At 59.2% G+C, this 57,671-nt stretch carries 49 protein-coding genes, 1 other RNA gene and 1 riboswitch (1 of these 51 only partly in view); of the genes, 18 read left to right on the plus strand and 32 right to left on the minus strand.

Annotated features, from left to right (window positions below):
* The 8 genes from ACA044_RS25175 to rsmI form a co-directional block, all read right to left on the minus strand.
* Nucleotides 1-161 carry the 5' end (the start) of a UDP-N-acetylmuramoyl-tripeptide--D-alanyl-D-alanine ligase gene (locus tag ACA044_RS25175; protein ID WP_497443770.1) on the minus strand. The gene continues 1,207 nt to the left of window position 1, outside the view, so only the first 161 of its 1,368 coding nucleotides appear in the window; the start codon lies at nucleotides 159-161; the stop codon falls past the left edge of the window.
* Complete coding sequence (locus ACA044_RS25180) at nucleotides 154-1,614, minus strand: UDP-N-acetylmuramoyl-L-alanyl-D-glutamate--2,6-diaminopimelate ligase (protein WP_497443771.1); 1,461 nt, start codon at nucleotides 1,612-1,614, stop codon at nucleotides 154-156. The genes ACA044_RS25175 and ACA044_RS25180 overlap by 8 nt, the downstream gene beginning before the upstream one ends.
* Nucleotides 1,614-3,353, minus strand: a complete 1,740-nt coding sequence (locus tag ACA044_RS25185; protein ID WP_497447304.1) for a peptidoglycan D,D-transpeptidase FtsI family protein — start codon at nucleotides 3,351-3,353, stop codon at nucleotides 1,614-1,616. The genes ACA044_RS25180 and ACA044_RS25185 overlap by 1 nt, the downstream gene beginning before the upstream one ends.
* Nucleotides 3,353-3,646, minus strand: a complete 294-nt coding sequence (gene ftsL / locus ACA044_RS25190; RefSeq protein WP_003205353.1) for a cell division protein FtsL — start codon at nucleotides 3,644-3,646, stop codon at nucleotides 3,353-3,355. Before ftsL ends, ACA044_RS25185 begins: the two co-directional genes overlap by 1 nt.
* Nucleotides 3,643-4,590 carry a 16S rRNA (cytosine(1402)-N(4))-methyltransferase RsmH gene (gene rsmH, locus ACA044_RS25195; RefSeq protein ID WP_497443772.1) on the minus strand — a complete coding sequence of 316 codons (948 nt, stop codon included), beginning with the start codon at nucleotides 4,588-4,590 and terminating at the stop codon, nucleotides 3,643-3,645. The genes ftsL and rsmH overlap by 4 nt, the downstream gene beginning before the upstream one ends.
* The gene (mraZ, locus tag ACA044_RS25200; protein ID WP_186530428.1) at nucleotides 4,587-5,042 is read right to left on the minus strand and encodes a division/cell wall cluster transcriptional repressor MraZ; all 456 of its coding nucleotides are present in this window, start codon (nucleotides 5,040-5,042) and stop codon (nucleotides 4,587-4,589) included. Before mraZ ends, rsmH begins: the two co-directional genes overlap by 4 nt.
* 351 nt (nucleotides 5,043-5,393) lie before the next feature.
* Nucleotides 5,394-5,747: RNase P RNA component class A (gene rnpB, locus ACA044_RS25205), an RNA gene on the minus strand.
* Between the two features lie 73 nt (nucleotides 5,748-5,820).
* Nucleotides 5,821-6,726, minus strand: a complete 906-nt coding sequence (gene rsmI, locus ACA044_RS25210) for a 16S rRNA (cytidine(1402)-2'-O)-methyltransferase (protein ID WP_497443773.1) — start codon at nucleotides 6,724-6,726, stop codon at nucleotides 5,821-5,823.
* Nucleotides 6,727-6,903: 177 nt separating this feature from the next.
* Here rsmI and ACA044_RS25215 point away from each other — a divergent pair, with 177 nt between their 5' ends.
* From ACA044_RS25215 to ACA044_RS25230, 4 genes are all read left to right on the plus strand, one after another.
* On the plus strand, nucleotides 6,904-8,715 hold the full coding sequence (locus ACA044_RS25215; protein ID WP_497443774.1) for a penicillin-binding protein activator: 1,812 nt from the start codon (nucleotides 6,904-6,906) through the stop codon (nucleotides 8,713-8,715).
* Complete coding sequence (locus ACA044_RS25220) at nucleotides 8,715-9,077, plus strand: YraN family protein (RefSeq protein ID WP_497443775.1); 363 nt, start codon at nucleotides 8,715-8,717, stop codon at nucleotides 9,075-9,077. The genes ACA044_RS25215 and ACA044_RS25220 overlap by 1 nt, the downstream gene beginning before the upstream one ends.
* Nucleotides 9,078-9,181: 104 nt before the next feature.
* The gene (locus ACA044_RS25225) at nucleotides 9,182-9,775 is read left to right on the plus strand and encodes a phosphoheptose isomerase (protein WP_007904374.1); all 594 of its coding nucleotides are present in this window, start codon (nucleotides 9,182-9,184) and stop codon (nucleotides 9,773-9,775) included.
* Nucleotides 9,772-10,350, plus strand: a complete 579-nt coding sequence (locus tag ACA044_RS25230) for a BON domain-containing protein (RefSeq protein ID WP_497443776.1) — start codon at nucleotides 9,772-9,774, stop codon at nucleotides 10,348-10,350. The genes ACA044_RS25225 and ACA044_RS25230 overlap by 4 nt, the downstream gene beginning before the upstream one ends.
* Before the next feature lie 115 nt (nucleotides 10,351-10,465).
* On the opposite strand, the gene ACA044_RS25235 is transcribed toward ACA044_RS25230, so the two are convergent.
* The 7 genes from ACA044_RS25235 to rplM all read right to left on the minus strand — a co-directional run bounded on the left by ACA044_RS25235 (nucleotide 10,466) and on the right by rplM (nucleotide 15,353).
* A complete protein-coding gene (locus ACA044_RS25235; RefSeq protein ID WP_497443777.1) occupies nucleotides 10,466-10,879 on the minus strand; it encodes a ClpXP protease specificity-enhancing factor in 414 nt (137 codons plus the stop codon).
* A gap of 16 nt (nucleotides 10,880-10,895) precedes the next feature.
* Nucleotides 10,896-11,513, minus strand: a complete 618-nt coding sequence (locus ACA044_RS25240; RefSeq protein WP_007905304.1) for a glutathione S-transferase N-terminal domain-containing protein — start codon at nucleotides 11,511-11,513, stop codon at nucleotides 10,896-10,898.
* Nucleotides 11,514-11,663: 150 nt separating this feature from the next.
* A complete protein-coding gene (locus ACA044_RS25245; protein WP_008004996.1) occupies nucleotides 11,664-12,446 on the minus strand; it encodes a cytochrome c1 in 783 nt (260 codons plus the stop codon).
* Nucleotides 12,446-13,657, minus strand: coding sequence for a cytochrome b (locus tag ACA044_RS25250; RefSeq protein WP_192345499.1), 1,212 nt, complete (start codon nucleotides 13,655-13,657; stop codon nucleotides 12,446-12,448). Before ACA044_RS25250 ends, ACA044_RS25245 begins: the two co-directional genes overlap by 1 nt.
* On the minus strand, nucleotides 13,657-14,250 hold the full coding sequence (gene petA / locus ACA044_RS25255; protein WP_095192981.1) for a ubiquinol-cytochrome c reductase iron-sulfur subunit: 594 nt from the start codon (nucleotides 14,248-14,250) through the stop codon (nucleotides 13,657-13,659). The genes ACA044_RS25250 and petA overlap by 1 nt, the downstream gene beginning before the upstream one ends.
* A 267-nt stretch (nucleotides 14,251-14,517) precedes the next feature.
* Complete coding sequence (rpsI, locus tag ACA044_RS25260; protein WP_003205364.1) at nucleotides 14,518-14,910, minus strand: 30S ribosomal protein S9; 393 nt, start codon at nucleotides 14,908-14,910, stop codon at nucleotides 14,518-14,520.
* Nucleotides 14,911-14,924: 14 nt separating this feature from the next.
* Nucleotides 14,925-15,353, minus strand: a complete 429-nt coding sequence (gene rplM / locus ACA044_RS25265; protein WP_007905295.1) for a 50S ribosomal protein L13 — start codon at nucleotides 15,351-15,353, stop codon at nucleotides 14,925-14,927.
* A gap of 245 nt (nucleotides 15,354-15,598) precedes the next feature.
* Between rplM and ACA044_RS25270 the strand changes: the two genes are divergently transcribed.
* The gene (locus tag ACA044_RS25270) at nucleotides 15,599-16,639 is read left to right on the plus strand and encodes an NADP(H)-dependent aldo-keto reductase (RefSeq protein ID WP_497443778.1); all 1,041 of its coding nucleotides are present in this window, start codon (nucleotides 15,599-15,601) and stop codon (nucleotides 16,637-16,639) included.
* 134 nt (nucleotides 16,640-16,773) lie between these two features.
* Here ACA044_RS25270 and ACA044_RS25275 read toward each other — a convergent pair whose 3' ends face one another.
* Nucleotides 16,774-17,910, minus strand: a complete 1,137-nt coding sequence (locus tag ACA044_RS25275) for an acyl-CoA dehydrogenase family protein (protein ID WP_497443779.1) — start codon at nucleotides 17,908-17,910, stop codon at nucleotides 16,774-16,776.
* Between the two features lie 244 nt (nucleotides 17,911-18,154).
* On the opposite strand from ACA044_RS25275, the gene ACA044_RS25280 reads away from it, so the two are divergent.
* From ACA044_RS25280 to ACA044_RS25300, 5 genes are all read left to right on the plus strand, one after another.
* Nucleotides 18,155-19,051: a helix-turn-helix domain-containing protein gene (locus ACA044_RS25280; protein WP_493178585.1), complete on the plus strand. Its 897-nt coding sequence runs from the start codon at nucleotides 18,155-18,157 to the stop codon at nucleotides 19,049-19,051.
* Nucleotides 19,052-19,329: 278 nt separating this feature from the next.
* Nucleotides 19,330-21,279 carry a flavin monoamine oxidase family protein gene (locus tag ACA044_RS25285; protein ID WP_497447305.1) on the plus strand — a complete coding sequence of 650 codons (1,950 nt, stop codon included), beginning with the start codon at nucleotides 19,330-19,332 and terminating at the stop codon, nucleotides 21,277-21,279.
* Between the two features lie 200 nt (nucleotides 21,280-21,479).
* Complete coding sequence (locus ACA044_RS25290; RefSeq protein WP_497447306.1) at nucleotides 21,480-22,367, plus strand: nitrilase family protein; 888 nt, start codon at nucleotides 21,480-21,482, stop codon at nucleotides 22,365-22,367.
* Between the two features lie 16 nt (nucleotides 22,368-22,383).
* Nucleotides 22,384-23,592, plus strand: coding sequence for a hypothetical protein (locus ACA044_RS25295; RefSeq protein WP_497443780.1), 1,209 nt, complete (start codon nucleotides 22,384-22,386; stop codon nucleotides 23,590-23,592).
* A gap of 78 nt (nucleotides 23,593-23,670) precedes the next feature.
* Nucleotides 23,671-24,666 carry an asparaginase gene (locus ACA044_RS25300; protein WP_497443781.1) on the plus strand — a complete coding sequence of 332 codons (996 nt, stop codon included), beginning with the start codon at nucleotides 23,671-23,673 and terminating at the stop codon, nucleotides 24,664-24,666.
* A 222-nt stretch (nucleotides 24,667-24,888) separates the two neighbouring features.
* Here the strand turns inward: ACA044_RS25300 and zapE are convergent, their stop codons facing one another.
* The 3 genes from zapE to ACA044_RS25315 all read right to left on the minus strand — a co-directional run bounded on the left by zapE (nucleotide 24,889) and on the right by ACA044_RS25315 (nucleotide 28,098).
* Nucleotides 24,889-25,983, minus strand: a complete 1,095-nt coding sequence (gene zapE / locus ACA044_RS25305) for a cell division protein ZapE (protein WP_497443782.1) — start codon at nucleotides 25,981-25,983, stop codon at nucleotides 24,889-24,891.
* Between the two features lie 90 nt (nucleotides 25,984-26,073).
* The gene (locus ACA044_RS25310; protein ID WP_497443783.1) at nucleotides 26,074-27,429 is read right to left on the minus strand and encodes a tryptophan--tRNA ligase; all 1,356 of its coding nucleotides are present in this window, start codon (nucleotides 27,427-27,429) and stop codon (nucleotides 26,074-26,076) included.
* A gap of 24 nt (nucleotides 27,430-27,453) precedes the next feature.
* Entirely contained in the window at nucleotides 27,454-28,098 is a 645-nt protein-coding gene (locus tag ACA044_RS25315; protein ID WP_497443784.1) for an alpha/beta hydrolase, read from the minus strand.
* Between the two features lie 144 nt (nucleotides 28,099-28,242).
* Between ACA044_RS25315 and ACA044_RS25320 the strand changes: the two genes are divergently transcribed.
* Nucleotides 28,243-28,677: a Z-ring associated ZapG family protein gene (locus ACA044_RS25320; protein WP_497443785.1), complete on the plus strand. Its 435-nt coding sequence runs from the start codon at nucleotides 28,243-28,245 to the stop codon at nucleotides 28,675-28,677.
* Nucleotides 28,678-28,940: 263 nt separating this feature from the next.
* Here the strand turns inward: ACA044_RS25320 and ACA044_RS25325 are convergent, their stop codons facing one another.
* Both ACA044_RS25325 and ACA044_RS25330 read right to left on the minus strand, forming a co-directional pair.
* Nucleotides 28,941-29,663: a YiaD family glycine zipper/OmpA-like lipoprotein gene (locus ACA044_RS25325; RefSeq protein WP_497443786.1), complete on the minus strand. Its 723-nt coding sequence runs from the start codon at nucleotides 29,661-29,663 to the stop codon at nucleotides 28,941-28,943.
* A gap of 117 nt (nucleotides 29,664-29,780) precedes the next feature.
* Nucleotides 29,781-30,425: an MBL fold metallo-hydrolase gene (locus ACA044_RS25330; protein WP_497443787.1), complete on the minus strand. Its 645-nt coding sequence runs from the start codon at nucleotides 30,423-30,425 to the stop codon at nucleotides 29,781-29,783.
* Nucleotides 30,426-30,640: 215 nt separating this feature from the next.
* Between ACA044_RS25330 and ACA044_RS25335 the strand changes: the two genes are divergently transcribed.
* Nucleotides 30,641-38,569, plus strand: coding sequence for a M10 family metallopeptidase C-terminal domain-containing protein (locus tag ACA044_RS25335; protein ID WP_497443788.1), 7,929 nt, complete (start codon nucleotides 30,641-30,643; stop codon nucleotides 38,567-38,569).
* Between the two features lie 73 nt (nucleotides 38,570-38,642).
* Here ACA044_RS25335 and ACA044_RS25340 read toward each other — a convergent pair whose 3' ends face one another.
* The 5 genes from ACA044_RS25340 to ACA044_RS25360 all read right to left on the minus strand — a co-directional run bounded on the left by ACA044_RS25340 (nucleotide 38,643) and on the right by ACA044_RS25360 (nucleotide 47,878).
* Nucleotides 38,643-41,381 carry a winged helix-turn-helix domain-containing protein gene (locus tag ACA044_RS25340; RefSeq protein ID WP_497443789.1) on the minus strand — a complete coding sequence of 913 codons (2,739 nt, stop codon included), beginning with the start codon at nucleotides 41,379-41,381 and terminating at the stop codon, nucleotides 38,643-38,645.
* A gap of 379 nt (nucleotides 41,382-41,760) precedes the next feature.
* On the minus strand, nucleotides 41,761-43,125 hold the full coding sequence (locus ACA044_RS25345; RefSeq protein WP_497443790.1) for a DUF1329 domain-containing protein: 1,365 nt from the start codon (nucleotides 43,123-43,125) through the stop codon (nucleotides 41,761-41,763).
* A 28-nt stretch (nucleotides 43,126-43,153) separates the two neighbouring features.
* Entirely contained in the window at nucleotides 43,154-45,043 is a 1,890-nt protein-coding gene (locus ACA044_RS25350; protein WP_497443791.1) for a DUF1302 domain-containing protein, read from the minus strand.
* Nucleotides 45,044-45,377: 334 nt separating this feature from the next.
* On the minus strand, nucleotides 45,378-47,060 hold the full coding sequence (locus tag ACA044_RS25355; protein ID WP_497443792.1) for a fatty acid--CoA ligase: 1,683 nt from the start codon (nucleotides 47,058-47,060) through the stop codon (nucleotides 45,378-45,380).
* A 188-nt stretch (nucleotides 47,061-47,248) separates the two neighbouring features.
* Complete coding sequence (locus tag ACA044_RS25360) at nucleotides 47,249-47,878, minus strand: LysE family translocator (RefSeq protein WP_497443793.1); 630 nt, start codon at nucleotides 47,876-47,878, stop codon at nucleotides 47,249-47,251.
* A 284-nt stretch (nucleotides 47,879-48,162) separates the two neighbouring features.
* Between ACA044_RS25360 and ACA044_RS25365 the strand changes: the two genes are divergently transcribed.
* The 3 genes from ACA044_RS25365 (at nucleotide 48,163) to ACA044_RS25375 (ending at nucleotide 51,153) form a co-directional block, all read left to right on the plus strand.
* Entirely contained in the window at nucleotides 48,163-49,128 is a 966-nt protein-coding gene (locus ACA044_RS25365) for a 2-hydroxyacid dehydrogenase (RefSeq protein ID WP_497443794.1), read from the plus strand.
* Between the two features lie 33 nt (nucleotides 49,129-49,161).
* Complete coding sequence (locus tag ACA044_RS25370) at nucleotides 49,162-50,160, plus strand: methyltransferase (protein ID WP_497443795.1); 999 nt, start codon at nucleotides 49,162-49,164, stop codon at nucleotides 50,158-50,160.
* Nucleotides 50,161-50,355: 195 nt separating this feature from the next.
* Nucleotides 50,356-50,480: riboswitch (yybP-ykoY riboswitch) on the plus strand.
* Nucleotides 50,481-50,568: 88 nt separating this feature from the next.
* The gene (locus tag ACA044_RS25375) at nucleotides 50,569-51,153 is read left to right on the plus strand and encodes a TMEM165/GDT1 family protein (RefSeq protein ID WP_497443796.1); all 585 of its coding nucleotides are present in this window, start codon (nucleotides 50,569-50,571) and stop codon (nucleotides 51,151-51,153) included.
* A 175-nt stretch (nucleotides 51,154-51,328) separates the two neighbouring features.
* Here ACA044_RS25375 and ACA044_RS25380 read toward each other — a convergent pair whose 3' ends face one another.
* The 4 genes from ACA044_RS25380 to ACA044_RS25395 all read right to left on the minus strand — a co-directional run bounded on the left by ACA044_RS25380 (nucleotide 51,329) and on the right by ACA044_RS25395 (nucleotide 53,540).
* Nucleotides 51,329-52,147, minus strand: coding sequence for a M48 family metallopeptidase (locus ACA044_RS25380; RefSeq protein WP_497443797.1), 819 nt, complete (start codon nucleotides 52,145-52,147; stop codon nucleotides 51,329-51,331).
* Between the two features lie 281 nt (nucleotides 52,148-52,428).
* Nucleotides 52,429-53,052 (minus strand): SOS response-associated peptidase, encoded by a 624-nt coding sequence (locus ACA044_RS25385; protein ID WP_497443798.1) that lies wholly within the window; start codon nucleotides 53,050-53,052, stop codon nucleotides 52,429-52,431.
* A 35-nt stretch (nucleotides 53,053-53,087) separates the two neighbouring features.
* Nucleotides 53,088-53,348: a putative signal transducing protein gene (locus ACA044_RS25390; RefSeq protein ID WP_038981600.1), complete on the minus strand. Its 261-nt coding sequence runs from the start codon at nucleotides 53,346-53,348 to the stop codon at nucleotides 53,088-53,090.
* Nucleotides 53,349-53,357: 9 nt separating this feature from the next.
* Nucleotides 53,358-53,540, minus strand: a complete 183-nt coding sequence (locus ACA044_RS25395) for a CPXCG motif-containing cysteine-rich protein (RefSeq protein ID WP_497443799.1) — start codon at nucleotides 53,538-53,540, stop codon at nucleotides 53,358-53,360.
* Between the two features lie 139 nt (nucleotides 53,541-53,679).
* On the opposite strand from ACA044_RS25395, the gene ACA044_RS25400 reads away from it, so the two are divergent.
* On the plus strand, nucleotides 53,680-54,846 hold the full coding sequence (locus ACA044_RS25400; protein WP_497443800.1) for a 1-acyl-sn-glycerol-3-phosphate acyltransferase: 1,167 nt from the start codon (nucleotides 53,680-53,682) through the stop codon (nucleotides 54,844-54,846).
* A gap of 196 nt (nucleotides 54,847-55,042) precedes the next feature.
* On the opposite strand, the gene ACA044_RS25405 is transcribed toward ACA044_RS25400, so the two are convergent.
* Entirely contained in the window at nucleotides 55,043-55,321 is a 279-nt protein-coding gene (locus ACA044_RS25405; protein ID WP_497443801.1) for a hypothetical protein, read from the minus strand.
* A 194-nt stretch (nucleotides 55,322-55,515) separates the two neighbouring features.
* Between ACA044_RS25405 and ACA044_RS25410 the strand changes: the two genes are divergently transcribed.
* Nucleotides 55,516-55,722, plus strand: a complete 207-nt coding sequence (locus tag ACA044_RS25410; RefSeq protein WP_007939788.1) for a hypothetical protein — start codon at nucleotides 55,516-55,518, stop codon at nucleotides 55,720-55,722.
* Nucleotides 55,723-56,070: 348 nt separating this feature from the next.
* Here ACA044_RS25410 and ACA044_RS25415 read toward each other — a convergent pair whose 3' ends face one another.
* Complete coding sequence (locus ACA044_RS25415; protein WP_007905851.1) at nucleotides 56,071-56,655, minus strand: YajG family lipoprotein; 585 nt, start codon at nucleotides 56,653-56,655, stop codon at nucleotides 56,071-56,073.
* 205 nt (nucleotides 56,656-56,860) lie between these two features.
* On the opposite strand from ACA044_RS25415, the gene ACA044_RS25420 reads away from it, so the two are divergent.
* Entirely contained in the window at nucleotides 56,861-57,094 is a 234-nt protein-coding gene (locus ACA044_RS25420) for a hypothetical protein (protein ID WP_497443802.1), read from the plus strand.
* Nucleotides 57,095-57,671 lie beyond the last annotated feature (577 nt).

Raw genomic sequence — 57,671 nt, forward strand, 5'->3', positions numbered from 1 at the left:
TAGTCATGGCCATCGAAACGCGGGCCGGCCAGAGCAATAAACAGCTGGCCGGACTTGATCGCGCGGCTGTCGATGCTGACGCCGTCGAAGCTGGCGTCGCTGGCAATCAGACGGCCATTCAATGCGCTGGTCAGTTCACTCAGTCTCAAGGCTTTAAGCATGGGCCACCTCCCACGCGGTCAGGGCGTGATCGGCCTCGACCAGATCGGAGAAAGCGTGGCGCTCGCCGTTGATTTCCTGATAGTCCTCGTGACCTTTACCGGCCAGAACAATCACGTCATCCGCCGAAGCGCTGGCGATCAATTGGGCAATCGCCTGGCCCCGGCCGGCGACGAAGGCAACTTTATCCACAGCGGTGAAACCGGCGCGGATGTCGTCGAAAATCACGACAGGATCTTCGGTGCGCGGATTGTCATCGGTGACCAGTACGCCATCGGCCAGACGCTCGACCACTTCCGCCATCAGCGGACGCTTGCCGCGATCGCGATCGCCGCCGCAACCGAACAGGCACAGCAACCGGCCTTTGGCGTGAGGACGCAGGGCCATCAAGACTTTTTCCAGCGCATCTGGCGTATGGGCGTAATCGACCACCACCAGCGGCTGGGTACCGCCGCCCAGGCGCTGCATGCGACCGGCCGGGCCTTCGAGTTTCGGCAGCACTTTGAGAATTTCGTCCAGCGCATAGTCCAGACCGAGCAAGGCGCCGACTGCGGCCAACACATTGCTCAGGTTGAAGCGACCGAGCAAGGTGCTGCGCAAATGGTGCTCGCCTTGCGGCGTGACCAGCGTGGCGCGCACACCTTCGTCGTCGAACTGCGCTTCGCGGCAATACAGGTAGGCGCTGGAATCTTCCAGGCTGTAGGTGATCAATCGCGACTCGCCTTTTTCGGCCAGTTGCCGACCGAAATCGTCGTCGAGGTTTACCACCCGGCACTTCAGATCATTCCAGGCAAACAGCTTGGCCTTGGTTTCGCCATAGGCCTGCATGGTGCCGTGGTAATCCAGATGATCGCGCGACAGGTTGGTCATCACCGCCACATCGAAGGCCAATGCGCTCACGCGCCCCTGATCCAGGCCGTGGGAAGAGACTTCCATGGCCACGGCTTTGGCACCGGCCTTTTTCAGGTCGGCGAGGGTCGCTTGCACCGCAATCGGGTTCGGCGTGGTGTGCAGGCCGCTTTCCAGCGCGCCGTAGAAACCGGAGCCCAAGGTGCCGACTATGCCGCAGTGCTGACCGAGCAAGTCGAGGGCTTGCGCGACCAATTGGGTCACGCTGGTTTTACCGTTGGTGCCGGTTACGCCGATCAGGTTGAGGTGACGGCTCGGGTCGCCATAAAAACGCCCGGCGATGTCCGACAGCTGCGCCGCCAAGCCTTTGACCGGAATCAGCGGTACGTCGGTAATCGGCAGCACGGTCGCGCCTTCGACTTCATAAGCCACGGCAGCAGCGCCGCGTTGCAAGGCGTCGGCAATGTGCGCACGCCCATCGAACTTGCCGCCCGGAACCGCAAGAAACAAATCGCCTGCCCGTACGTTACGGCTGTCAAGCGCCAATTCGCGGATCAATAGATCACGGCCGGCGTGGGCGAAAATCTTGTTCAGGCTCAGCGACATCAGCCGCGCCCTCCATTAGCTTTCAGCGGAACGACCGGTGCGGCGTTCGCTTGTTGAGTGGCTGGCAGGTTGTCCGGGGTGACGTTCATCAGGCGCAAGGTCCCGGACATCACTTTGCTGAACACCGGCGCCGACACCAGACCACCGAAATAACCGGCCTTGGTCGGTTCATCGATCACCACCACAATCGCGTAACGCGGATCGCTCATCGGGCCGAAACCGGCGAACAGCGAGCGGTAGGAGTTCTCGGCATAGCCTTTGGTGCCGACCGACGTTTTACGCGCGGTACCCGACTTGCCGCCCACGTGATACGCCGGCACCTGCGCACGGAACACGCCGCGCGGGGCTTCGATCACTTGTTGCAGCATGGTTTGCATGGTTTTCGCGACGGCTTCCGGCAATACCTGTGTGGTTTGCGGCGCCTTGTCGGTTTTGATCAGGGTCAGCGGCGCGAGGCGACCGTTGTTGGCCAGGGCCGAGAAGGCGTGGACCAGCTGGATCGCGGTCACGGAAATACCGTAGCCGTAGGACAGCGTTGCAGTCTCAGCCTTGCGCCATTCGCGATAGTTCGGCAGGTTGCCGACGCGTTCGCCCGGGAAGCCCAGGCCGGTGTCCTGGCCGAGACCGACTTTCTGCGCCAGACGGAAAATCGTTTCGCCGCCGATATCGAACGCGACCTTACTCATGCCGACGTTACTGGAGTTGATCAGAATGCCGGTCAGGTCGAGCACCGGACCTTCGGTCTTGGATACGTCCTTGATGGTGTATTTACCAATCTGCAAGCTGCCCGGGTACACCTCGACGGTGTCGCTCGGTTTCCAGCGCCCGGTTTCGATCGCGGCGCTCATGGAGATCGCTTTCATGGTCGACCCCGGCTCGAACACGTCAATCATGGCGCGGTTGCGCATCATCGCCGGTTGCAGGTTGCGACGGTTGTTCGGGTTGTAGGTCGGCTGGTTGACCATGGCGAGGATCTCGCCGGTCTTCACGTCCATGATCACCAGGCTGCCGGCCTTGGCGCCGTTCTCGATGATCGCGTTACGCAGTTCGCGGTTGGCCAGGTACTGCAGACGCAGGTCAATGGACAACGCCAAGGGCTTGCCGGCCTTGGCGTTTTTGGTGACCTGGACATCTTTGATCAGCCGGCCGCGCCGGTCCTTGATCACCTGTCGCTTGCCGGGGACGCCGGCCAGCCATTCGTCGTAGGCCAGTTCGACACCTTCGCGTCCGTGATCATCGATGTCGGTAAAGCCGACCATGTGGGCGGTGACTTCACCCGCCGGGTAGAAACGCCGGAACTCTTCGATGCCATAAACACCTGGCACTTTCAGGTCGAGCACAGCCTGGCCCTGCTCGGGGGTCAGCCCGCGCACCAGATAAATAAATTCTTTGTTGGCCTGGGCTTCGAGACGTTCGGCCAGGGCTTTCGGGTCCTGCCCCAGGGCAGCCGCCAGTGCCGGCCATTTCTCTTTGGCCGTTTGCATTTCCTTGGCGTTGGCCCACAAGGTGGTGACCGGGGTGCTCACGGCCAACGGCTCGCCGTTACGGTCGGTGATCAGACCACGGTGAGCCGGAATCGGAATGTGACGAACACTGCGCGCGTCGCCCTGACCTTTAAGGAAGTCACGGTCGACCACTTGCAAATCGATGATGCGCCAGGCAATCGCCGCCACCATGATGCCGAGCAAACCCAGCACCAGACGGAACCGCCACGGGAAGAGCGCGCCTTCGAGTTTCATCATGGCGCCACCATCTGCACTTCAGCTGCGCCGGGAATGCGCATCTTCAGTTGCTCGGTGGCCAGGACTTCGATACGGCTATGGGCGGTCCAGGTGCTCTGCTCGAGAATCAGGCGGCCCCACTCCGCCTGCGCCTTGTCGCGCACGCTCAATTCGTTGTACAGCGAATTCAACAGCTGACGGTTCCAGTGTGCGCTATAGGACACGCCGATGGCCGACACGAGCACGCCGATAAACAGCAGCAGCATGAAAAAGCTTCCGCCAGGAAGTGGCTTGGCGAAAAGCTTGCTCACCGCAACTTCTCCGCGACACGCATGACGGCGCTACGGGCACGTGGGTTGGCTTTGAGTTCTGCCTCGGAGGCGGACTGCGCTTTGCCATGGATTTTGATGATCGGTTCAAAAGCGACGTGACGGACCGGCAGGTTGCGCGGCAGGTTGTCGGCTTCGCCTTTCACCAGTTTGCGCATGAACAGTTTGACGATGCGGTCTTCCAGCGAGTGGAAGCTGATCACCACCAGACGACCGCCGACTTCCAGGCATTCCAGCGCGGCGTCGAGGCCGGCTTCCAGATCGCCCAGTTCATTGTTGACGTGAATGCGCAGGCCCTGGAATGCACGGGTGGCCGGGTTCTTGCCCTTTTCCCACGCCGGGTTGGCAACTTTCAGCACTTCAGCCAGATCGGCGGTGCGCTCAAACGGCTTGATGTCGCGACGCTCAGCCACGGCACGCGCCATGCGCCCGGAGAAACGCTCTTCGCCATATTGCTTGAACACGTGGGCGATTTCTTCCACCGGCGCGGTGTTGACGAACTCGGCAGCACTGATCCCGCGGGACGGGTCCATGCGCATGTCCAACGGACCGTCGTTGAGGAAACTGAAACCGCGCTCCGGGTCGTCGAGCTGTGGCGAAGACACGCCGAGGTCAAGCAGAACACCGCTGACCTTGCCGGCCAGACCGCGTTCGGCGACTTCCGAACCGAGCTCGGCAAAGCTGCGCTGTACAACGACAAAGCGGCCGTCTTCGGCCGCTAGCGTTTGCCCGGTGGCAATCGCTTGAGGATCTTTGTCGAATCCGAGCAACCGACCATCGGGCCCGAGCTGGCTGAGGATCAACCGACTGTGCCCGCCGCGCCCGAACGTACCGTCCAGATAGCAGCCATCAGGACGTACGGCGAGAGCCTCGACGGCTTCGTCAAGCAGTACGGTGATGTGGTTAAAGCCGCTATCAATAGTCACAGGATCAAATCACGCAGTTCATCAGGCATGGCGCCCGGTTGTTGAATAGCAGCCAGGTCAGCGGCAGAAACCGCATTCCAGGCATCCTCGTCCCACAATTGGAACTTGTTCAATTGGCCTACCAGCATTGCGCGCTTATCCAACCTGGCATATTCGCGAAGGCGTGGCGGAACCAGAAAACGACCACTGCCATCGAGCTCGAGGTCGACGGCATTACCAATCAGTAAACGTTGCAGGCGGCGGTTTTCTTCGCGAAGCGAAGGCAGTGCGCGCAGTTTGGTTTCGATAATTTCCCACTCATCGAGGGGATAAACACACAAACACGGATCAACGGCATCGATGGTGACGATTAATTGACCGGAACTACGCGAAACGAGCTCGTCACGGTACCGGCTCGGCATAGCGAGACGGCCCTTTGCATCGAGACTGATAGCGTTAGCTCCGCGAAACACGTCAGCGTTTCTCCAAATATTAGCGTTTTGCGCTCAAAAAACCCACTTCATGCCACTTTCCGCCACTTGTGCACACTATAGGAATGCGCCCACCACACCGTCAAGGCGCGGATTAAAGGAAAAGCCTTACAGAACGGAGATTTAGGAGCGTAAAAGGAGGGTTAACGAGAATCTGACGGATGAATTTGCCCAATAACTTGAATCAGCACAGAAGGCTGCGTTCAGAAGTTAAAGTAGTTTGTTAAGAGTAAGATTTTTTCGGTATTACAAAAGCGCTTCTGCTATTGATTCAGCAGGGAGGGAAATTGCCATTACACACATCGCTGCCAATGATTCAAGCAGAGAAAAAAGGTGGAGAGTCGATCTGTAAGCCGGGTTCTGTCTTGAACAGTCATTCGTCTACGATGGCCATCACTGGACATCTTTAGCAACCTACCCGGTCCCAGCGCGGGCCACGCCTTGGGACCCTATTTGGTCTTGCTCCAAGTGGGGTTTACCTAGCCACGAACTGTTGCCAGACGTGCGGTGCGCTCTTACCGCACCTTTTCACCCTTACCGGCGCCGAAGCGCTTAGGCGGTTATTTTCTGTGGCACTTTCCGTAGGCTCACGCCTCCCAGGCATTACCTGGCACTTCGCCCTATGGAGCCCGGACTTTCCTCCCCCCCCTAATTTTCATAGAGGGCAGCGACTGTCCGATCGACTCTCCGCCGCGAAGGTTAACGGCAGAGCGGCCGAAGAACAAGCGTTAAAAGCCCTTGGCCGGCGCTGCACGTCGGTTTACTCGCCCTTCTGTTTATCCAGCGCGACCTGATAAAGCACATTCTTGCGTTCGCCAGTAATTTGCGCCGCCAATGCCGCCGCTCGCTTGAGCGGCACCTCTTCGAGTAGCAGGTTGAGAATACGCATGGCTTCACTGCTGACAGCGTCTTCGGTCTCAGGGGCAGACCAGCCCGCCACCAGCACTACACACTCGCCACGCTGTTGATTGCTGTCCGATTCGACGAACTCACGCAACTCGGCGAGTGGCAGGCCCTTAAGGGTTTCGAAGGTCTTGGTCAGTTCACGCGCCAGCAACGCCGGACGCTCGGCGCCAAATACCAGCTCCATGTCTTGCAGGCATTCGAGGATGCGGTGTGGGGCTTCATAGAAAATCAGCGTGCGCGGCTCTTCTTTTACGAGTTCCAGACGAGCACGTCGGCCGACAGCCTTGGCCGGCAAAAAACCTTCGAAGATGAAACGGTCGGATGGCAGTCCCGCCGCCGAGAGTGCCGCGATCAATGCACACGCCCCCGGAACCGGCACCACATTGATCCCCGCTGCACGGGCCTGTCGTACCAGGTGATAACCCGGATCGGAAATCAGCGGCGTCCCGGCGTCGGAGATCAACGCCACATCGTCGCCCGCCAGCAGACGCGTGATAAAGCGGTTACCCTCCTCCCGCTCGTTGTGCTCATGGCAAGCCGCCAGCGGCGTGGGGATACCGAAATGCTGCATCAATCGCTGGGAATGGCGAGTGTCTTCGGCAGCGATCAAGGCGACCTCGCGCAGGATTTTCAGCGCACGCGCACTGATGTCGTCCAGGTTGCCGATGGGCGTCGCCACCACATAAAGCGAGCCAGCAGCGGAATTCAAAGCACCTGGAGCAGTCAAAGCGCACACCTCATGATCGGTAAAAGGCGACATTGTAGCGCGTAGCGGCGCTTGCGATACGTCTCGCCCTCCCCGGGCTTTTCAACCTTTTGTGCAGTGCTGCAACATTTACACGAGCTAAATTGACCGATTCACGCCAGTAACATCGCGCCCCGGCCAGTGCTTGGGTACAATTCCACGCTAATTTGATCGAGTATCAGGAACACTTACATGATCGCTTGCCTGCGGCTGTTCACTGCCCTCTGCCTCGCTGCCTTACTGGCGGCTTGCGCCAGCTCGCCCTCTTCCAGCCTTGGCGAACTTCCACGGACCCCGGATGCCAGTATCGAGCAACTGCTCGAACAGGCCACTCAAAGCAAAGATCCGGAAAAAGCCGCTCTTTTGCGCTTGAGCGCAGCAGACCTGGCTTATCGTCAGGGCAATGCCGGCCAGTCCGCGCAAATCCTGCAACAAGTACCGATGGAACAACTCAAGCCGGGCCAACAAGTCTTCGCCAGTACCCTGGCGGCTGAACTGGCCATGGTCCGCAATCAGCCCAAAGCGGCGCTGACTGCCCTGAGCCATCCGAGCCTGCAACGCCTGGGTGAACTGCCGGTGGAACAACAGGTTCGCACCGGCACCGTTCATGCCCGCGCCCTCGAGGCCGACGGCCAGACCCTGCCCGCCGCGCGCGAGCGCATCTTCATTGCCCCGATGCTTGAAGGTGAAGCCGCCAGCAAAAACCACGAAGCGATCTGGACCCTGATCGCTTCGCTGCCGACCGATCAGTTGCAGCCAACCACCGACGATGACCTCGGCGGCTGGATACGTCTGGCGCTGGCGGTGAAAACGGCCGGCACCCTGGAACAGCAGCAAGCCGCGATAGACAACTGGCGCGAACAGAATCCAAAGCACCCGGCCGCCATCCAGCTGCCGCTGCCACTGACCAAGCTCAAGGAACTGGCCAGCCAGCCCCTGAGCAAGATCGCCCTGCTGCTGCCGCAAGATGGCCCACTGGCTTCGGTTGGCAAAGCACTGCGCGAAGGTTTCATGGCCGCTCACTACCAGGCGCAACAAGCCGGGCAGAAGCCACCAGCCATCGAGTTCTATGACAGCTCGCGCCTGACCTCCCTCGACGAGTTCTATCGCAAGGCTCAGGCCGACGGCGTGCAACTGGTGGTCGGCCCGCTGGAGAAGCCGCTGGTCAAACAGCTCAGCGCGCGCCCGCAACTGCCAATCACTACCCTGGCGTTGAACTACAGCGAAGGCGAACAAGGTCCGGCCCAACTGTTCCAGTTCGGCCTTGCCGCTGAAGACGAAGCCCGCGAAGTGTCCCGTCGCGCGCGCGCCGATGGCCTGCACCGCGCCGCCATCATGGTACCGAGAGGCGAATGGGGTGATCGCGTACTCAGGGCATTCAGCCAGGATTGGCAAGCCAACGGTGGCAGCATCGTCGCTACCGAACGCGTAGACCAACCGGTGCAGCTGGCCCAGCAAATTGCCGACATGTTCCAGCTGCGCCAGAGCGAAGGCCGCGCCAAGAGCCTGCAAAGCACCGTTGGTTCGCAGGTAGCCGCCCAGCCTTCGCGTCGTCAGGACATCGAGTTCATCTTCCTGGCCGCAACACCACAACAGGCTCAACAGATCAAACCGACCCTGAACTTCCAGTACGCGGGTGACGTACCGGTTTACGCCACCTCCCACGTGTTCAGTGCCAGCGGCGACCAGAACCAGTACAACGACATGAACGGTATTCGCTTCTGCGAAACCCCATGGCTGCTGGATGCCAACGACCCGCTGCGCAAACAGGTCACTGCACAATGGCCACAAGCCGGCGGCAGCCTGGGTCGCCTGTACGCGATGGGCGTTGACGCCTATCGCCTGGCACCGCGCCTGGGGCAACTCAAGGCCTTGCCGGACAGCCGCATCCAAGGTCAATCGGGCAGCCTGGGCATGACTCAGAATCAACGGGTCGAGCGTCAGTTGCCATGGGCAGAGTTCGTCAATGGTCAGGTTCAACGCCTGCCGGACACCTCGCGCTGATGCCTGAAAGGTCACGCCAGCAAAGCGGTAAAGATGCCGAGCGCCATGCGCTCGAGCATCTTCAGCAACAGGGTCTGCGCCTGCTGGCGCAGAACTGGTTGTGTAAACGCGGCGAGCTTGATCTGGTCATGCTTGATGGCGATACAGTAGTATTCGTCGAAGTCCGCTACAGAAAAAACACCCAATGGGGTGGCGCGCTCGACAGCATCGATGGGCGCAAACGGCAGAAACTGATTTTCGCCGCACAGTATTTTCTTCAGCACGAGTCGCGCTGGGCCAACTCCCCCTGTCGCTTCGACGTGGTTGCCATCGACAGCAACCTTGATCAGTTGAACTGGTTGCAGAATGCCTTTGATAGCTGATCGCTTGCGCCCCGAACCGGACACCTTCACCCAACACTTTTGCTCTTTGCTTTGCGGGCTGCACATTCATGTGCCGAGTAGCCGCGCTAATTAAGGTCACACAGATGGACATGCAATCGCGAATTCGCCAGCTTTTTCAGGCCAGTATCGACACCAAGCAACAGGCGATGGACGTACTTGCACCGCACATCGAGCAAGCCAGCCAGGTCATGGTCAACGCCCTGCTCAACGAGGGCAAAATGCTGTCCTGTGGCAACGGCGGTTCCGCCGGTGACGCACAGCACTTCTCGTCCGAACTGCTCAACCGCTTCGAGCGCGAACGCCCGAGCCTGCCCGCCATCGCGCTGACCACCGACAGCTCGACGATCACCTCGATCGCCAACGACTACAGCTACAACGAAATCTTCTCCAAACAGATTCGCGCCCTCGGCCAGCCGGGTGATGTTTTGCTGGCAATTTCCACCAGCGGCAACTCGGCAAACATAATTCAAGCGATCCAGGCCGCACATGATCGCGAAATGATTGTCGTAGCATTGACTGGTCGTGACGGCGGCGGCATGGCTTCACTGCTTTTGCCAGAAGACGTCGAGATTCGCGTACCGGCCAACGTCACTGCACGTATTCAGGAAGTCCACCTGCTGGCGATCCATTGCCTTTGCGATTTGATCGACAGCCAACTGTTCGGGAGTGAAGAATGACCCCTAATCGCCTAGGCCTACTGGCCTTGACCCTGTGCCTCGGCATCAGCGGCTGCACCTCGGTGGTTAACGCCAGCCGTGAAGCGCCGATCGACGATGACCGCGGCACCCGCACCTTCGGCAGCAAGATCGACGACTCCCTGATCGAAACCAAGGCCGGTGTAAACATCGCCAAGGCTGATCCGGACCTGGACAACAACTCGCACATCGTCGTCACCAGCTTCAACGGTGTGGTGCTGCTGGCCGGGCAAACCCCTCGCGCCGACCTCAAGGCCAAGGCTGAACAGGTTGCCGGCGCCGTTCAGCGGGTAAAGAAGGTGCACAACGAGCTGCAAGTGCTGCAACCGTCCTCGCTGCTGGCACGCCAGAACGACGCCTGGCTGACCACCAAGATCAAGACCCAGATGCTCACCGATGCTTCCATCCCCGGCTCGCGCATCAAAGTCGTGACCGAAAACGGCATCGTCTACCTGCTCGGTCTGCTGACCAAGCAGGAAGCGGCTCAGGCGACCAATCTGGTGCAAGGCGTTTCCGGTGTACAGAAGATCGTGAAGTTGTTTGAGTACATCGACTGACCCCCTTGTGGGGGCACAGCTTGCTGGCGATGGTGCCCTGAAGATCGCCTTCGCCGGCAAGCCTGGCTCCTACAGAAGCAATAAAAAAGGCGATCCATTCGGATCGCCTTTTTTATTACTTCACCACTTTCAAACTGGGTCGACCGCTGGGACGCGGCGGCTCGCTGTCGGGTGGCGGAACATCATCATCCGGCTCGATCTCGTCCTCGCCTTCCAGAGGCGATTCCATATCGAACACCATGCCCTGACCGTTCTCCCGAGCGTAAATACCCAGGATCGACGCGATAGGCACGTACAGGGTGTGTGGCACGCCACCAAAGCGCCCCTCGAAACTGACTGCCTCGTTGTCCATGTGCAGATGACGCACGGCCGCCGGGGAAACGTTCAGGACAATCTGTCCGTCACTGGCAAAACCCTGAGGCACCTGCACCGACGGATACTCGGAGTTAACCAGCATGTGCGGGGTGCAATCGTTGTCCACAATCCACTCGTAGAGCGCGCGGACCAGATAAGGTCGACTGGAGTTCATAGCGGCTCCTTAAGCCTTAGCGCATATCGCGTTCGACACCAGACAGACTCGCCTGGAAAGCCTCACGCGCAAACGAGCGCTCCATATAATCAAGCAACGGCTTGGCAGGCCGCGGCAGTTCAATACCCAGAATCGGCAATCGCCAGAGTATTGGCAATAGGCAGCAATCCACCAGACTTTGTTCCTCACTGAGGAAAAACGGCTTGTCGGCGAACAACGGCGACACGCCTGTCAGGCTTTCGCGCAGCTCTTTACGAGCCACGACACGGGCTGCTTCCTTGGTCCGGGAATCCAGAATCAGATCCACCAGGCCACACCAGTCACGCTGAATGCGATGAATCAGCAGACGGCTGTTGGCACGCGCCACAGGATAAACCGGCAGTAGCGGCGGGTGCGGGTAACGCTCATCCAGATATTCCATCACCACGGTCGACTCCCACAACGCCAGGTCACGATCGACCAGGGTAGGCAGGCTTCCGTAAGGGTTCACTTCAATCAGTTTAGGCGGCTGGCGACCAGCTTCCACGTAAATGATCTCGGCGCTGACACCCTTCTCTGCAAGTACGATGCGCACTCGGTGGGAATAGTGGTCGGCGGGGTCGGAGTAACAGGCCAACCGATTGGTCACGCCCATGGCGGTCCTCCTCGCTTGTTGAAATTATCGGAAACGGAAAAACACGCGCGCCCAGAGGACGCCTCCCGTAACGCCTGGATCACCAGGTTCGTTACACCTTCAGAGACGCCCTTGGGCGCGCGCGATTAACAGCAATTTTTTACAACTTCATCAGTGAACGTCTTTCCAGTACTCACGCTTGAGCAAATAAGCGAATACGAAGAAGAACGCCAGGTACAGCAACACATAGGTACCGATGCGCTGATGCTGCAGCTTCACCGGGTTGGCCGAGTAGGCCAGGAAGGTCACCAGATTCTTGACCTTCTCGTCGAACTGCTCTTCGTTCAGCGTGCCGGTTTTCGGCAATACAGTCAGTTGATCGCAGGCTTCATGGGTCAAAGCGGTGCCGGTCAGTGGATCGTATTGCTTCTTGCCGTCTTCGACGATTTGAACTTGTTTACAGCCTACCACCTGACGACCCTGCAGGCCGACCAGAACGTTAGGCATGCCGACGTTCGGGAACACCTTGTTGTTCACGCCCCAAGGACGCGACGGGTCTTCATAGAACGAGCGCAGGTAGCCATAGAGCCAGTCGGTACCACGAACACGAGCCACCAGTGTCAGGTCGGGCGGCGCCGCACCGAACCAGGTTTTGGCGTCAGCCGGCTGCATGCCGATGTTCATGTGATCACCGATCTTGGCACCGGTGAACACCAGCTTCTCGAGCATCAGCTCATGAGGAATGCCCAGGTCATCGGCGACACGCTCATAGCGCTGGAACTTGGCGCTGTGGCAGCCCATGCAATAGTTGGCGAACGTACGTGCGCCATCCTGCATGGCAGCCTTGTCGGAAACGTCGATGTCGACCTTCTCAAGCTCAGGACCACCGTGTTCGGCCGCGAAGGACAGAACAGGCATCGCCGCAAGAATCAGTACAGCAAATAGCTTTTTCATCAGCCAGTCACCCTTTCCGGAACCGGTTTGGTCTTCTCGAGCCTGGTGTAGAACGGCATCAGAATGAAGTAGGCGAAGTACAGGAAGGTACATACCTGCGACAGCAATGTACGGCCTGGAGTTGGAGCCAGAACACCCAACACACCCAGGATCACGAACGAGATGCAGAACACCCAGAGCCAGATCTTGCTCAGCCAGCCCTTGTAGCGCATCGACTTCACCGGGCTGCGATCCAGCCATGGCAGGACGAACAGCACAGCGATGGCTGCACCCATGGCGATAACGCCCAGGAGCTTGTCCGGAACTGCCCGCAGAATCGCGTAGAACGGTGTGAAGTACCAGACCGGAGCGATGTGCTCAGGGGTCTTGAAGGCGTTTGCCACTTCAAAGTTCGGCTTCTCGAGGAAGTAGCCGCCCATTTCCGGGAAGAAGAATACGATCGAGCAGAAGATGAACAGGAATACCACCACGCCGACGATATCTTTCACGGTGTAGTACGGGTGGAAAGCAATGCCGTCCAGTGGTACGCCGTTTTCGTCTTTGTGCTTCTTGATGTCGACGCCATCCGGATTGTTCGAACCGACTTCGTGCAGCGCCAGAATGTGCACCACCACCAGACCGAGGATCACGATCGGCAGGGCAACCACATGCAAGGCGAAGAAGCGGTTCAGGGTAATACCGGAAATCAGGTAGTCACCACGGATCCACTGGGTCAGGTCGTTACCGATGACGGGAATCGCACCAAACAGCGAGATGATCACCTGGGCGCCCCAGTAGGACATCTGGCCCCACGGCAGCAGGTATCCCATGAAGGCTTCAGCCATCAGCGCCAGGTAAATCAGCATGCCGAAGACCCACACCAGCTCACGCGGTTTCTGGTATGAACCGTAAAGCAGGCCACGGAACATGTGCAGATAGACCACGATGAAAAACATCGACGCGCCGACAGCGTGCAGCAGACGCAAGATTGAGCCGTGATTGACATCACGCATGATGCCCTCAACGGAAGCAAACGCCTCTTCCGCCGACGGGGTGTAGCTCATGGTCAGCCAGACACCGGTAACGATCTGGTTGACCAGAACGAGCAGTGCCAGGGAGCCAAAGAAATAGAAGAAGTTGAAGTTCTTCGGAGCGTAGTACTTGCTGAGATGGTCTTCCCACATTTTGGTTGCGGGGAAGCGTGCATCAACCCAATCCATGAACTTGCTCATCACGCTTTCTCCGTATCGACGCCAATGATAATGATCTCATCGGTCTCATAGGAATGCGGGGGAACTGGCAGGTTCAAAGGCGCGGGTTGCGACTTGTAGACGCGGCCAGCCAAATCGTAGTGGGAACCGTGGCAAGGGCAGAAATAACCACCTACCCAATCCTTGCCCAGATCTGCAGGAGCCACTTCCGGACGGAAGGTCGGTGAGCAACCCAGGTGTGTGCAGATACCGATCAGCAGCAGAACTTCTGGCTTGATCGAGCGCGTTTCCGGGTCGACATAGGTCGGTTGCGTCGAGTTCTTGGAGGTGGGGTCAGACAGCTGGCCCTCGATCTTTTTCAGATTCCCCAGGATTTCCTCGGTACGGCGGACGATGAACACCGGCTGGCCGCGCCATTCAGCAATCATTTGCTGACCTGGCTCGATCTTGCTGACATTCACTTTCACCGGTGCACCTGCAGCTTTCGCCTTGGCACTGGGAAACCATGACCCCACGAACGGGACCGCAGCCCCCACCGCTCCTGCAGCACCCACCACGGATGTGGCTGCTACCAAGAAGCGACGCCGGCCTGCATTCACGCCGTCATTGCTCATTCAGTCCTCTCCCATCAGCTTTGTGGCCTGTTAAATCAGGCGTCTACTAAGTAAAAATCTGAACTTATAAAAATTTTGCCGAATGGTAATGAAAAGCCCCAATTCTGACAAGGTAATTACCGAGGAGCTCCACTGCCAAGCCTTGCAGTATAGGGCCTCTGCGAATGTGGCAAGTTGTCACAGCGCAATTCCTTGATAAATTTCGCCCATAAAAAAACGCCCAGCTTCGCGAGGAAACTGGGCGTTCTTTTTGAACGTGAAAGCGAATTAACGCTTCGAGTACTGCGGACGCTTACGCGCTTTACGCAGACCGACTTTCTTACGTTCAACTTCACGTGCATCGCGGGTTACGAAGCCGGCTTTGCGCAGAGCACCGCGCAGAGTTTCGTCGTAGTCCATCAGAGCGCGAGTGATACCGTGGCGGATTGCGCCAGCCTGACCACTTACACCACCACCGATCACGGTGACGTAGATGTCGAACTTCTCGACAGTCTCAGTCAATTCCAACGGCTGACGAACTACCATGCGGGCAGTTTCGCGGCCGAAGAAATTATCCAGCGAACGGTTGTTGATGGAGATGTTACCAGTGCCCGGACGCAGGAAAACGCGTGCGGTTGCGGTCTTGCGACGGCCAGTGCCGTAATTTTGAGTCGCCGACATAATGAACTATTCCGTTAAAACTTCAGTTCTTGGGGCTGCTGAGCAGTATGAGGGTGTACAGCGCCCGCATAGACTTTCAGCTTACGATACATGTCGCGACCCAGCGGGTTCTTAGGCAGCATGCCTTTGACCGCGGTCTCGATCACGCGCTCAGGGGCTTTAGCGATCAGCTTTTCGAAGTTGATCGACTTGATGCCGCCCGGGAAACCGGAGTGGGAGTAGTAGATTTTGTCGGTGGTTTTAGCACCGGTTACACGAATCTGCTCGGCATTGATAACGACGATGTAATCGCCGGTGTCAACGTGAGGAGTGTACTCAGCTTTATGCTTGCCACGCAGACGGCTCGCGATTTCGGTGGCCAGACGACCCAGGGTCTGACCTGCAGCGTCGACGACAAACCAGTCGCGCTGTACTGTTTCCGGTTTAGCAGTAAAAGTTTTCATTCTTTATAGCCTCAGGGGCCGCCCTGTAAATTAGACGGCGGATCTTACTGAATAGTGCGTACTTTGACAAGTCAAAGGCAGCCGGATACAGACGCTTTCGGGGGCTCGGGTCGGCGCGTCCGTTCAACGGCAAGATTCTTCGGCGGCGGCGCATCACTTCCACTGCAGAAAGAGGTGCGCAATTATGCAGATTGCGAAAAATATTTCAACCTGCTTTTATGATTGTTTTGCCCAAGGAGCACCCGATGGACTATCGCCAGCTAGGCCGTACCGATCTGAACGTGAGTGCAATCTGCCTCGGCACCATGACCTGGGGCGAGCAAAACAGCGAGGCTGAGGCCTTTGCCCAGATCGAACGGGCCAAGAGCGCCGGGATCAATTTCATCGACACCGCCGAGATGTACCCGGTGCCGCCCAAGGCCGAAACCTACGCCACCACCGAGCGCTACATCGGCAATTACTTCAAAAGCCGTGGTGATCGCGCTGACTGGATTCTCGCGAGCAAGATCGCCGGCCCCGGCAACACCATCGACTACATCCGTGACAATTACCTCAAGCACAATCGCGAGCACATCGTCCAGGCCGTGGATGCGAGCCTCAAGCGCTTGCAGACCGACTACATCGACCTCTATCAATTGCACTGGCCGGAACGCAGCACCAATTTCTTCGGTCAACTGGGCTACAAGCACAAGAGCGAAGTCAACCTCACCCCGCTGGAAGACACCCTCGAAGCGCTGGACGAGCAGGTCAAGGCCGGCAAGATCCGCCACATCGGCCTGTCCAACGAAACCCCATGGGGCACCATGCGTTTCCTCGCCCTCGCCGAGGCCCGTGGCTGGCCGCGCGCCGTGTCGATCCAGAACCCCTACAACCTGCTCAATCGCAGCTTCGAAGTCGGCCTGGCGGAAATTGCCATCCGCGAACAGTGTGGCCTGCTCGCCTACTCGCCGCTGGCGTTCGGCTTCCTGTCGGGCAAATACGAAGGTGGCGCGCGCCCACCCAAAGGCCGCCTGAGCCTCTACAGCCGCTTCAGCCGCTATTTCAACCCGCAATCGGAAGCGGCGTGCAGCCGCTATGTAGCACTGGCCCGTGAACACGGCCTGGATCCGGCGCAGATGGCACTGGCGTTCGTCACGCAGCAACCGTTCGTCACCAGCAACATCATCGGTGCCACCACGCTTGAGCAACTGGACAGCAACATTGCCAGCTTCGATTTGAAGCTGTCGGATGAAGTGCTTGAGGGGATTGAGGCGATTCACAAGGATCACCCGAACCCTGCACCTTGATTGATAGGTGAAAAGCCTTCGCGAGCAAGCCCGCTCCCACATGGGGTCTGTGTCGATCACAAATATGGGCATCGACACAGAACAACTGCGGGAGCGGGTTTGCTCGCGAAGGCGATCTCGAATTCACCACACCATCAAAGCGACCGCGCAACAATCTCCTTCATGATTTCATTGGTCCCGGCATAAATCCGCTGCACCCGCGCATCTGCCCACGCCCGAGCGATCGGGTATTCCCACATGAACCCGTAACCGCCATGCAATTGCACGCACTCGTCGAGCACCTTGCATTGCAGGTCAGTGCCCCAGTACTTGGCCATCGCCGCTGTCGGCACGTCGAGCTTGCCTTGCAGATGCAGTTCCAGACAGCGATCGACGAAGACCCGGCCGATCTGGATCTCGGTCGCCATTTCAGCGAGTTTGAAGCGGGTGTTCTGGAAGTCGGCGATGGCCTTGCCGAAAGCCTTGCGTTCACGGGTGTAATCCAGCGTCCATTGCAACGCCGCTTCGGCCGACGCCAAGCCACCCACCGCGACCGTCAGACGCTCCTGCGGCAGTTCCTGCATCAGGTAAGCGAAGCCCATCCCGGCTTGGCCCAGCAGGTTTTCCTTCGGCACCCGAACGTCCTGGAAGAACAGTTCCGACGTGTCCTGGGCCTTCATGCCGACCTTTTCCAGACGCTTGCCCTTGGCGAAGCCCGGCGTGTTGGCCTCTACCAGAAACAGACTGGTGCCCTTGGCCCCTGCCTTCGGATCAGTCTTGGCCACGACGATCACCAGGTCAGCCAGAAAACCGTTGGTGATGAAGGTTTTCGAACCATTGATCACGTACTCGTCGCCATCCAGCACGGCGGTGGTTTTCACCCCTTGCAGATCAGAGCCGGCACCCGGCTCGGTCATGGCAATCGCGGTGACCATCTCGCCAGACACCAGTTTGGGCAGGTATTTGTGTTTCAGCGCTTCGCTGCCGTAATGCAGGATGTAAGGCGCAACAATGTCCGAATGAAGAGAAAAACCGATACCGGTCAACCCCAGACGGCCGATCTCTTCGATCACCACCGCGCTGTAGAGAAAGTCTGCCCCCAGCCCGCCGTATTCTTCCGGCAGATGCGAACAGAGCATCCCCGCCTCCCCCGCCTTGTTCCAGAGTTTGCGGTCGATGTAGCCTTGTTTTTCCCATTGCCCATGGAACGGCACGGCCTCTTTTTCGAGGAACGTTCGCACGCTGTCGCGAAAAAGTTCGTGCTCGGAGCTGAACAAGGTTCTGGGGATCATGCGGCACCTGTCGTTATCGTTAAACGGAATTGACCTTCAGAGACTAAGCCTCGCTTCCGATACAGGACACTGGACACATCCGACAAAAAATAAGACGATCCAGCCGTCTGGTGACCACTTTCCCCTATAAGAATAAAGTCGAATTATGTCTAACCAAGTCTCCAAGCCCTTGCGGCGCGTCAGTATCCTGGCTATCGACCGGGTTTTCGCTTCCACTCTCATGCAAGCCAAGGATTTTTTCCATCTGGCCAGCCTGCGCTATGGCAAACAACTGGGCCACGGCCTGACACCGGCGTTTGAAACCCGGCTGGTCAGCCCCGACGGCAAACCGGTGAACAGCTTCAGCGATGTGATCATGCCGGTGGACGGCGGCCTGGAAAATGCCGACGTCATCATCCTCCCCGCTTTCTGGGACGATTTCGATACGCTCTGCAAACGTTATCCACAGGTCCTGCCATGGCTGCGCGAGCAACATGCCCGCGGAGCGGTGCTGTGCGGCGAGGCCACGGGAGTGTTCTGGCTCGCTGAAGCAGGGCTGCTCAATGGCAAGGAAGCGACCACCTACTGGCGATTTTTCAATGCCTTCGCTGAACGCTTCCCGCAGGTTCAGCTCAATCAGGACAAGCACCTGACCGACGCCGACAATCTGTATTGCGCCGGTGGCACCACCTCAGCCTGCGACCTCTATATTTACCTGATCGAGCGCTTTTGCGGTGCCAACGTGGCCCAGGCCGTGGCCCGCGACATTCTCTACGAAGTGCAGCGCAGCTATGCGCCGGGACGGATCGGTTTCGGCGGGCAGAAACTGCATCAGGACGTGATCATCCTGCAGATCCAGCACTGGCTCGAAGAACACTTCGCCGACAAATTCCGCTTTGAAGACGTGGCCCGCGAACACGGCATGAGCATCCGCAACTTCATGCGCCGCTTCCAGACCGCCACTGGCGACAAACCGCTGCATTACCTGCAACGACTGCGCATCGAAACAGCCAAGGGCTTGTTGTCCGGCAGCCGAAAGAGCATCAAAACCATCAGTTATGAAGTCGGCTACGACGACGCGAGCTTTTTCGCCCGACTGTTCCGCCAGCACACGGAGTTATCGCCGAACCAGTATCGGCAGCAGTTTCAGCAAGCGGCTTAAGGGCTAAACACAAATCCAATGTGGGAGCGGGCTTGCTCGCGAAAGCGGTGCATCAGTCGACATCAATGTTGAATGTCAGACAGCTTTCGCGAGCAAGCCCGCTCCAACAAGGGATCTTCGGTGCAGAAAAAAGGCCAGTAAATGCAGGTTTTTTTCGCGATGTATTTTCCTACGTAAAAAGCGGAATGCAGAACGCCAGCGCACCCGATTCAGCCCACATACGCACCCCCTTAAAAACTTCAAAATCTTTCCCTGCATACAACGTCAGGGAAGATTCAATGACCATCGGATCAAGCTACAACTACCCGTCATCCGTTACCAAGGATGCCGTTCGAACAAAACGTTCGGCTACAAACAAATGGGCGACTCGCTTTCCAAACCCACCAGACCTTTGCTTCGACTATCGAGCACTGGTTGAACAGGAAAACGGCATCGCCAAGGCAACTGACCCGCAACATAAAATTTGTATCATCGGCGCCGGTGTCACCGGACTGACGGCCGCCAGAGAACTTCATCGTTGCGGGTTCACCCACATCACCCTCATCGAACAATCCAGACGTATAGGTGGCAGGCACCTGACGATTCCTGGAAGCCGGCACTCCCCGATGAGCCATACACCGTTTGAAATGGGAGCCATGCGCATGCCCTTCTTCAACCGGGCGGATGAGCCACCGACAGAGGGCCGGTCGCTGATGGCTTACTACGCCAAGGCGTTTGATTTGTCGTTTTCAGATTTTGCCAATCCCGGAAGCCAATGGGTTACTTCGACCGGAATCTATCTGCGAGAAGGCAGCATGGGCGGTGGACCGACTCCACAGATGCTGATCTGGAAAAATGAAGATGGCCAGACACCGCCTCCCGGCGAGGAGCTGCAAAAGGTGTATGCCAAGTGGAAAGCCTTTGCCGATCGCATGACCCGGCACGTCGCCGAGGTTTACGCCAGTGCGGAATGGGAAGCCATGTGGGCCGCTATCGTCGAAAAATACGAGAGCGTTTCGTTTCGCGATCTGGTCAGCATGCCCACCGTGCAAGCCTGGGATGAGCGCTCACCGGGGGATTTTGGCGGTATGGGGATGTCCACAGAGGAGTCCGCGATCTTCTATGCCATTGGCATCGGTGATGGTAGCTGGGGGGCCTTTTACGATGTCTGTTCGCTTTATCCCCTACGCACTGCCATTTTCGGGTTCAGCAGCCAGTTGCAATTGATCCATGGCCGAGTGGACTCATCTGGCGATCCGTTAGCCTCCTCGCCTCACCTGCACAGCGGATTCGTTTTCGACTCGACCGGGCGGAGTTTCGACAAGCCTCGCTACATCGGTCTCGCCGCGCTGGACGAATGCCTGCTGTTCATGAAAGCCGAAGACACCGGAAAGTCCTTCTACGAACACTGCCGGGAAAGAAACAACGGTTTGCTCATGGACGCATCCGTTACAAAACTCAAAAAACTGACCAACCAGAAAACACGCGTCTACTTCAACCCGAGTCACAGCCAACCCGAGCAAACCCAGGAGTGCTTCGATGACTTTGATTCGGTCATCATGACCCTTCCCTCCTGGCTGATTGAAACTCGCATCAAGCTTGAAAACTTCACACCGCAGATGCTGCCTTTCGAGACGATCAATGCCTATAAAACGGCGCACTGGGAAACCAGTTGCAAAGTCTTCGCACCGTTAAAAAAACCCTTCCTCTCAAAAAACAGCAAAATTCCCCAAGCCATCGTCACTGACAGCTTCATCCACGACGTCTACACCTACCGCTACAACGATCACTACAATTATGACTGCATCCTTTTAAGTTACACATGGGAGGATGACGCCACCAAACTCGCCTCATTCACGGACAAGGAACTGGTGAGAAAATGCGCCAAAGAGCTGGACCGGATCCTTCTGAACTCCACCAATATCCAGGAGAGGATTTCTCCCTACATCGGTCTTGATCAAGCCGTGGTCCAACGCTGGATAACCGATAAAAATGCGCTGGGTTGTGCAAAGCTATACCGGCCAGGCACCTACTACGATGCCGTCGGCCTGATGAAGTACAACCGGGACTTCGCGCATGTTTCAGGTCTGTATTTTTCCGGGGAGTCATTTTCAGTCGACGCCGGCTGGACGGAGCCTTGCTTTCGGGGCGCCGTCGATGCGGTCATTCATATCTGCAACAAAACCGCCGCAACCTTCCATGGCGGTTTTTCCATGAGCGACTATCCGCACTATAAAGTCGGAACCTGATCACCTTCCCCGCCCTGGAGCCAGGTACGACGTGCACTGGCTCTACCTACGCCTCCCTCCCACCAAGCGCCTCGCTCATTCATCTTGGGATACGGACTACAACCTAAACGGAAGTAGCTGACTTACACCCTCGCGCCGATTCGACTCTTATAAATCCGCAATTAACCAGCGTGAATAACAATAAAAAGAGGTCATCGGAAATGAGCGAGCCAACAAGTCCTGTTCGTGTAGCAGTCGTGCAATTCGATCCACAAGTCGGCATGGAAAATCGTGAAACAAATCTGCGTCGTAGCCTGGAGCTGGCTCTGGAAGCGGCAAATGGCGGAGCGAATCTCATCGTCCTGCCTGAGCTTTCAAGTACAGGTTATTTCTTCAGTAACCGGCAGGATGCGTTCGAGCATTCGGAGGCAGTTCCCGGCGGGCCGAGCGTGCAAAGCTGGATGGACTTCGCCCGCCAGCACCAGGTCTATCTGGTCGCCGGTTTGACAGAGCGTGACGGCATGCGCCTGTTCAACACTGGCGTTCTGGTCGGGCCTGACGGTTTTATCGGCAAGTATCGAAAAGCTCATTTATGGAATCTGGAGAAATTATGGTTCACGCCGGGAGATCTGGGCTTCCCGGTTTTCGACACCCCGATAGGCCGTATTGGCTTGTTGATCTGCTGGGATATCTGGTTTCCGGAAGTACCGCGCATTCTGAGCCAGCAAGGCGCGGACATCATTTGCAGCCTGAACAACTGGGTCTGGACCCCGCCGCCCCTGTTCGATGACGCCGGCAAGTGCATGGCGTCGTACCTGACGATGACAGCTGCTCACGTCAACAATGTGTTTATTGCGGCGGCGAGCCGGATCGGTGAAGAGCGAGGTGCACGCTACCTGGGCTGCTCGCTGATCGCGGGCACCAACGGCTGGCCGATTGGCGCAGTGGCTTCGGCAGACAAGCAGGAAATCCTGTTTGCCGATATCGACCTGACCAGCTCGCGCAGCGCGCCCATCTGGAACAACTTGAACGATTTGCACCGCGATCGTCGAGCTGATCTTTACGATCAAATGCTCGGTTACACCCAGCACCCTTGTCTGCCGCGCTGATCGGGGGGTATGACTGATGGACACCACAAACGAAAAATCGCAAAACCGGCTTGCTGCCAGGTCGCCGCTGGATATTGCGGTTATCTGGCTGATGCTCGGCACGACACTGTTGATCATCTGGCTTTCATTCACCTACCGTTCATCCTGGTCAGCCTATTGGCCAGACTACAGTCACATGGTATCGAGCCTCCCGGAGCCAAGTGCCTGGTTGCGCTGGGTGCTGGGGGACATCAGCGAGGTTGCGTTCTACAAACACGAGTTCGCTTCGATCGGGCTTCTGGCTGGAGCCTATCTGGCCTACTGGGCGAATCGAACGGGAAAAGCCTGGCAAGGCTTTACCATTTGCTACGGCAGCGGATTATGGCCATGGCTCGTCACCAGCTCATTGCTTGGACTGCTACTGAGTAACCTGCTGTGGGGCTGGACGGTCACAGCCACTAGTTGGCAACCCACATTTGCAGCCTTTGTTTCGTTGCCGGCGGCGATGGTGCTGATGTTTGGCGGCGGCTGGAAGGTCACGATCAACGGCGCGATCATGGGCGCCGTGTTCGTCACTCCCATGTGTTTGCTGATCGTCAACTACATCTGCAATCCACTGGGCTTGCCAGCCGTAATCGGCAATGTCTCGGGCATGGCCGTCGCCAGCGTTGTCGCTTTTCTCCTCTGCCGTTATCTGCCGAGCTTGGTGAAGCCGGAGCCATCCGAAAAGCCATCCGCCCCTGCGCCCGCACCCGCCATCACCAAGACACCTGACTATGGCGTCTTCTGGAGCCTGCGCCGGATTTTGGCCGACTTTTCGGAAGCGCCGTTCTTTGGCAATGAATGGGCCAGCCTCGGCTTGATAGCGGGCGCCTTTCTGGCTTACACCTTGAACCCGACGAGCCCGGTGTACGGCACAGGCTTGCTGCCACAACTGATCGCCGCGCAGGCGTTGACCTCGGCACTAGGGGTAGTGATCTGGCGTCGACAATGGATATTGCGCGGTTGGTATCCCACCTACGTTCCGTTGGTGTCAGTCGTGCCGGCAGCAGTTCTGACGTACGGCGGCAGTTGGCAGGTCATAGCCTCGAGCGCACTGCTGGGGGCACTGATTGCGCCACCGCTGGCATGCGCGATTGCCAAGCGGTTGCCGGCCGACATGCATGGCTTCATAGGCAATGTATTGGCCATGGCCATCAGTACGTTGCTGATCATTCCGTTTATCGGGCTGCTGATAGCCAACTGACGAAGGCCACCATTGAGCTGTATCACGGACTCAACTCCGGATACAGCCACTCCTCATCACAAGCAAGCGAGGTATCACATGGACCTGCCCAAACTCGCCATCGCGGCGCTCGGCGGCACCGTGAGCATGCAAGCCAGGAACGCCGACGAAGGGGTGATCCCGACCGTCAGCGGCGAAACCCTGCTGACCTCCGTACCGGAGCTGACGACTCTGGCATGGGTCACCGTTGAAACGCTCGGATTGTTGCCAAGTGCCTCACTGGATTTCGAGTTCCTGCTGAGTGTCCTTTCCTGGGCGAATTTTCAAATCAAGCAAGGTGCAGTGGGTGTTGTCATCACTCAGGGCACGGACACCCTCGAAGAAACCGCCACATTTTTCGACTACTTGTGGGACCACGACGAACCGTTGGTGCTGACCGGCGCCATGCGCTCGGCAGCCCAGGCAGGGGCCGAGGGGCCGGCGAATCTGTTGGATGCATGCAGAGTCGTATTGGCTGAAAGCAGCCGTCAGCGAGGCGTTCAAGTGGTGATGAACGGGCAGATTCACACCGCGAGCGTCGTCCGCAAGACCGATTCATTGGCGTTGCAGGCGTTTTCCTCTCCCATCTTTGGTCCTGCGGGCATGCTGGTAGAAGAAACCGTCCGCTATCTACGCCAGCCGGCCCAACGGAGGGTTTTACCCTTGCCACAACAGACCACACAAAAGATTGCTCTGCTGGAAGCGTCGCTTTCTGCTGACACCCTGTTATTGGAAAACATCCTCGAACTGGGCTACGACGGACTGGTGATCTCTGCGTTCGGCGCAGGACACATCTCAGAATGTTGGGCTGACGTCGTGGAAAAAATCGCAGAGAACATTCCCGTCATCATCGCGACCCGGACCGGTTCTGGCTCCACCGCGCAATCTTCCTACGGTTTTATCGGCAGCGAGATGGACCTGATCCGCAAAGGTGCTTCGATGGCCGGATTTATCTGTCCACGCAAAGCCAGGATACTGCTTTGGCTGCTCGCCGGCTGCCAGCGACAAGATAAGCTGGCGCACTACCTTAATGAGGACACCCGGTTTCAAAACTGACGCACTAAAAAAAAGGGCCTGCAATGCAGCAATGCCACTCAGTTAAGGTGCGGAACCTGTGGGAGCGGGCTTGCTCGCGAAGGCGGTAGCCAGGCAACATTAATGTCGACTGACACCCCCTCTTCACGAGCAAGCCCGCTCCCACATGGATTGCGCTTAACTGACTGGCATTATGCAATGCAGGCCTTTTTTATTTTCCGAATCGTTACTTTTTTGAAACGCTTATGGCTTGTGCGCCCGGGACAGAAACTCGTGTGACTGCATTTCCAGCAGGCGGCTGAGGGTGCGCTGGAACTCGAAGTTCAGGCGACCGCCGGTGTAGAGGTCTTTGAGTTCGACTTCGGCAGAAATGATCAGCTTCACGTTACGGTCGTAGAACTCGTCGACCATGTTGATAAAGCGTCGAGCGATGTCGTCGGTGGTGACGCTCATCTGCTCGACATCGCTGAGCAACACGGCGTGGAAGATCTTGCCCAGTTCGATGTAATCGTTCTGGCTACGCGGGCCGTCACAGAGTTCGCGGAAGTCGAACCAGGCCACGTCATCGCAAGTGCGCACGGCACGGATTTCACGATTCTCGATCACCAGCACATCGTTCTCGATGGCTGCCGTGCATTCCGGCGTCAGGGCGCGGAAGCTCTTGCGCAGGCTTTCCTGGGCGGCTTCGTCCAGCGGGAAGTGGAACAGCTCCGCTTGCTCGAGGTGACGCAGACGGTAATCGACGCCACTGTCGACGTTGACGATCTCAGTGTTCTGCTTGATCAGCGCAATGGCCGGCAGGAAGCGCGCACGTTGCAGGCCGTCCTTGTACAGACCGTCCGGCACGATGTTCGACGTCGCGACCAGGGTCACGCCATTCTTGAACAGCTCTTCCATCAGCGTGCCCAGAATCATGGCGTCGGTGATGTCGGAGACGAAGAATTCATCGAAACAGATCACTCGCGACTCGTCGGAGAAGCGCTTGGCGATGATGGTCAGCGGGTTTTTCTCGCCGCCCAGGGTCTTCATCTCTTCATGCACACGCTTCATGAAGCGGTGGAAGTGAGTGCGAGTCTTTTCCTTGAACGGCAGGGCTTCGAAGAAGGTGTCGACCAGGTAGGTTTTGCCACGGCCTACGCCGCCCCAGAAGTACAGGCCCTTGACCGGCGTCTGGTCTTTCTTGCCAAACAGTTTGCCGAGCAGGCCCGGTTTGTTCTGCGAGGCCGCGACCAGATCGTCGTACAGGCGCTGCAAATGGCGCACCGCCGTTTCCTGGGCTGCGTCATGGAAGAATTCCGGGCGTTTCAGATCAGCTTGATATCGTTCTAGGGGCGTCATAATTCGTTAGCAAGGCAACAAAAACGGGCCGTCACTGTAGCGACGGCCCGTGGGAATGGCAATCGGCCCTTGGTCGGACCGAGCCGCTGATTATTCCTGAACCGGCGTCAGAGCAATCCGCAACGCGTCGATGGCAGCATCGCGAGAAGCGCTGTCGGCGAAGGCCGGGCTGTCGGCAACACACTCGCCTTCCAGCCAGACGCTGAAGCTCAAGTCTTCGCTGCGCACGTCCAATGGCTGGCCAGATTGCAGTTGCTTGGTCACTTGCCCTGCGGTTTTACCGTCGGCGAAGTGACGCGACAGCAGCAGTTGTTCGCCATCGGCCGCCAGCAGACGGAAGCGGAAACTGCCGTCGTCTTCGCGGAAGCTGACGAAACGCGCGGCTTTCGCGGCTTTCTTTTTGGTCGTCGCCACAACCTGGGTCTGGGCAACGAAAGAGCGCAGGCCAACCGCTTCACGCAGTTCGTGGAGGAACGGTGTCGCAACCGAGCGGGCCTTCTGGGCACCGATTTTCAGGATGTCTTCCAAATCTGCCGGACGCTCGATCAGCTTGTAATAGCGATCACGGGCCTCGCCCAGCTCGCTGTCGAGCAGCTGGAACAGACGATTCTTCGCCTCCCCCCAACCCAGGCCCTGCAACAGTTCGCTGCGGAATTCATCGGACTGCGCCGGGGTGGCGAAGGCCTGAAACAAGGTGAACAAGTGCGAGTTATTCGGATCTTTCGCTTCGCCCGGGGCCCGGGAGTCGGTAACGATCCGCGAAATCGCGTCCTTCATTTCCTTGGCGCTGCTGAACAACGGAATGGTGTTGTCGTAGCTCTTCGACATCTTGCGACCATCGAGGCCCGGCAAGGTGGCGACGCTTTCCTCGATCAGCGCTTCGGGCATGGTGAAGAACTCTTTGCCCTGGCCGAACAGGTGGTTAAAGCGCTGGCCGATGTCCCGGGCCATTTCCACGTGCTGGATCTGATCACGACCAACCGGCACCTTGTGCGCGTTGAACATCAAAATATCCGCCGCCATCAGCACCGGGTAGCTGTACAAGCCCATGGTGATGCCCGCGTCCGGGTCTTCGCCGGTTTCGACGTTCTTGTCCACGGAAGCCTTGTAGGCGTGGGCGCGGTTGAGCAGGCCTTTGGCGGCGACGCAGGTCAGCAGCCAGGTCAGCTCAGGGATTTCCGGGATGTCGGACTGGCGATAGAAAGTCACGCGGTCCACATCCAGGCCACCGGCCAGCCAAGTCGCGGCGATTTCCAGACGCGAGCGCTGGATGCGCAGCGGGTCATCGCATTTGATCAGGGCGTGGTAGTCGGCCAGGAAGTAGAACGAATCGGCATTGCTGTCTCGACTGGCGAGGATCGCCGGACGGATAGCGCCGGCGTAGTTGCCCAGGTGCGGCGTGCCGGTGGTGGTGATGCCGGTGAGGATACGGGTACGAGTCGTCATGGGTAATCGCTTGTCAGACTGCAATCAATTCGAAAGACGGGGCAGGATCAGATCCTTGAGATCGGTCAGCTTGCCATGAAAAAAGTGTCCGCATTCTGCCACTTTCAGCAGCTCATGGGGGCGATGGAGTGCGTCGGACCAGTCGTAAACGAGCTGCGGATCGATGACTTCGTCGGTTTCCGGCTGGATCAGGGTCAATGTACCTTGTTGCGGCAGTCGATCCTGATCGCCCAAGCGCATGACGGCGGGCGCGATCATGAACAAATGTTTGAGTTGCTCGCCCTTGGCTTCCAGGCGTCCGCCGAGACTGGCTGCAACAAAACCGCCGAAGGAAAAGCCAAACAGGGTCAAAGGTATTTCAGGATGTTTGGTTCGCAGCCACTCGGCCGCGGCCTGAGCATCATCGACTTCGCCGGAGCCCATGTCATGCGTGCCCTCGCTGGCGCCGACGCCACGGTAGTTGAAACGCAAGGTAATCAAACCGGCGTCGCGGGCAGTGCGTTGCAAGGTCGAGACGACCTTGTTGAGCATGGTGCCGCCCTGCACCGGATTCGGGTGGCAGATCAGCGCCAGGCCGCGGGGCTGGTCGTTATCCAGGCTCTCGTTATTCAAATAAAGAGCTTCCAGTTGGCCGACCGGGCCATCAATCACTACAGGGGTTTCGCGCATAAGCAAGGAAGGAACTCCGTGACCTCGAATCGGGTCGACTCGTCTAGCCAATTGTCTGTGCCAATCTATTGCGAGTGAATCGCGGTATACAGCGCAGGTTCGAGCCGTTAACGTAAAGCAAAGCCGTTTATAGAGGAAGGACTCGTGGAACACTCGCTCTTAGTTTGGTTGTTGCCGACTCTTGCCCTGGTTGTGGGTGTCGCCATTGGATTCCTGATCGCTCGCCTGGTGCCGAATGCCGCGCCTAACCGCACGCAACGTCAGCTGGATGACATTCAGGAACGTTTCGATAGTTATCAGAACGAAGTGGTCACCCACTTCAACAGCACTGCAACACTGGTCAAGAAACTGACTGCGAGCTATCAGGAAGTGCAGGATCATCTCGCCGAGGGTGCCAACCGTCTGGCCCTGGACGAGCAGACTCGCCAACGCTTGCTGGCTGCCCTGCACGCCGACGCGGCGCAGGCTCCACGGGAACGTCTGACGCCACCGCGCGACCAGGAGCCGCCTCGCGACTACGCCCCCAAAGCCCCGAACGCACCGGGTATGCTCGATGAGCATTACGGCCTGAAGAAGTAATCAGGTTTCGCGTGACATGAAAAAGCCCTCGAACGAGTGATTGTCCGAGGGCTTTTTTGTTTCCGATCCGATATCTCTGGTGTCTGTCCAGGCCTCTTCGCGAGCAAGCCCGCTCCCACAGTTGACCGCGTACCGACCAGTAACTCGGTCTAATGTGGGAGCGTGCTTGCTCGCGAAGGCGTCAGAACAGGCAACAAAAAAGCCCGCCCGATCTGTTGAGGGTCGGGCGGGCCTTTTACGCCTGGGGTTCAGTCGGGCGGGTTTTAGTACTGCTGAACAGGTTGACCCTGCTGCTGATACTGCTGGCCCGGAATCGCCTTCAGGTTGACCTCGACGCGGCGGTTCTGCGCCCGGCCATTCACATCACCGTTGCTGGCAATCGGATTATCCGGCCCGGCACCGCGCGCCGACAGGTTGGCGCCGCTGACACCCTGAGACGTCAGGTAAGTCGCTACGCTCTGAGCACGACGCTGGGACAAGTCCATGTTGTGCTGGCGGCTGCCAGTGCTGTCGGTGTAGCCGACGATCTCGATCTGGTTCTGGTTGAACTCCTTGAGCGAGCCCGCCAGATTGTTCAGCGGCTGATAGAAACTCGACGCGATGTTCGCCGAATCGGTGGCAAACGTGATATTGCCCGGCATGATCAGTTTGATCTGATCGCCCTGGCGCTGCACCTCAACCCCAGTGTTGGCCATGCTGGCCCGCAGCTTTTTCTCCTGCTGATCGGCGTAATAACCGTAACCGGCAGCGGAAGCACCCACCACGGCAGCGCCAATCAGCGCGCCTTTGCCACGGTTATCGTGACCAATGGCAGCACCGGCCAGTGCGCCGGCCAAGGCGCCGAGGCCGCCGTACTTGGCGGTTTTGCTCATGCCCGTAGAGCCGCCATCAGCCTGACCCTGATTGTCATAAGGGTTCGGCGATGCACAACCGGACAACAGAGCCACAGCAGTAGCGACAATAATCAAACGACGCGTGGTGAACATGAAGAGCTCCTACTTTTTTTGCATTCTGTGGTGCAACGGACTTAAGCAATGAACCTTTGCGAGCGTTGGATCATGGCCAACGCCAAAAATTCCGTCGTGCCTTTCACAACTGCATCCTCAGGCTCGCACAAAGGGGTTACCGCGCATTTCATCGCCCAGACGAGTATCCGGACCATGCCCGGTCACCACAGTTGCCTCCTCGTCAAGGGTATACAACCGTTGCTTGATCGAACGCACGAGAGTCGCCTGGTCGCCTCCCCACAAATCCGTGCGCCCTACCCCGCGACGAAACAACGTGTCACCGGCAATCAGCAACTTAGCCTCTGAAAACCAAAAGCTCATGGAACCGGGTGTATGACCCGGCGTGTGCAAGGCCACGCCACAACCACAAGCCAGCTCTTCATCATCGGCCAACCAGCGATCCGGCGATGGCACCGGGGTGTAAGGCACGCCGAACATCTGACACTGCATCTCCAGATTGTCCCAGAGGAATTGATCCTCTTTATGCAGATGCAAGGTCGCGCCGGTTTTATCCTTGAGCTGCCCGGAAGCCAGGAAGTGATCGAGGTGCGCGTGGGTGTGAATGATGCTGACCACCTTCAGGCCCAACGCGTCGAGGCGGGCGAGGATCAGTTCGTGATTACCGCCCGGGTCGACCACGATGGCTTTTTTGGTGATCGGATCGCCGATGATTGTGCAGTTGCACTGCAAGGGGCCGACGGGGAAGGTTTCGCGGATGAGCGCTGGGGTCGGCGCGTTCATGGGAGGTCCTGATTAGTCAATTTCGAACAGGATACCAGCGCGCATTCCTCAAGACTCACTGGCGCACGCCGACACAGATTTGCCGGCCAGTTTTTTGACGCCATCAAATAAAAAATAATGGCCATGTGATATCAATTGACGCTGACTCTGGTGCAAAATTGCTTCTTTGTAGCGGCCACATACAGGACGGTCGCAGCCCTCTCAGGATATTTAGAATGTCGTCTCCTCTTGGTTACGTTTTAACAAAGCCATCTGTTCTGACCGGTAACCAACAAGTCGACAGCCTGATCTACGGCACTTCCTGGCTGAGTCCTGACTTTGGCGCAGACATCTCCGTGACACGGCTGACCTATAGTTTCGTCATCCCCGGTCAATCGTACTTCTCTGCCAAGTACAGCTCAGAAAATGAATTCCTGAACAGCTTCGCCCTGACATCGGCCCAGCAAAACGCCGTGACCGGTGCGCTTGGTGCCTGGAGCTCCGTGGCTAACGTCAAGTTCACTCTGGTCAGTGACAACATCAACACCGTGGGCGATTTGCGATTCGGCGGCTATTGGGACATGGACGACGACGCCGCTGCCTGGGCCTACTTCCCTGACCGGACACCGCTAGCCGGGGATGTCTGGATCAGCCCGGACACGAACAACTCCGCACCCGTCAAAGGCACCTACGACTTCATGACGTTCGTGCATGAAATCGGTCATGCCTTGGGCCTCAAGCATCCATTCGAGTCGAGCCAATCCAACAGTACGCTGATCTCACCCCTGCTCGACAATTCGCATTACACGGTCATGAGCTACAACAATGCGTATTCCTATCAGCCGACGACACCGATGCTGCTGGACATTCTCGCTATCCAGAAGATTTACGGCGCCAACATGCTTTGGCAAACCGGCAACAACGTCTATAGCTGGGCACCGGACCAATCAGTATTCGAAACCATCTGGGATGCCGGCGGCAACGATACGATCGATGCCAGCAACCAGCAGGCGGGCGTCAGACTGAACCTGAATGAGGGCGAGTTCAGCAACATCGGCAAGGCATTCGTCGACATTGCGAACCTGGAACTGATCAATGACGGGCTGGCGATCGCCTTTGGCGCCAAAATCGAAAATGCCACCGGTTCGGCCTTTGACGATGAGCTGATCGGCAATGCGCTGGGTAACGTTCTCGATGGCGGTGCCGGCCAAGACGTCATGATTGGCGGTGCAGGCAATGACGTTTACGTTGTGGATAACGTGGGTGACGTGGTGGTGGAAACCAACACCTCGCTGAGCGAAATCGACACGATCATGTCGTCCATCAGCTACACCTTAGGCAGCAACTTCGAGAATCTGACCCTCACCGGCGGCGATAATCTGGACGGTACCGGTAATGCTCGGAGCAACCGCCTTGTCGGCAACGCTGGCAATAACACGTTGGACGGCAGTCTCGGCGCCGACGTGATGATTGGCGGCTCCGGCAACGACACCTACATCGTCGACAACCTCAAGGACGCGGTCACCGAGACCAGCACCCTGGTGAGCGAAATCGACACCGTGCGTTCCTCGGTCAACTGGACCCTGGGTGCCAACCTGGAAAACCTTACCCTCACTGGCAGCGATAACCTCACCGGTATCGGCAACACCCAGAACAACACCCTGCTCGGCAACAGCGGCAACAACGTGCTCAACGGCGCGGCCGGCCTGGACACGCTGATCGGCGGCGCTGGCGACGACACCTACGTCCTCGACCAGGCCGACGAACTGGCGCTGCTGCAGGATGACGTTGATCAAGGCAGCGACCTGCTGTACATCAACTACACCTCGACCTTGACCACCAGCACCGTCGATCTCAGTCAAAGCAACCTGCAAAACGTCGAAAACGTCACCCTCACCGGCCTCGGTGAGTTCACCGTGGTCGGCAACGACCTGGACAACATCCTGATCGGCAACACTTACGCCAACACCCTGCAGGGCGGGGCCGGCAATGACTGGCTCGATGGCTGGGCCGGGGCTGACAAGCTCAGTGGCGGCAGCGGCGATGACACCTATGTCATCTTCAACAATGGTGTACAAGTCACCGAACTGACCGACGAAGGTCACGACCTGATCCGCACGGCGGTGAGCTACACCCTGTCGGCCAACGTCGAAGACGGCGTGCTGCTGGGTGCCGCCGCGTTGAACCTCACGGGCAACGAACTCGACAACAGCCTCACCGGCAACGCCGCCGCCAACATCCTCGACGGCAAGATTGGCGCCGACACCCTGGACGGCGGTGCCGGCAACGACACCTACATCGTCGACAACCTCGGCGACACGGTGATCGAACTCGGCACCTCGCTGGCCGAGATCGACACGGTGCTGTCGTCGACCAGCTACACCCTGGGCAGCAACCTCGAGAACTTGACCCTTATCGGCTTCGATGACCTGAATGCTATCGGCAATGCCCTGAATAACCGCCTCGTCGGTAACCGCGGCGACAACACCCTGGACGGCGGCCTCGGCGCGGACGTCATGATCGACGACATCGGTAGCGACACCTATATCGTCGACAACCTCAAGGACGTGGTCATCAAGACGGGCAGTTGGTTTTGGGATATTGACACCGTACGCTCCTCGGTCAGCTGGACTCTCGGTGCCAACCTGGAAAACCTCACCCTCACCGGCAGCGATAACCTCACCGGTGTCGGCAATACCCAGAACAACGTTATCAACGGCAACAGCGGCAACAATGTGCTCAACGGCGCGGCGGGCCTGGACACGCTGAGCGGTGGCGCCGGCGACGACACTTACGTCCTCGACCAGGCCGGTGAACTGGCACTGCTGCAGGAAACGGCCGATCAGGGTCGCGACCTGCTGAACATCACCTACGCCTCGACCCTGGCCACCAGCACCGTCGACCTCAGCCAAACCAGCCTGCAAAACATCGAAAACGTCACCCTCACCGGCCTCGGCACCTTCACCGTGGTCGGCAACGACCTGAACAACACCTTACTCGGCAACGCCTCCGTCAACACCCTGCAAGGCGGGGCCGGCAACGACTCGCTGGATGGCGGCGCCGGCGCCGACACCCTCAGCGGCGGCAGCGGTGACGACACCTACGTCATCGACAACGCCGCCGACAAGGTCACTGAACTGACCGACGAAGGCCGCGACCTGATCCGCACCGCGCTGAGCTACACCCTGTCGGCCAACGTCGAAGACGGCGTGCTGCTCGGCACCGCCGCATTGAACCTCATGGGCAACGAACTCGACAACAGCCTCACCGGCAACGCCGCCGCCAACATCCTCGACGGCAAGGCCGGCGCCGACACCCTGGACGGCGGTGCGGGCAACGACACCTACCTCGTCGATAATGTCGGCGACACGGTGATCGAAGGCGGCACCTCGCTGATCGAGATCGACACGGTGCTGTCGTCGACCAGCTACACCCTGGGCAGCAACCTCGAGAACCTGACGCTCACCGGCGGCGATAATCTGGACGCCACCGGCAACGCCTTGGGCAACCGTTTGACCGGTAACACGGGTGCCAACATCCTCGACGGCGGCCTCGGTGCCGACCTGATGATCGGCGGCAACGGCAACGACACCTACATCGTCGACAACCTCAAGGACGCCGTCACCGAGACCAGCACCCTGGCGAGCGAAATCGACACCGTGCGCTCCTCGGTCAGCTGGACCCTCGGCGCCAATCTGGAAAGCCTCACCCTCACCGGCAGCGATAACCTCACCGGTGTCGGCAATACCCAGAACAACGTTATCAACGGCAACAGCGGCAACAATGTGCTCAACGGCGCGGCGGGCCTGGACACGCTGAGCGGTGGCGCCGGCGACGACACTTACGTCCTCGACCAGGCCGGTGAACTGGCACTGCTGCAGGAAACGGCCGATCAGGGTCGCGACCTGCTGAACATCACCTACGCCTCGACCCTGGCCACCAGCACCGTCGACCTCAGCCAAACCAGCCTGCAGAACGTCGAAAACGTCACCCTGACCGGCCTCGGCACCTTCACCGTGGTCGGCAACGACCTGAACAACACCTTACTCGGCAACGCCTCCGTCAACACCCTGCAAGGCGGGGCCGGCAACGACTCGCTGGATGGCGGCGCCGGCGCCGACACCCTCAGCGGCGGCAGCGGTGACGACACCTACGTCATCGACAACGCGCTCGATAAAGTCACCGAACTGACCGACGAAGGCCGCGACCTGATCCGCACGGCGGTGAGCTACACCCTCTCGGCCAACGTCGAAGACGGCGTGCTGCTCGGCACCGCCGCATTGAACCTCATGGGCAACGAACTCGACAACAGCCTCACCGGCAACGCCGCCGCCAACATCCTCGACGGCAAGGCCGGCGCCGACACCCTGGACGGCGGTGCGGGCAACGACACCTACCTCGTCGATAATGTCGGCGACACGGTGATCGAACGCGGCACCTCGCTGGCCGAAATCGACACGGTGCTGTCGTCGATCAGCTACACCCTAGGCAGCAACCTTGAGAACCTGACCCTCACCGGCAGCGATAATCTGGACGGTACCGGCAACGCCTTGGGCAACCGTTTGACCGGCAACAGCGGTAACAACGTTCTGGAAGGAGGAGCCGGTGCCGACCTGATGATTGGCGGCAGCGGCAACGACACCTATATCGTCGACAACCTCAAGGACGTAGTCACCGAAACCAGCGCCCTGATATCTGAAGTCGACACCGTGCGCTCCTCGGTCAGCTGGACCCTGGGTGCCAACCTGGAAAACCTGACCCTCACCGGCAGCGATAACCTCACCGGTGTCGGCAATACCCTGAACAACGTTATCAACGGCAACAGCGGCAATAACGTGCTCAACGGTGGCGCGGGGTCGGACACGCTGAGCGGCGGCACCGGCGACGACACCTACGTCCTCGACCAGGCCGGCGAACTGGCACTGCTGCAGGAAACGGCCGATCAGGGTCGCGACCTGCTAAACATCACCTACGCCTCGACTCTGGCCACCAGCACCGTCGACCTCAGCCAAACCAGCCTGCAAAACGTCGAAAACGTCACCCTCACCGGCCTCGGTGCCTTCACCGTAGTCGGCAACGACCTGAACAACACCTTGCTCGGCAACGCCTCCGTCAACACCCTGCAAGGCGGGGCCGGCAACGACTCGCTGGATGGCGGCGCCGGCGCCGACACCCTCAGCGGCGGCACCGGTGACGACACCTACGTCATCGACAACGCGCTCGATAAAGTCACCGAACTGACCGACGAAGGCCGCGACCTGATCCGCACGGCGGTGAGCTACACCCTCTCGGCCAACGTCGAAGACGGCGTGCTGCTGGGTGCCGCCGCGTTGAACCTCACGGGCAACGAACTCGACAACAGCCTCACCGGCAACGCCGCCGCCAACATCCTCGACGGCAAGGCCGGCGCCGATACCCTGGACGGCGGGGCCGGCAACGACACCTACATCGTCGACAACCTCGGCGATACGGTGATCGAACGCGGCACCTCGCTGATCGAGATCGACACGGTGCTGTCGTCGACCAGCTACACCCTGGGCAGCAACCTCGAGAACCTGACGCTCACCGGCGGCGATAATCTGGACGCCACCGGCAACGCCTTGGGCAACCGTTTGACCGGTAACACGGGTGCCAACATCCTCGACGGCGGCCTCGGTGCCGACCTGATGATCGGCGGCAGCGGCAACGACACCTACATCGTCGACAACCTCAAGGACGCCGTCACCGAGACCAGCACCCTGGCGAGCGAAATCGACACCGTGCGCTCCTCGGTCAGCTGGACCCTCGGCGCCAATCTGGAAAGCCTTACCCTCACTGGCAGCGATAACCTCAACGGCGTCGGCAACACCCTGCGCAACGTACTGACCGGCAACAGCGGCAATAACGTGCTCAGCGGTGGCGCGGGGCTGGACACGCTGATCGGCGGCGCTGGCGACGACACCTACGTCCTCGATCAGGTCGGCGAACTGGTGCTGCTGCAGGAAACGGCCGACCAGGGTCGCGACCTGCTAAACATCAGCTACACCTCGACCCCGACCACCAGCACCGTCGACCTCAGTCAAACCAGCCTGCAAAACATCGAAAACGTCACCCTCACCGGCCTCGGCGCCTTCACCGTGGTCGGCAACGACCTGAACAACACCTTACTCGGCAACGCCTCCGTCAACACCCTGCAAGGCGGGGCCGGCAATGATCTGCTGGACGGTGGTCTTGGCGCAGACACCCTCAGCGGCGGCACCGGTGACGACACCTACGTCATCGACAACGCGCTCGATAAAGTCACCGAACTGACCGACGAAGGCCGCGACCTGATCCGCACCGCGGTGAGCTACACCCTCTCGGCCAACGTCGAAGATGGCGTGCTGCTCGGCGCCGCCGCGTTGAACCTCACGGGCAACGAACTCGACAACAGCCTCACCGGCAACGCCGCCGCCAACATCCTCGACGGCAAGGCCGGCGCCGATACCCTGGACGGCGGCCTTGGCGCCGACCTGATGATCGGCGGCTCCGGAAACGACACCTATATCGTCGACAACCTCAAGGACGTGGTCACCGAGACCAATACCCTGGCGAGTGAAATCGACACCGTGCGTTCCTCGGTGAGCTGGACGCTGAGTGCCAACGTGGAAAACCTCTTCCTTACCGGGACCAATAACCTCAACGGTGTCGGAAACGCCCTGGACAACGTGCTGACCGGAAACGAGGGCAACAACCTCCTCAATGGTGGCGCCGGCGTCGACACCCTGATCGGTGGTAACGGTAATGACACTTACCTCCTCAACCAGGCCGGCGAACTGGCGCTGCTGCAGGAAGAGGCCGACCAGGGGCTCGACCTGCTGAACATCACCTACGCCTCGACCCCGACCACCAGCACCGTCGACCTCAGCCAAAGCAACCTGCAAAACGTCGAAAACGTCACCCTCACCGGCCTGGGTGCCTTCACCGTGGTCGGCAACGACCTGAACAACACCCTGCTCGGCAACGCCGACGTCAACGACCTGCAAGGCGGGGGCGGCAACGACTGGCTGGATGGCGGCGTGGGCGCCGACACCCTCAGCGGCGGCAGTGGCGATGACACTTATGTCATCACCGATAATGCCGCTAATGTCACCGAATTGGCCGACGAAGGCCGCGACCTGATCCGCACCGCGGTGAGCTACACCCTGTCGGCCAACGTCGAAGATGGCGTGCTGCTCGGCGTCGCCGCGTTGAACCTCACGGGCAACGAACTCGACAACAGCCTCACCGGCAACGCCGCCGCCAACATCCTCGACGGCAAGGCCGGCGCCGACACTCTGGACGGCGGTGCCGGTAACGACACCTACCTCGTCGACAATGTCGGCGATACGGTGATCGAACGCGGCACCTCGCTGGCCGAAATCGACACGGTCATGTCGTCGATCAGCTACACCCTAGGCAGCAACCTCGAGAATCTGACCCTCACCGGTGACGATAATCTGGACGGTACCGGCAACGCCTTGGGCAACCGTTTGACCGGTAACAGTGGCAACAACGTTCTGGATGGCGGAACCGGCGCCGACCTGATGATCGGCGGCAGCGGCAACGACACCTATATCGTCGACAACCTCAAGGACGCGGTCACCGAGACCAGTACCCTGGCGAGCGAAATCGACACCGTGCGCTCTTCGGTGAACTGGACCTTGGGTGCCAACCTGGAAAACCTCACCCTCACCGGCAGCAACAACCTCAACGGTGTCGGCAACACCCTGAACAACGTTATCAACGGCAACGACGGCAATAACCTGCTCAATGGCGGCGCGGGCAACGACCTGCTCGACGGTGGTGTGGGCAATGACCTACTGGTGGGAGGTCTGGGCGCAGACACACTCACGGGGGGCTCTGGTGCCGACCGGTTTGTTTTCAATTTGTTCAGCGAGCTGGGCGATGGGGCAAACCGTGACGTCATCACCGACTTCAGCAGCCTGCAGGGCGACAAGATCGACCTGTCGAAACTCGACGCCAATATCCTCACCACTGCGTTCAACACCTTCACCTTCATTGACTCGAATGCGTTCACAGGAGCAGGACAACTGCGTTTCGAAGACCATGTGCTGTACGGCAACGTCAACGGCACGCTGGGTGCAGACTTCCAAATCCAGCTGGTAGGCGTCGACACCTTCAGTGCCAACGATCTGGTGGCATGACAAGGGCAATACAATGAAAAACGCCCCGACTTGTTCGGGGCGTTTTGCTTTAAGAGATACCGTTGTCCCTCAGCTAAGACAACACCCCCAACTCCTTTGCCCTTGCCACCGCCTGGGTCCTGCGCTCTACCCCAAGCTTGCTGTTGATATGACTGGCATGGGTCTTGACCGTGTGCAGCGAAATGAACAACTGATCACTGATTTCCTGATTCGAACACCCTTGGGCGATCAGTCGCAGAACGGCCAGTTCACGGGTACTGAGTTGTTCGGCAGCAGGCGACGCCTCCAGCATCGGGCGGGAGACCAGGGCCGGAAGTTTTTCCGAAAGGCTCTGCGAAACGGCCGTTGGCGCACAGAGTTGAAGTTGCCCGCGCAGCCAGTCCGGGTGCTCGGCCAGCAATTGGTCGAACGGTTGCAGGACGCCTCCGGCAGCCGCTTCCAAAGCCTGGGCCAGCGCCTTGCGTGCCTCGGATTCGCGCCCGCCCGCCAGCAACAGCATGATTTTCTGACTCAGCGCCATCACGCTGAGCATCTGCCGGCCGCTGCGCTGACCGTGCTCATGCAGCGTATTCAAGCGCCCTTCAGCGAGCATGGGCTGGCCCTTCATCACGTCCAGCACCGCCTGTTGCAGTTCAATGTGCAGCGGCAACTGCGGATGGAATTCCGGCGGTGCCGCCGGGCGCTCGCCGTTGTAGGTCTGGCCCAATCGCGCGAGCCAGGCTTCGGCCAGATCGGTACGGCCCTGGGCCAGCCAGAGCTCGCATTTGACCAGGGTAATCATCGCCAGATAGTAAATCGGCGGGACGTCCCAGATGTGCATCAGCCGCTCCGCCTCGGCGAGTTCGGCGAAAGCTTTTGCGAATTCGCCGCTGCTGCCCTCCAGCCGGGCAATCACACAGTGGCCGATCAGCACGCTGATGTCGCGACAGGCTCGGGCTTCCCCCAAACCCGCCAGCAAACGCGCCCGCGCGGCCAGGGGTTGCAAGCGCAGCGCCAGCAAAAAACCCTCGTACAAGGTCAAACGGGCACGCACCGCATAAAGCCGTTGCGGGGATAAGCCTTGCAGACGTTGCAACCCCTGACGAACTTCATCCAGTGAACGAAGAATCTCCCCGCGCGCTTGTAGCACGCGGGCGCGGTCATAATGGGCCAGCGCCTCGAACAGCGGGTTACCGACCCGTTGTGCCAGCTCAAGGGACTCACGATTCAATCCTCGTGCACGCCAGAGATCGCTGTCGGCAATGGCCAGGTTGGACAAGGTCGAGAGGCACATCAGGCGCTGCCCATAACGCTTGGCCGGCAGGCTTTCCAGCGCTTCGGTGCAGTAGCGCAGCGTCAGCTCGCGATTGCCTCGCCCTCGGGCGATGATGCCGCTCAGGGCCAGCCATTGCGCCAGCATGGACTTTTGCGCGGTGGCCGACGGGGCCGGCAGGAAGCGGCTCAGGTGACTGGCCAGCTCCTCGGCGGCGTCCAGCTGACAGGCCAGCCCCAACGCCCAGCTGTAGAGCACGATCAGCCGTGGCGTGCTGATCAGCAGGCTGTCGGGCAAGTCCATTTTCCAGCGCAACAGCATGCCGACGTTCTGCTCGGCCAGCAGCTGTTCTTCCGAGAGGTTCTGTACCAGATTCGCCGCGACATCCAGATGCCCGGCGCGCAACGCCTGCTCCACCGCCTCATCGAGTAACCCTTGAGCGTTGAACCAACGGCAGGCGCGCAAATGCAGGCTGGCCGTCGGCACCATCGCCTGAGCGGTGGGCCGGCTGCGCAGCAGGTCGGAAAACAGGTGGTGATAGCGATACCAGTGACCGTGTTCGTCCAGCGGCACCAGAAACACCTGATGCGCCAGCAGGAAACGCAGGATCTCGGCGCTGTCATGGGCTTCGCGCACGGCGTCGCATAACTCGCTGCAAAAACGCTCCTGAGGCGCGGTGTCGTACAGGAATGACTGCACCTCAACGGGCAGGCAATCGATGACTTCTTCGAGCAGGTAATCGCGAATCAGCCCTTCCCCACCGTTCAGCGATTGGGGCAATGCCCCCTCGCTGCCCGCCTCGGAGGCCGCCAGTAGCCAGAAGCGCAGCCCCGCCACCCAGCCTTCGCTGCGCTGGATCAAGCTCTCCAGTGCCTCGCCACGCAATGAAATGCTGTGCCGATCAAGCAGGGTCAAGGCTTCATCGTGGGTCAACCGAAGATCCTGCTCATGCAGTTCAAGCAGTTGTCGCGACAGCCGTAAACGCGCCAGATGCCAGTCCGGACGCTGCCGGCTGGTGACCATGACCAGCAGGCCATCGGGTAAATGATTGAGGAAAAATTGCAGGCAGCGATCAAGCACCGGGCCCTGGGCCAGATGATAGTCGTCAAGTACCAACAGCAGCGGTGTACCGGGTGAAAGGTGCACGGCCAGTTCATCGAGCAAACCGTCCAGCCATTCTTCGAAAGCGAACGGCTGATGACGCTGGCGCATTTTCAGCAGCCCCAGCGCTTGACTGCCCAGTTGCGGAAAATACTCCTGAAGGCCTTCGAGCAGGCGCTCAAGAAAACGGCCGGGATCGCTGTCCCGCGGACTTAACCCCAGCCACAGGCTTTGCCAGTGACCCGGCAACCCCTGACAAAACTCCACCGCCAATGAGCTTTTGCCGAACCCCGCCGGTGCACTGACCAGCAACAGCCGGCCACCAAGGCCAGCACTCAGGCGCTCGCACAGGCGCGGCCGCAGCACATGGCCATCGGGCAGCGGGGGCCGGAAAAAGCGCCCGCCCAGTGTGGCGACGGCAACGCTTGCAAGGCCCGGAAGTGGGGACAGATCAGTCATGGCCGGCTCTTGTTTGAAAGGCTGATGGCGGCATTGCAGATGTCCGCAGCCTAGCGGTAAACGAAGAGCTATTGAAGGTTATGCTACAAATGGCTACAAAAAGACTACGAACAAAAGTTGCCAAGCTTTTCGACAGGCCGTGTCGCCCCCTTCGCGAGCAAGCCCGCTCCCACACGGGATCTCCATTGCTCACAGATTTTATGTTCACCGAAGATCAAATGTGGGAGCGGGCTTGCTCGCGAAGAGGCCATCACAGGCACCGATGTTTTGCGAGCCCCTTCCCCGCGTTAACAAGTGCGCCCCGATACAAAATTCCAAAAAAAACGCCCCGAACCAGTCGGGGCGTTTTTTCGAGGATGCGGCCTCGGTTTACAACGTATTAGCGAACGCCTTCCTGACGCAAAGCGGCCGGAGTGAAGTCTGCGGTGCTCGCGGTGAAGCCGAAGTTATATGCCGACTTCTCTTCGTTCTTCATGCCCAGGGCCAGGTAGCGGCCCGATTGCAGGTCGTACAGGGTTTCGAGGGTGTACCACGGCACTTGCTTGTCGTAGTAGTTCTGGGAGTGAGCCTCGGCGACGCGCCACAGTTGCCCGCGACCGTCGTAGTGGTCGACCACAGCCGCCTGCCAGGTGTCTTCGTCGATGTAGAAGTCTCGTTTGGCGTAGATATGACGCTGACCTTCCTTCAGGGTAGCGACTACATGCCAGACCCGACGCAGTTCATAGCGAGTCAAGTCCTGGTTGATGTGACCGGCCTTGATGATGTCGGCGTACTTCAGTTGTGGCGAATCGAGCTTGTAGCTGTCGGAGGCGATGTACATCTCTTTCTTGCCTTCGAGCTTCCAGTCGTAGCGATCCGGCGCACCGTTGTACATGTCCAGGTTGTCGGAGGTACGCAGGCCATCGGCAGCAGTACCCGGCCCGTCATAGGACACTTGCGGCGCCCGACGCACACGGCGCTGCCCGGCGTTGTAGACCCACGCCGAACGCGGTTCTTTAACCTGGTCGAGGGTTTCGTGCACCAGCAGCACGCCACCGGCCAGACGAGCCGGCGCGGTCACTTTCTGCTTGAAGTAGAACAGGATGTTGCCCGGATTTTTTGGGTCGAAATCCTTCATCCTGTCGCGGAACACGAACTGGTCCTCGAAGTACACCAGGCTGAACGAGCCGTTCGGCTGCGGTGTGGCCTGGGTTATCAGACGGGTCACACTGCCGCCGCGATAACGGGTGATATGGTTCCAGATGACTTCAACGCCACTTTTCGGAATCGGGAACGGGATCGCGGTTTCGAAGTTTTCCAGACCGTTGCCGCCGGACACCAGGTTAGTGTTGGTGGCGTTCTTCTTGATGGAGGCGAACACTTCATCCGGCACGGTGGCGCCGCGATGGGACGGGTAGACCGGCATCTTGAAGGTTTCCGGGTAGCGCTTGAACATCGCGTACTGGCCCGGCGCGAGCTTGTCCTTGTACTGGTCGACGTTCTGCGCGGTGATGGTGAACTGCGGTTTTTCACTCGGGAACGGATCAGACAGAAAACCCTTGCTGTCCACGCTACCGGCGTTTTTCGGCATGGGTTTCCAGGCCGGGATCGAACCGTCGGCGTTGCCCGCCATCTCGGCGCCCATCGGGGTCAGGCTCTTGCCCAGCTTGTCCGCTTCGGCCGCAGGGACCGCCGCCATGACACCGGTTGCCAGCAGCGACAGCCCCAGAACGCCAACGTGGAACAGACTCTTTGTTATTTTCATAAATGTGTTCGTCCTGAAAATACAGTGCTTAGAAGTTCACGCCGAAGCTGAGCGCAACGAAGTCGCGATCATCCACGGTGGTGTACTTGCCGTCGAAGAAGTTGGTGTAGGCCAGGCTCGCGGTGTAGGTGTTCTGGTATTCGGCATCGACACCCAGGCTCACCGCTTTACGACCTTCCTCGAAGTTGCCGCCAGGGCCGGGCGAGTAACCGCTCACGTCGTGGGACCAGGCCACGTTCGGCTTGAGGTTCACACCGGCGAATACGTCGTTGTATTCCCAGATGGCCCGACCGCGATAACCCCACGACATCGACGTGGTAAAGCCCTCGTCATCGCAATTACGGCTGCGGTTGTTGGTAGCAGCACCTGCGCCGGCACCGTTGATGGTGCTGGTGTTGAGGATCGCCGAGCAGGTGTTGAGGCCTGCGGTGGACGGCAACTCACCAGGCCCGTAGACCGGGTCACGGCCGTAACGGATCTCGGAACTGCTTTCCAGGCCGCCGACGTGGGTCACACCCACTTCGCCCACTAGGGTCAGACGGCTGGCGCCCATGACCTGATCGAAGAAGTGCGTCAGAGTGGTCTGGAACTGGGTGATTTCCTTGCGGCGATAGCCGTGCAAGTCCTGACCCGGCACGCCTGGGAGCAGCGAAGCGTTGGCCAGGGTACCGCCCAATGGGCGCACGCCGGCGAACAGGATATCGGTGGAGTTGAGTTGCACCGGCGCGTTCGGACGGTAGCTGAGCTCACCGCTCCACGCCGTACCGGTAGGCAGGGTGGTGGAGAAACTCAGACCGTATAGGCGGATGTCTTCCGGGTACTCGACAAAGTATTCCGAGTTACCCGCAACGACCAATGGCCCCAACGCCCTGAAGGCGGCCGGCAATGCCGCCACGCCGTTGTAGACCGATTGCGGAGCACCGGTGGCACTGAAGATCGGCGCACGGCTGTGGTAGTTCATGAAGTACGCGCCGAACTCGGTATCGAGCGGTTCGAACATGTACTTCAAGGACGCGCCCCACTGGCCGCTGTCCCGCGCATCGCGGTCAGGGCCACGACGCACCAGCACACCTTCTTCGTTGACGTCGACGCCCGCAGCAGCCAATGGGCCCAGTGCTACGGCCGGAATGGTCGAACGTTTGTTCAGCACACGCAGGTTGTTGTCGCAACCATCGGCAATGATGTCGGGCTGGGAGAAAAAGGTGCCGCAGTTATCGACGACCGTCTGATCCCATTCCAGCTGATAGAACGCTTCGGCCGACAGATTGTCGGTCAGACTCTGGGACACATAGAACATGTTGACCGGGATCAGACCTTCCTTGACCTCGGCACCGGGACGACGGAACGCGGACACGTCGATCGGGTTGATCGAGTTGATACCGCCACCGATGAAGGTACTTTCACCCCAGCTCACGACCTGCTTGCCCAGCCGCACGGAACCCGGCTGATCGGCAATGGCGTAGTTGTGGTAGACGAAGGCGTCGAGGATCTGGCCGCCGGAGGACTTGGCGCCTTCCTTGCGGTTGCTGTCGCTGATGTCCTTGAACTCGCGGCTTTCATCCTTGAGTTCGAAGTCGTACCAGTATTTACCCCGGACGAAGACACCAGTGTCGCCGTATTTCAATTCAAGGTCATGGATGCCCTTGAAGATCTTCGAAAAGGTTTCACCGCTCTTGAAGTTGGCATGACCGTCATCGGACGTCTGGGACAGGCCGTGCCCCCCGTTATTGACGCCGATGAGGTTCTTGTTGGGACTCTGAGTAGACCAACTGGCTCCGATCGACAGGGATGAGTCGAATTGACCTTCGATTTCACCGACGTTGAAACTGACGCCGAATGCAGGCCCGGCGAGCGAAGAGGCGAGACTGACCGCCAGGGGCAGTTTCGCCCGGCGCCAGAATTGGTTTACTGATGTCATCGACGCTACTCCATGTGCATTATTGTTATGGCTGAGTACTTTTAAAAACGTTGTGGGTGACCGGAAGCCAAGCGGTCCGAAATCACTCCAAAGTTGCATCGCCCCGTTTTGTGCGTGCGCTCCGTTCTTAAAAATCCTTGAGCGGACTATAGCCAGCAGGTAGTAGTGCTTGATCCCTCTAAAGTGTGATTTGCAGCTGCCGGCCACTCTGGAACAGTCCTTTCGCCAGTCCGACACATGTCGGCACGGCAAGGATGGCTGAAAATTCGGATTTCACAAGCCAAGCGCTTGCTTGGTGGGGCTGGCGTACCCTTTCGGGCACGCCAGATGACGCTTAAAGCGTCGAGAGGAAGGTGCTGTTGTTGGCCTGCCATTCGGTGATGTCGACGCGGATACGCTTCTTGTCGAGCTTGCCGACGCTGGTCTTGGGAATTTCAGTAACAACGGCTATCTGGCTCGGGATGGCCCACTTGCTCAGGTGCCCCTGCTCAACGAACGGCTTGAGGTGCTCCTTGAGTTCCCTGGCCCCGATCTCATGCCCTTCCCTGACTACCAGCAGCGCAAACGGCCGCTCGCCCCACTGTGGATCGGCGATGCCCACCACTGCTACTTCGCGTACCGCAGGGTGGCGGCTGATCAGGTCTTCCAGGTCCAGAGAGGAGATCCACTCGCCGCCGGTCTTGATCACGTCCTTGATCCGGTCGCGAATATCGATCACGCCCATGCTGTCCAGCGTCGCCACGTCGCCGGTGTGCAGCCAGCCCCCGGCCCAGAGCTCGGCGCCCTTCTGCGGCTCGTTGAAATAACCCTCGGTGAGCCACGGCGCACGCAGCACCAGTTCGCCCTGGGTCTCGCCATCGGCAGGCAGGAAGTTGCCGTCGGTGTCGACGATCGCGGCCTCGACCAATGGCCCTGGCACACCAGCCTTGATCCGGTAGGTGGTGCGTTCATCTTCGGTGCCAGCCATCAGCTCATCGTTGAGGTGAGCGCACGATACCAATGGCCCGGTTTCCGACATGCCGTAAGCGGCGGTCAACTGAATGCCCTTGGCTTTGGCCGCTTCGTACAGTGCACGGTTGAGCGCACTGCCGCCGATGACGATTTTCCAGCCACCAAAATCGGTATTTTGTGCCGCCTTGGCATTGAGGAGCATTTGCAGAATGGTCGGCACGCAGTGGGAAAAACTCACCTTCTCCTTGCGCCACAGCTCCACCAGATATTCGGGGTCGTAACGGCCAGGATAGACCTGCTTGAGCCCGAGCATGGTCGCTACATACGGCAAACCCCAAGCGTGCACATGGAACATCGGGGTGATCGGCATGTAAACGTCGTTGGTGCCCAGCAGGCGCACGCTGTCGATGGAGCCCATGATGGTCGACACACCCATGGTGTGCAGCACCAGTTGCCGGTGGGTGAAATACACGCCTTTGGGGTTACCGGTGGTGCCCGTGGTGTAGAACGTGGTGGCGACGGAGTTTTCGTCGAAATCTTCAAAGTCGTACTGCGGGCTCGCGGCGGCCAGCAGCTGCTCGTACTCGCCGACAAGGTTCGGCAGATCGGCGGTTTTTTCCGGCAGATCGGTCAGCAGCAGGGTTTTCTCCACCGTGCTCAGGTTCCCGGCAATCGCCTTGTACAACCCGACGAACTCGCTATTGACCAGCACGAAGCGGTCCTCGGCGTGGTTCATGGTGTAGAGAATCTGTTCCGGCGACAGGCGCACGTTGATGGTGTGGATCACCGCCCCGATCATCGGGATCGCGAACATGCATTCCAGGTAGCGATGGCTGTCCCAGTCCATCACCGCCACAGTATCCCCGGCCTTCACGCCGGCCGCCGTCAGCACGTTGGCCAGCCGCGCGACCCGCTCGATCAGGGTCGGATAGCTGTAGCGCAATTGATCGCGGTAAATGATCTCGCGAGTTTTTTCGTAGCGAGCGCCGGACATCAACAGCCGTTTAATCAACAGCGGATACTGGTAAGCGCCCTCGGCTGGGGGGATAACGCGAGTCTGCAACATAAGAGTCCCTTTTCTGACTGCACGGTCTTGGCTTTTAAAGCTAAGCACTCTAGAGCCCTTGAACGCCAGTCAAATCAGCCAAAGGGATGATTTGCACAGCCGTACAAATGCTAGCTTTACGCCAGCATTTGCAGGAATTCGTTATCCATCACGTGCAGCCGAACCAGGCGCAGGCCTATTTCGAGCAATCAATGCATCTCGGTGAACGCGAGTTTCACGCCGATGGCGATCAGCACTGCGCCCATGGTCCGGTCGAACCAGTGGCCCATACGGGCGAAACCGGCGCGCACGCGCTGCTGACTGAACAGCATCGCTACCAGGCAGAACCAGACAGCCGTCGCCGCTGCCAGGTAAATCCCGTAGCCGGCCTGTACCGCCAGCGGCGTGTGCGGGTTGATTACCACAGTGAACAGCGACAGGAAAAACAGCGTGGCTTTCGGGTTCAAGCCATTGGTCACGAAGCCCGAAGTAAAGGCGCCCCGCACGGTGCGCTCGCCGACCTCCTTATGCAGGTCGTCAGCCGCAGGTGGGGCCGGTTGCGCGCGCAGGGCCTTGAAGCCGATGTACAGCAGGTACGCGGCAGCGGCCCATTTCAAGGCGTTGAACAGCACGATCGACTGAGACACGACCAGCCCGATACCCAACAGCGAATAACCAACGTGCAGGAAAATCGCCGAACCGACGCCCAGCGCCGTCCAGGTCCCGGCACGGCGACCGTGGGTCACGCTCTCACGCACCACCACGGCGAAGTCCGGGCCGGGGCTGGCAACGGCCAGCAGGTGAATCAGGGCAACGGTCAAGAACTCTGTCCAGTACATGGGGGCTCCTTTTGGGCAGGCTGATCAATAAAAAACTCTGAGGCCGACTTCACCTCTGTGGCGAGGGAAGCTTGCTCCCGCTCGGCTGCGAAGCAGTCGTAAACCGGATGACACGGTGTGTCTGACAATACACGGTCGCCTGAGTTGGGGCCGCTGCGCAGCCCAGCGGGAGCAAGCTCCCTCGCCACAGGTTTTGTGCCAGACCTGGCAATACATAACGGTTTGTTTCATCTGGTAGGCTCGGCAGATTACGCCTTCAGTTCAATGCACAAAAGGTACAGTTGATGACGAACTCTCGCCGCGCCGTTTTCCTCGACCATCCATCCCTGGACCTCGGCGATCTCGACCTCTGCCCGCTGCGCGAGTGCTTCAGCGAGTTGGAGTTGTTCGCGCAGACCACGCCTGGTCAGGTGATCGAACGCCTCAAAGGCGCCACCGTCGCTATCAGCAACAAAATCCTGATCGATGCGGCGGCCATGGCGGCCAGCCCCGATCTGAAGCTGATTCTGATCACCGCCACCGGCACCAACAACGTCGACCTTGCCGCCGCCCGCGCTCAGGGAATCACCGTTTGCAACTGCCAGGGTTACGGCACGCCGTCGGTGGCTCAGCACACGATTATGTTGTTGCTGAATCTGGCGACGCGCCTGGCCGACTATCAGAAAGCTGTCGCCGAAGGTCGCTGGCAGCAGGCGAAACAGTTCTGCCTGCTGGATTACCCGATCGTCGAACTGGAAGGCAAAACCCTCGGCCTGCTCGGCCATGGTGAACTGGGCAGTGCCGTGGCGCGGCTGGCCGAGGCGTTTGGCATGCGCGTGTTGCTGGGGCAGATTCCGGGGCGCCCTGCCCGACCGGGTCGCTTGCCACTGGATGAGCTGCTGCCGCAAATCGACGCGCTGACCCTGCACTGCCCGCTCAACGAACACACTCGGCACTTCATCGGTGCCCGCGAACTGGCGTCGATGAAGCCCGGCGCCTTCGTGGTCAACACCGCGCGCGGAGGTTTGATTGACGAGCAAGCATTGGCCGACGCCCTGCGCAACGGTCACCTGGGCGGCGCGGCCACCGACGTGTTGAGCGTCGAACCACCCACCGCTGGCAATCCACTGTTGGCCCATGACATTCCACGGCTGATCGTCACCCCGCATAACGCCTGGGGCAGTCGCGAAGCGCGGCAGCGAATCGTTGGCCAGTTGACCGAAAACGCTCAGGGCTACTTCAGCGGTAAAGCGCTGCGGGTCGTCAGTTGATAAACTGCGGCACTTTTTTTCAAGGAGCAGAGTATGGATCCGCGCAGTGAAGTACTGCTTCGTCAGGCCGAGTTATTCCAGGGTTCGGTGCTGCTGGCCGGTTTGCCCGCCGACGATTTGCTGGGCCGCTTGCCCGATGCCCACGGCTGGTGCTGGCATGCTGGCGATCAAGCGGCGCTGGACGCCCGTTTCACCGAGCGCAGCCATTTTGGCGTGAATGCGCCCGAGCGCGAGTTCGACAGCGCCGTGGTGTTTCTGCCCAAGTCCAAGGACCTGACCGATTACATCCTCAACGCCCTCGCCTCTCGTTTGGCCGGTCGGGAGTTGTACCTGGTAGGCGAAAAACGCAGTGGCATCGAAGGCGCGGCCAAGCAGCTGAACCCCTTCGGCAAACCCCGCAAGCTCGACAGCGCACGGCATTGCCAGCTCTGGCAGGTCACCGTGGCCAATGCGCCAGAAGCCAAATCACTGGAAAGCCTGGCACAGACCTATGAACTGCCGTTGGCCGAAGGTCCATTGAAAGTCATCAGCCTGCCGGGCGTGTTCAGCCACGGTCGACTGGATCGCGGCAGTGCCCTGCTGCTGGAACATCTGGACAAACTGCCCAGCGGCCACTTGCTGGACTTCGGTTGCGGCGCGGGTGTGTTGGGGGCGGCGGTCAAGCGACGTTATCCACACAACCAGGTCACCTTGCTCGATGTGGACGCGTTTGCCGCCGCCAGCAGTCGCCTGACCCTGGCCGCCAACGGTTTGGACGCGCAAGTGATGACCGGTGACGGCATTGATGCCGCGCCCATGGGTTTGAGCGCGATTCTGAGCAATCCACCGTTTCATGTCGGCGTACACACCGACTACTTCGCCACCGAGAACTTGCTGCGAAAAGCAGCTAAACATCTGAAAAACGGCGGCGAACTGCGCTTGGTAGCGAACAGTTTCCTGAAGTATCAACCGCTGATCGAAGAGCATCTGGGCGTGTGTGCGATCAAGGCTGAAGGACAGGGTTTCCGAATCTACCGGGCCAAACGCGGCTGAAAACACTTTTGCAAAACAGGACTTGCCCTAGAGCGACGAAGATCCTGTGGGAGCGTGGCTTGCCCGCGAAGAATGCACCGCAGTTTTTCAGGCATTACGCGTCATCGTTCTTCGCGGGCAAGCCACGCTCCCACAGGTTCTGCAACTTGACTACCGACATTGGGGCTTGCCCAATCGGATTTGCCTAGGCAGAATCCGCTCCGTCCTAGGGGAGTAGTCTCCCACGAGCGCCATGCTCGTCCGGCATACGTCAACATACTTGGTCCTCAGGCCATGGCGTATGCGACCCAAGCGTCCGCACCAGACGGATCGCAGGGTTTGACAAGACCTATGACACGAACACCTTACCCGGGGCGGGAAGGCTGTACGTGTCATAGCCGTGTCGACCCGCCCCTTAGGAAAACCCTGATGCTGGACTCTCTACTCGTTCCCACCGCAATCGTTGCCTTGGCCGAAATCGGCGACAAGACGCAACTGCTCGCGCTCATTCTCGCCGCCCGCTTTCGCAAACCCTGGCCAATCATCGCCGGCATCGTCGCCGCGACCCTGGCTAACCATGCGGCAGCCGGTGCGGTAGGCGCCTGGTTTGGCAGTTTCTTCTCGGATGCGACGTTGCACTGGATCCTCGCCGCGAGCTTCGCCGCCACCGCGCTGTGGACTCTGGTGCCGGACAAGATGGACGAAGACGAAGCCAGCACCGCCCGCAAATTCGGGCCGTTCCTGACCACGCTGATTGCGTTTTTCCTCGCGGAGATGGGCGACAAGACCCAGGTCGCGACCGTGATGCTCGCCGCGCAATACCCGGATCTGTGGCTGGTGATCATCGGCACCACCGCCGGGATGTTGATTGCCAACGTGCCGGTGGTACTGGCAGGTAACTTTGCGGCGGACAAACTGCCCTTGACCCTGATCCGTCGCCTGGCGGCGTCGGCGTTCCTGGTTTTGGCAATAGTTGCGGTGTACACGGCGATGGAGAGCAGTGGGTGGGTTTGACCCTGGATCTGGTGAGAAACAGATTGTGGTGAGGGGGCTTGCCCCCGTTCGACTGCGCAGCAGTCGCAAAACAGACTGCTGCGTAACTGAAGCATTGTGGTGAGGAGCTCAAGAAGGGCCGCTCCGCAGCCCAACGGGGGCAAGCCCCCTCGCCACAAGCCTCACCCAATGACTATCAGGGTTTCGGTGCTTTCTCATACAACGGCATCACCTTCGGAATCGCCGCCTGCAAGGCAGCAATCCGACTGGCCGACGCCGGGTGAGTGCTCAAGAATTCTGGCGGCGCGCCATTCGAGGCTTTGCTCATCTTGTTCCACAGGGTGATCGCCGCGTTCGGGTTGTACCCGGCGCGGGCCGCCAATTCGAGGCCGATCAAGTCTGCTTCGTTTTCATTGCCGCGACTGTTGGGCAAGGTCATGCCGTATTGGGCTACGGTGTCCGCCAGGGCCAGGCTGCCCTCGCCCAGACCGAACAACGCACCAGCACCCTGCTTGGCCATTTCGATACCGTAAGCCTTGGACATCGCTTCGCGACCGTGCTCGCGCAAGGCGTGAGCGATTTCATGGCCGATAATGGCGGCGATTTCGTCGTCGGTGAGTTGCAGGGTGTCGATCAGCCCGGAGTAGAAAATGATCTTGCCGCCAGGCCCGCAGGAGGCATTCAGATCGTCGCTCTTGATCAGATTCACTTCCCATTGCCACTGGGCCGAATCCGGACGGAACACCGGCGCCTGGGCAATCAGCCGCTTGGAGATCGCCTGAACGCGCTTCGCATCATTACTGGTTTTGTCCAGCACCCCTTTGCTGCTCGCCTCACCGACGGTCTTTTGATAAGACTGGGCGTACATCTGGTTGACCTCGGCGGTCGACAACATGCTGAACATGTATTGCTTGCGCTCAACGCCCACGGCGCCACCGCTAGTGGTGTTGACCGACTGACAACCGGCGAGCAGCAGACCTGCGCTCAGTGCACACAAAACCAATGTCTTATTCATCAAGAAGCTCCCTGGAAACATGCCGCGTATCCTAGGCGGTGAATTGCATCGGCGCCAGATACAACAGACGTGCAGCACGCACTTTCAGAAAAGCCCCTTCAAACTCGTAAGAAAAATTTCACATAGTGCCTCACATCCAGCACTCCGTTTGAGCAAAGGCCCCCTTCGCGAGCAAGCCCGCTCCCACATTATTTGATCTTCAGTGTTCACAAATAATGTGTTCACAGAAAATCCCCTGTGGGAGCGGGCTTGCTCGCGAAGGCGTCAGCACAGACAACTCATCAACCGGGAGTCAAACACTCCGGCCCATTAAGCTTCGGATCATTCACCATGTTCGCCAGCACCCGCTCACGCAACGCCGCGGGCTCACTGGCCAGCAACGCCTGCAAGGCATGCAACGGCGTTTCCGGGTTGAGCCAGGCTTCCTGCCCCGCCGCATCGAGAATCAACGGCCGACGCTGACTCGAGGCCGGCTGGGTGATCACCGCCGTGCTCAGCCACACCTGCTCCTGCACCGGATACGCCTCCCAGATCGCCGCGAAGAACAGCGCCGAGCCCTCCCCCGGGGTCAGCCAGTACGGACGTTTGCGTGTGGTGCCGCGCCATTCATAGAAACCATTGGCCGGCAGCAGGCAACGGCGCAGGCGCAAGGCTTCGCGAAACATCGGCTGCTCGGCAACAGTTTCGGCGCGAGCGTGGGCCGGGGTGCGGGACAGATCGGTCAGCCACGGCGGCGTCAGCCCCCAGCGGGCGCGGGCCAACTCACGCTGGCCGTCTGCGCCTGCACGCAGCATCAACACCGAATCGTTGGGGGAGATATTCCACTGGGCCTGCTGATCGACAGGGAATCCGGGCAGGGCCGCAAAGGCGGGGTTCCAGCGAAACAGGGCATAACGTCCACACATGGGGCAATACGACTCTTGATCAAACGAACGTCAGCCTAACAGACCAGCGTGCCGGGAAAACTGTCCGGTTCATCGCCAGACAGCGGCAGCGCGGCATTGTACGCGGTGATCAACTCCCGGGCGTATTCGGCCTGATCGTTATCGACCGATAAACCCAGCAGGCCGAACATCGGCAGCTCCCCGGTGCCGCCGACCAAATCACGCCCAACCAGGTGCGCCTCGATGCCCTCACTGGCGAGCATGCCTTGCAGCAATTCGCCTTCCATCAGGTTTTCCGGCTCGTAGATTCGCTGCATTCGCGCCCCTCACTCGTTTTCGCTGTAAACCTCGAGCATCCATTCCAAACCATCGGTTTCGAGATGAAACTTGATCGGCCGACAACAGACCGGACAGTCTTCGATATAGATCTGATCCCCCCCGGACAGATCCAGAAGCGCCTCGGACTCTTCCCCACAATACGGACATGTATAGCGGTCGGTTTCCAGCATCGCGGTCTCCCAGGTGACTTGTGCGTATAATCGCCGGTCTATTTGCAGGGCTATTTTCGTCTGACTACCTTTTCAGACCGTGCCCCGTTGGTTTTCGATCCAAACCTTTACTTACCCTAGCCGTTTCCAACAAGAGAGCATGATGGGCGAATTCGATGCCATCCGACCTTACGACGACAGCGAAGTCCCAGCAGTGCTGGCACGACTGCTCGGCGACAAGGCGTTTCTAGATATCCTCACCCACTTCCGCTTCCCGCGTTATGCCGGGGCTTTAGGCTGGATGCTCAAACCTCTTATAGCGCATCGGCTGCGCCGTGAGTTCGCCGGCGTCACGTCGGTGGCCACGTTGCAGGACAAAGTCGAGTTTTACGTCGACCACACCATCGAGCGGGCCACCGACGGGGTGACGTACACCGGCGTCGAGCAGTTCAAGTCCGGCAGCGCTTATCTGTTCATCGCCAACCACCGCGACATCGTGATGGACCCGGCCTTCGTCAACTACGCCGTGTACCACGCCGGCCTGCCGACCCCGCGCATCGCCATTGGCGACAACCTGCTGCAAAAGCCTTTTGTCAGCGATTTGATGCGCCTGAACAAGAGCTTCATCGTGCACCGTTCGATCACCGGTCGCCGCGAGAAAATGGCGGCGTACCAGTTGCTGTCAGCGTACATCAACCACTCGATCCGCAACGATTGCGCCTCGATCTGGATCGCCCAGGCCGAAGGCCGGGCCAAGGATGGCGATGACCGCACCGAGTCGGCGATCCTCAAGATGTTCCACATGAGCCGCAAGGACGAGCCGTTCGGCGAAGTCATCCGCTCGCTGAACCTCACTCCGGTGTCGATCAGCTACGAATACGACCCGTGCGACCAGGCCAAGGCCCGCGAGCTGTACATCCGCGCCACCACCGGCAGCTACACCAAGGCACCGGGCGAGGATGACGTGAGCATCGCCAAGGGCATCACCGGCTATAAGGGCCGGGTTCACGTGAACTTTGCCGCACCGATCACCGAACTGTTCGACGACACCAAGCAATTGGCAATTGAGATGGACCGGCAGATCCTCGGCGGTTACCGGTTGTTCCCGGTGCACTACCTGGCGTATGCGCAGTGGAAAGACGCCGACCCGCAATTGCAGGTGCCGAAAGCGACCGAGGTGTTTGCGGCCGATGAACTGGCCAAGGCCCAGGAAGAATGGCAACGCCGGCTGGAGGCCTGCCCTGAAGAACATCGCCCGTTCCTGGTGCTGCAATATGCGACGCCGGTGCGCAATCAGTATCGGGTCAAGGCCGGGGTGCCGCTGTAAAGGCAATGACTGGCTATGACAACGGCGCCTTTGTGGCGAGGGGGCTTGCCCCCGTTGGGCTGCGAAGCAGCCCCATAATCTGCAATCGCTGTTCTTTCAGACATACCGCGGCCATCGGTTCTACGGCTGCTGCGCAGCCGAACGGGGCGATGCGGCGTTCCGACAAGCCCCCCTCGCCACAAGGGCCAGGTCGCGTTTAGACCCGCGTGCTGATCCACGACACCAGCAACGCCATCCCCAGGCAGGCAAAACCGAAGCGGTAGAAAAACCGGTTCATGCGCAGGGTCGCCCAATCCAGCGTTGGCTCTTCGTTGGGACGACTCTGGCGCTGCGCCTCGATACTGGCCATGGCGCGCTGTTCGCGACGACGGGTCGCGTGCAGCAACCAGCCACCCGGGAACGCAAACAGCAACGCCAGCAGATTGATCAATTTGGCGGGATGAGCAGTAAAGAGCGAAATCAAATGCAGCGACATCACGAACCTCAGGCAGAACCAGTGTGGCAGACGCCCAACTGACGACCGCGGGGCGGATTCTACCGAAAGCGTTCCGACCTGCCCCGGCTTTCCGACAAATAACGAAACCATTTAGCCAATGACTGTCCTGTGTCACGGTGCCGTCATCTGAATCCGCCAGTCTGTCGCCCCTCGAAACCGACACGGACCCCGTCATGCTCCACGCCGAAAACCAGGATCGCCTTTACCTCATTGCCCAAAGCGACGAACAACAAACACTCGTCGGCAGCCTCGCCTTCAACGTTCAGGACCGCCACTGGCTGGTGTATTGCGCGTTGGGCGGGCACCAACATGCGGACTTGCCGGAGACGGATTTGCTGACGGGGGTGAGTGTTCTGGATTTTTATTCGGAGGCGGCTTGAGCGTCGTGCCGAAGTCCGCGCCACACAGGTGATCCCCCTGTAGGAGCGACCTGTGGCGAGGGGGCTTGCCCCCGTTGGGCTGCGAAGCAGCCCCAAAATCTCTGATGTACCAAAGATCTTGTGAGTGCTACGCACTCAAACGGGGGCAAGCCCCCTCGCCACAGGCCCGCTCCCACAGTTGAACGGTGTGCATCTGCAACGGATTGGTCGGCTGTCAGGCCGCCTTCGCGGGCAAGCCTCGCTCCTACAGGTGAATCGCGAGCAGGTTCGCTTCCACAATGAATCTGCGGGCACAAAAAAACCCGGCGCCATCACTGACACCGGGTTCTTTAAACAAGCCGCAAACCGTTACTCGGCAAGCACCTGACCAATCGTCGGGTCCTTGAACAAGCGAGTCAACGCATCACTCAACACATCACTGACCAGCTTGGTATTGGTTTCCTGATTCGGCGCCATGCCAAAACGCTGGTCCAGCGATGCACCGTAGCGACCGCTGTAACGGCGGTTGGCATTCTGCACATCCGAACGGAACGTCGCGCCAATCGTTGCCTCAGTCACATACAAGCCCTCTTTGGGCGACTGATATTTCAGCTCGGCCAGGGTCACCGTCAATTGCGGTGCATTCAGCGCATTGGCCGTCGGCGTAAAGCCCAGCAAGCGCACAGCGGCCTCAGCCTGAGCCTGCAGCTTCGGCAGAATTTGAGCGCCCTGCACGGTGATCGCACTGGTCTCCGGATACAGACCACCACGGGTCCCCAGGGTTGGCGACGGACGACCGTCCACCACACGCACCACCACCGGCTGACCACGGCCGACCGGCGCCAGCTGAGCCGTCAGCTTGGGTTCGGGATTCAGTTGTTGCGGGCTGTGGGCGCAGCCGACAAGGGTCAAACTGGTCACAGTGATCAAACCGAACAACAGGCGTTGCAACATGCTCTTCTCTCCAGAATCAGGCACTAACAGGTCCGCAGTATAGCGGTGCGCCACTGCGGCGAACTAGCTTCGCACAACGATTACTGAAATCTCTGACAAACCCTGAACAGGGCGGTTCCTGTCACATATCTGTCACCGTCCATACACGGGCACGTCATCGCTCACTGGCAACCTTCATAGCAGTCACCCCACAAGGTACTTTGCCATGCGTTTTCTCATCTCGCTGTTCGCCCCACGCCCACGGCATCGCAGCTTTGCCCTGCTCGACCGCAATGGCCGCTGCCAGGCGTTCAAACAGTGCAGCCTGCAGCCCATGGGCGATGGCTGGGTCGAAATCGAAGAAATCCGCCTCAACTGGCTTCACCATCCCCTGCCCGCCAACGCACGTGTCAGCCAGCACCCACCACGCGCGCGGACGCAACAACTGCTGACCACCTGACCAGACACCCTAATAAAAGTCATTAAACACGACCATTTCCCTGCGTTTCTTCGTTACAATCTCCCCCCGATTATAAGGACGTCTCCTGATCGGGCCTCGCAGCATCGTCAATGCCTTGGTATTGACACCCCGCACCGCCCACAGAGAGCCGCCCACACAGATCGAGTGAAGCTGGCGCGCTTGCTGTTCCTTAAGCAAATCACCACTTTTCGCGAATCTGCAGAGCTGTCATTACGCTCGGTTACTGAGCTTTTTGCCCGTTTTGCCTGTCATGTATCACATGGCGGCAATCCATCCGGGCACAGTGCCAGGCTGGGACAGCCCTTTTTGAGGTTCACGTCTTCAAAAGAGCGTGAAAAAAACGGGTTTTCACAACTTCACAAGAGTGTGGCGAGCAAATGAATAGTTTTGCGTCTGAATATGCACCATTAGCGTCTGAAACAGCCCAACGACACAGGACCGGATATTCCTCGAATACCGGAGCCTGAAGCCTGTCCGCTACGGATTTGGTTGCACAAACGGATGTCTCGACCATAAGTCGAATTGCCAGCCGCGCGCCGAAATGAGTTCATGTAAC

The sequence above is a fragment of the Pseudomonas sp. LBUM1673 genome (assembly GCF_059695645.1).

Excerpts from the sequence above, each read along its gene's own strand:
- ACA044_RS25325 (WP_497443786.1), bottom strand. The coding sequence starts at position 29,663 with ATGTTCACCACGCGTCGTTTGATTATTGTCGCTACTGCTGTGGCTCTG.
- ACA044_RS25250 (WP_192345499.1), bottom strand. The coding sequence starts at position 13,657 with ATGAGCAAGTTCATGGATTGGGTTGATGCACGCTTCCCCGCAACCAAA.
- ACA044_RS25370 (WP_497443795.1), top strand. The coding sequence starts at position 49,162 with ATGGATCCGCGCAGTGAAGTACTGCTTCGTCAGGCCGAGTTATTCCAG.
- ACA044_RS25345 (WP_497443790.1), bottom strand. The coding sequence starts at position 43,125 with ATGAAAATAACAAAGAGTCTGTTCCACGTTGGCGTTCTGGGGCTGTCG.
- ACA044_RS25330 (WP_497443787.1), bottom strand. The coding sequence starts at position 30,425 with ATGAACGCGCCGACCCCAGCGCTCATCCGCGAAACCTTCCCCGTCGGC.
- ACA044_RS25230 (WP_497443776.1), top strand. The coding sequence starts at position 9,772 with ATGACCCCTAATCGCCTAGGCCTACTGGCCTTGACCCTGTGCCTCGGC.
- rpsI (WP_003205364.1), bottom strand. The coding sequence starts at position 14,910 with ATGTCGGCGACTCAAAATTACGGCACTGGCCGTCGCAAGACCGCAACC.
- ACA044_RS25245 (WP_008004996.1), bottom strand. The coding sequence starts at position 12,446 with ATGAAAAAGCTATTTGCTGTACTGATTCTTGCGGCGATGCCTGTTCTG.
- ACA044_RS25390 (WP_038981600.1), bottom strand. The coding sequence starts at position 53,348 with ATGCAGCGAATCTACGAGCCGGAAAACCTGATGGAAGGCGAATTGCTG.
- rplM (WP_007905295.1), bottom strand. The coding sequence starts at position 15,353 with ATGAAAACTTTTACTGCTAAACCGGAAACAGTACAGCGCGACTGGTTT.
- ACA044_RS25185 (WP_497447304.1), bottom strand. The coding sequence starts at position 3,353 with ATGAAACTCGAAGGCGCGCTCTTCCCGTGGCGGTTCCGTCTGGTGCTG.
- ACA044_RS25270 (WP_497443778.1), top strand. The coding sequence starts at position 15,599 with ATGGACTATCGCCAGCTAGGCCGTACCGATCTGAACGTGAGTGCAATC.
- ACA044_RS25375 (WP_497443796.1), top strand. The coding sequence starts at position 50,569 with ATGCTGGACTCTCTACTCGTTCCCACCGCAATCGTTGCCTTGGCCGAA.
- ACA044_RS25340 (WP_497443789.1), bottom strand. The coding sequence starts at position 41,381 with ATGACTGATCTGTCCCCACTTCCGGGCCTTGCAAGCGTTGCCGTCGCC.
- ACA044_RS25310 (WP_497443783.1), bottom strand. The coding sequence starts at position 27,429 with ATGACGACTCGTACCCGTATCCTCACCGGCATCACCACCACCGGCACG.
- ACA044_RS25235 (WP_497443777.1), bottom strand. The coding sequence starts at position 10,879 with ATGAACTCCAGTCGACCTTATCTGGTCCGCGCGCTCTACGAGTGGATT.
- ACA044_RS25220 (WP_497443775.1), top strand. The coding sequence starts at position 8,715 with ATGCCTGAAAGGTCACGCCAGCAAAGCGGTAAAGATGCCGAGCGCCAT.
- ACA044_RS25350 (WP_497443791.1), bottom strand. The coding sequence starts at position 45,043 with ATGACATCAGTAAACCAATTCTGGCGCCGGGCGAAACTGCCCCTGGCG.
- zapE (WP_497443782.1), bottom strand. The coding sequence starts at position 25,983 with ATGACGCCCCTAGAACGATATCAAGCTGATCTGAAACGCCCGGAATTC.
- ACA044_RS25415 (WP_007905851.1), bottom strand. The coding sequence starts at position 56,655 with ATGTTGCAACGCCTGTTGTTCGGTTTGATCACTGTGACCAGTTTGACC.
- ACA044_RS25380 (WP_497443797.1), bottom strand. The coding sequence starts at position 52,147 with ATGAATAAGACATTGGTTTTGTGTGCACTGAGCGCAGGTCTGCTGCTC.
- ACA044_RS25285 (WP_497447305.1), top strand. The coding sequence starts at position 19,330 with ATGACCATCGGATCAAGCTACAACTACCCGTCATCCGTTACCAAGGAT.
- ACA044_RS25215 (WP_497443774.1), top strand. The coding sequence starts at position 6,904 with ATGATCGCTTGCCTGCGGCTGTTCACTGCCCTCTGCCTCGCTGCCTTA.
- ACA044_RS25335 (WP_497443788.1), top strand. The coding sequence starts at position 30,641 with ATGTCGTCTCCTCTTGGTTACGTTTTAACAAAGCCATCTGTTCTGACC.
- ACA044_RS25275 (WP_497443779.1), bottom strand. The coding sequence starts at position 17,910 with ATGATCCCCAGAACCTTGTTCAGCTCCGAGCACGAACTTTTTCGCGAC.
- ACA044_RS25295 (WP_497443780.1), top strand. The coding sequence starts at position 22,384 with ATGGACACCACAAACGAAAAATCGCAAAACCGGCTTGCTGCCAGGTCG.
- ACA044_RS25315 (WP_497443784.1), bottom strand. The coding sequence starts at position 28,098 with ATGCGCGAAACCCCTGTAGTGATTGATGGCCCGGTCGGCCAACTGGAA.
- ACA044_RS25365 (WP_497443794.1), top strand. The coding sequence starts at position 48,163 with ATGACGAACTCTCGCCGCGCCGTTTTCCTCGACCATCCATCCCTGGAC.
- ACA044_RS25225 (WP_007904374.1), top strand. The coding sequence starts at position 9,182 with ATGGACATGCAATCGCGAATTCGCCAGCTTTTTCAGGCCAGTATCGAC.
- ACA044_RS25405 (WP_497443801.1), bottom strand. The coding sequence starts at position 55,321 with ATGTCGCTGCATTTGATTTCGCTCTTTACTGCTCATCCCGCCAAATTG.
- ACA044_RS25360 (WP_497443793.1), bottom strand. The coding sequence starts at position 47,878 with ATGTACTGGACAGAGTTCTTGACCGTTGCCCTGATTCACCTGCTGGCC.
- rsmI (WP_497443773.1), bottom strand. The coding sequence starts at position 6,726 with ATGTCGCCTTTTACCGATCATGAGGTGTGCGCTTTGACTGCTCCAGGT.
- ACA044_RS25240 (WP_007905304.1), bottom strand. The coding sequence starts at position 11,513 with ATGGGCGTGACCAATCGGTTGGCCTGTTACTCCGACCCCGCCGACCAC.
- ACA044_RS25395 (WP_497443799.1), bottom strand. The coding sequence starts at position 53,540 with ATGCTGGAAACCGACCGCTATACATGTCCGTATTGTGGGGAAGAGTCC.
- ACA044_RS25290 (WP_497447306.1), top strand. The coding sequence starts at position 21,480 with ATGAGCGAGCCAACAAGTCCTGTTCGTGTAGCAGTCGTGCAATTCGAT.
- ACA044_RS25300 (WP_497443781.1), top strand. The coding sequence starts at position 23,671 with ATGGACCTGCCCAAACTCGCCATCGCGGCGCTCGGCGGCACCGTGAGC.
- ACA044_RS25410 (WP_007939788.1), top strand. The coding sequence starts at position 55,516 with ATGCTCCACGCCGAAAACCAGGATCGCCTTTACCTCATTGCCCAAAGC.
- ACA044_RS25400 (WP_497443800.1), top strand. The coding sequence starts at position 53,680 with ATGATGGGCGAATTCGATGCCATCCGACCTTACGACGACAGCGAAGTC.
- ACA044_RS25355 (WP_497443792.1), bottom strand. The coding sequence starts at position 47,060 with ATGTTGCAGACTCGCGTTATCCCCCCAGCCGAGGGCGCTTACCAGTAT.
- ACA044_RS25420 (WP_497443802.1), top strand. The coding sequence starts at position 56,861 with ATGCGTTTTCTCATCTCGCTGTTCGCCCCACGCCCACGGCATCGCAGC.
- ACA044_RS25180 (WP_497443771.1), bottom strand. The coding sequence starts at position 1,614 with ATGTCGCTGAGCCTGAACAAGATTTTCGCCCACGCCGGCCGTGATCTA.
- petA (WP_095192981.1), bottom strand. The coding sequence starts at position 14,250 with ATGAGCAATGACGGCGTGAATGCAGGCCGGCGTCGCTTCTTGGTAGCA.
- ACA044_RS25385 (WP_497443798.1), bottom strand. The coding sequence starts at position 53,052 with ATGTGTGGACGTTATGCCCTGTTTCGCTGGAACCCCGCCTTTGCGGCC.